We start from the raw sequence: 56,608 nt of genomic DNA on the forward strand, positions 1-56,608 counted from the left end.
ACGGGTGCCACGTCGCGATCAAGAGCTTCCCGTCGTGCTCCATCACGCGGCCGAACGCATCCTGCAGCCGCATGTGTGCGTTCTGCATCAGCGCGGAGAGGGCCGTTGCGCCAAGCGCCACCAGCACGGCCGGCTTCACGTCGGCGAGTTCTCTTTTCAGCCAGTAGTGACACGCCTCCACTTCGCGCTGCGCCGGCGTCTTGTGCATGCGCCGCTTGCCGCGCAGTTCCCATTTGAAATGCTTCACTGCGTTGGTCACATAGACCGTGTCGCGCGCCACGCCGGCCGCCTGTAGCGCATCGTCCAGCAGCGCGCCGGCCGGGCCCACGAAGGGCATGCCCTGCTGGTCTTCCTTGTCGCCGGGCTGCTCGCCCACCAGCATGATGGGCGCGTGAGCGGGTCCGGCGCCCGGCACGGGCTGCGTGGCGTCGTGCCAGAGCGCGCAGCGGCGGCATGCATCGAGCGTATCGGGCTGCTGCTCGCGATCCACTTGCACGCCGCTGCGCGCAGCACGTTGCGCGGGCTTGGGTCCATCGTTGCCGGAGGCCATGTTTCAGGGTCTGGCCAGGCGGCCCAAGCCGCTCGTACCGCTCGCGAGGTTGTCCCCACCGCCACGATCTATGAGCGCATCCACGGCACAAACGCCCCTCGTTCGCGAACCGGCCTGCGGCCGTTTGCGGCTCATTGTGCCGACGCCGTCGAAACGCCCAGCTTCTGCGCGAGATCCTGCGCCATCTTGTAGTGTCGCTCGATGGTCGGCAGCGCCTTTTGTGCCGCGCGCTTCAGGTCCGCGTTCTGGCCGTTCGCGATTTCGTCCTTGAAGGCCGCAATGGTTTGCTTGTGTCCTTCCAGGCCAACCTTCTCCACGTATGCCTTGTCGAACTCCGCGCCCTTCAGCGGTTTCAGGCTGTCGAGAATGGACGTATCGCTGTTGTCCTTCGGAACCTGCACGCCATGCGGTGCCGCCATCTTCAGCTGCACTGTGAGCTTCGTATGGTCGAGGCGCATGTGGCGTGCGAACGACTTCACGTCCTTGTTCTGGCTTTGGTCCGAAGCGAGCTTGGCTGCGTCGATTTCAGTCGAGCTGGACATGGTGGCCGCCTGCACGAAGCGCTGGTCTGGTTCGGGCAGCGGATTGGCGGCCGTGGTGGATGCCGCCTGGGTGGTCTGCGACCAGGCCGGCGTGGCGTCGAGCAGCACGGGGGTAGCGCATATGGCGGCGACGGCGGCGAGAGCGAGGTGACGCTTCATGAGTCCTCCTGCGGTAAGCGTTAAGAGTCGAGAGAGGTGATCAGACGGCCGGCACGGCAGCGTGTCGAAAACGGCAGGCGAGCCGCAGACACGCAGCAGCCGCGCGGCGCTTCGATATGAGCAACAGCAAGCGTCGTACCGCACGGGCCCTCTCTTCGCGCGGGCGCGGCGCTTGCGCAACCAGGCCGACGCGATCGGAGCGGCACGCGGTGCCGCCTGCCGCACAAGCAACCGGACGCCGTCCGGCAGGAGACCCAAGGTGAACGACCCCGGGGCAAGAGACGCAAGAGAGGCAGGAGACACGAGGGATACCCGGCAGCCAGGGCACGCGAGAGCCGCAGGCGAGGACGTCGTTCTGTGGCGGGCGTTTCGTCCGGCCATGGCGAGCCATCGCCGCGTGCTCGTCGTGGACGACTACCGCGAGGCGGCAGACGCGCTGCAAATGCTGCTCGACGCGGACGGCTTCGAATGCCGCGCCGTAACGGACCCCTTGAGCGTCTGCGATATCGCGGCGAACTGGCAGCCGTTCGCCGTCGTGCTGGACATCGCGATGCCGGGCCTCGACGGCCTGGAACTCGCGCGCCGGCTGCGGGCGCACCCTGAAACGGGGCACATGCTGCTGATCGCCTTCAGTGCGTTCGCATCGAGCGAAGATCGCTTCCGCGCCCGCGCTGCCGGCTTCGACGCGCATTGCGCGAAGCCCCTTACGCCGGGCCTTCTGCTGCGCGTGCTGGAATGCGCCACTGCGCCGCCCGGTGACGGCAACGGCATGCAGGATGGCGTGCCTGCGCCATGACGTGCGTCCCGGTCCTGAGAATCTTTGCAGCGCCTTTGAAAAAGTGACGCAAGCGCCCGCCACGCGCCATTCAGGCGCTTGCGGGCACGTCAACGCGACGCATGCCGCAACCGTCGATACCAGTTCATCAACGGCGTCGCCGATATGCCATGCACGATCACCGAAGCCACGATGGTGGCGATCACGAACGGCACGAGCGGCAGAATGGTTTTGACCGGCCCTTGCTCCAGCGAATACGCAAGGTAATAGAACGACCCCACGCCGCGTATGCCGAACCAGCCCATCAAGCGGCGTTGCGCGGGCGTGGCCTTGGCGCCTGCGAGCGAGAGCGTGACCGCGAGCGGCCGCACCACGAAAAACAGCGCCGCCACGATGGCGAGGCACGGCCACGTGAAGAGCGGCTCGCGCAGGTTGGCCACCACGTTGCCCACCACCGTCATCACGAACACTTCCGCGATGCGCTCCATTTCGATCGTGAAGCCCAGCACCGATTCGGCCATGTACGCATGCGCTTTCTGCGGGTCCGATGCCGTGGCATCCACGTCGTCCGAATCCACTGCGCCGATCGCTTCGCGCGGCGGCCGCTCGCCGCTGGCACGGTGCTCGACGCGCCGCATGGTCACGCCTGCCGCGAACACGGCGATGAAGCCATACGTGTGCGCAAGCTGCGCGGCGCCGTAAGCGAGTTCGATCAGCCCCAGCGCGAAGAAGCCTTCCAGGCCCAGCGCTTTGGCGTAGCGCGTGCGCAGCCACGCCACCGTATGCATGGTCGCCCACGCCAGCACGCCGCCTGTCACCACCGCGCCAGCCACGCCCCACAACGCAACGCCCACCAGCAACGGCATGGAAGGCAGCGCATGCCGCTGCACGCCGCCGGCTTCGCACAGCGCGAGACCGGCCAGTGCAAACGGCAGCGCGACGCCGTCGTTCACGCCGCCTTCGCCCGAGAGCGAGAAGCGCACGCGGTCCAGGTCGCCTGGGTTGTGCACTTGCACGTCGTGCGCGAGCACGGGGTCGGTGGGGGCCAGCATGGCGCCCAGCAGCAGCGCCGGTCCCCATGCCAGGTTCAGCACCTGTACGCCGAACCACGCGAGCAGCGGCACCGTGACGATCATCGCGATCAGCCCGAGCCGCAACGGCAGGACCCACATGGCGCTGTTGAACGGCACGCGCAGTCTCAGGCCGATAGCGAACAGCGACACGAGCAACGCGATCTCCGTGAGCACGCGCAGCACATGCGCGTCGCGCACGATATCGAGTTGCAGCAGATTGATGCCGGGCGGGCCGAGCAGAAAGCCGATCAGCAGGTAGACCATCGCCGCGCTGACAGGCAGACGTTTGAGCGTGGACGTCGCGATGCCCATGAACACGAGCACGCCGCCCACAATCAGAAACCAGACTGTTTCGTGCATATGCGGGGTAAGCGCGCGGCGCGGGCCGCACGCACGTAAAGAAGCGCCGGCCGGCTGCACACGACCCCACGTGCGCAGCCCGGCCGGCGCCCGCCACCGGTTACAGCTTCACCCCGCCTGCTTCCGGTGCGTCCGACGAACCCGGTCCGAGATCGCCCGTGCCGAGGGCGTCCGAGCCTACACCTCCGTAGCCGCCATAACCGCTCCAGTACGGTTCGCGGCCGTAGAACTGATGTACCGAGCTCGCCCAGCTGCGGTCAGCCATGGAAGGCCAGTGGTCCTTGTCGAAGCCAGGCGCGTTCTTCACGCGCTCTGCGGGCATGGCGAGCTGGAAGCACTTGCTGTCCGTGTCGAGCGTCAACGCGTTCCAAGGAATGGCGAGCAGCTTGTCGCCGATGCCGAGAAAGCCCCCACTCGACATCACCGCATAGGCAATGCGCCCGCTGCGCACGTCCAGCATGATGTCCTTCACCTTGCCCACATCTTCGCCATCCGAACTAATGACCTTGTTGCCTTCCAGCGTGTCGGCGGCCATGACTTCCGGGCCCGGGCCTTCCGCCGTTTCGCTGCCCTTGCCGACAATGCGTGCGCCCGGTCCGTCGTGGGTTCCGCGTGGATTGAGTGTGCTCATGATGTCCTCCTTACGTTGCGGGTCTGCGCCTGTGCTGCGGTGATGCCGCACCGCACTGGACCTCGTCCCTTCGTACTCGCTGGGCTGCGGCTTCAATGCAGCCGCGCAATCTCTTTCGATACCGACGCCGGGCTGTCGTAGTTGCGATCCGGCAGACGGCTGATCAGGTCCATCACGTCCTGCCCTGCGCCGTGGTGCCGGGCCGTCTCGACGAGCTTCTCGCGCGTGGTGGGGTAGTCGATGCCGCCAAGCGCTTTCTGTACCGCGATCGGGCTGGGCCGTCCGGGGTGGCGATGATCCTGCGATTGAGCCGGGTGTTGGGACATGCTTGCCTCCTTGTGTCGAGTTGACGGACTCACCCTGTGTCCAGCAACGGGCGTGCCTTGCACGAGGACCTCGCGCGCGCACCGAAGCCGCCATTGAGGGGGCCACTGAAGAGACGACTGATGCGGCCACAGAAGCGCACCCATGCCGGTACAAAACCGCCTTCCCGTTGCAATGCTTTCAGGAGCCGCGCTTGCTCGCCTCACCACGAAACCTGCACCCGAAACATGCACCACCCCGCACTCACGAGGAGGAACGATCATGAAAGCAGTGGTATTTCACGGCATAGGCGACATCCGGCTGGATACCGTGCCGGACCCCGGCATGCAGCAACCCACGGACGCCATCGTGCGGCTCACGTCGAGCGCCATCTGCGGCACGGACTTGCACATGGTGCGCGGCACTTTCAGCGGCATGCAGCCGGGCACGATCCTGGGCCACGAGGGCGTAGGCATCGTGGAGGAAGTGGGCAGCGGCGCGCGCAACCTGCGCAGAGGTGACCGCGTGCTGATTCCGTCCACCATCTCGTGCGGCTATTGCTCGTACTGCCGCTCGGGCTACACGGCGCAGTGCGACAACGCGAATCCGAACGGACGCCTCGCGGGCACCGCATTTTTCGGCGGCCCGAAAACCACGGGTCCGTTCCAGGGGCTGCAGGCGCAATACGCGCGCACGCCGCTCGCGCACGCAAGCCTGATCCGCCTGCCCGACGACATCGACGACGACCGCGCCATTCTCATGTCCGACATCTTCCCCACCGGCTACTTCGGCGCGGAACTGGCGGGCGTGCGTCCCGGCGATACGGTCGCGGTATTCGGCGCGGGCCCTGTCGGCCAGTTCGCGATTGCGAGCGCGAGGCTGATGGGCGCGGGCCGCGTGATCGCGGTGGACCGCATCGAATCGCGGCTCGACATGGCGCGGGCGCAGGGCGCGGAAGTGATCAACTTCGACAACGAGAACCCCGTGGAGATGATTCGCGAACTGACGGGCGGCATCGGCGTGGACCGCGTGATCGACGCGGTAGGCGTGGATGCCGAACGCGCGCAGAAGGGCCCGGCCGCCGAAGCGCAACGCGACCGCGCGCTGGAGTTCGACGAGGAAGTGCACGAGATCGCGCCGCAGCGTGCGTCCGCCCGGCGTGAGAACGGTGAGGAAGATGAAAAGCGCCAATGGCAGCCGGGCAGCGGACCGTCGCAGGTGCTGGTGTGGGCGGTGTCGTCTGTGGCGAAGGCGGGCACGGTGGCCATCATCGGCGTGTATCCGCCTTCGGACCGCTTCTTTCCTGTCGGCGAGGCGATGAACCGCAATCTCACGGTGCGCATGGGTAACTGCAACCATCGCACGGTGACGCCGCATCTCGTGGAGCTGGTGCGCAACGGCAGCATCGACCCCGTGAGCGTGCTCACGCAGCGCGAGCCGATACTGAATGCCATCGATGCCTATCGCGCCTTCGACGTGCGCGAGCCCGGCTGGATCAAGGTGAAGCTGGAGCCGTGACAGCCCGGGCAAGCGCAAGCGGGCAGGCCGCGTAACGCGTACTGCCCGTTTGCAAATCCTTCCGTGCGCCTCGCCGGGCAAGTGCGAGAAAAAGTGCGAGAAAAATCGGCCGGTTGGCGCGGCAAGCCACAGGGAATTCTGGAGTCGCGCGGGACTTCGGTTCGTCTTCGCGCCGCGCAACAACCGTGGGCCGAATCTTGCTCTGCCATCGGGAATTGCTGCAATGAAGAGGCGGCACGCGGCGGCACGCCGCGATGCGCGCTGCCCCGTCGAGCCGAACGCAGCAAGCGAGGTGCAAGCTTGAGGGCGCTGCGGCATGAAGGAGCGAGTGAAGCAAACGGGCAACACGGCAGCGGCATGCGACGGCGGTGCGCAGCGGCTGCGCTGCATCGCTTTCGTGCGTGGCTTCGCAGTGGTGCGCCGCGTGCGTCGCAAGCCACGCAGACTGCCTGTGACGCTCGCAACGGCTGCGGCGGCCACAACGCCCGCTGCTGCCGCCGCAATCAGCGCACTGTGCATGACGGCCGCACGCGATGCGCGAGCGGCCCCGCTCAACTATTTTCTGCACGCGGCAGGCCCGGCGGCGCGACCGACGATGTACCTCGGCTGGGCGCTGGCGGCGCTCGTCACCGCGGTGATGGTCATTGTGGCCGCGCTGCTCGTCGTCGGCGTTGCAAAACGCCGCGCGCCCGCCGCGAACAACCGCTTGCCACCCGACGCGGGCGGCATGCAATGGATCTATATCGGCACCGGCATCTCGGCTGTGGCGCTGTTCGGCGCGCTCGTCTACATGCTCGTGACGCTCGATTCCGTGGCCGCGCCGTCGCGCCCGCCCGCGCTCACCGTCTCGGTCACCGCCTACGACTGGTGGTGGAAGGTCGACTACCGCGACCCCGCCAACCCGGCGCGCGACTTCGCGACGGCGAACGAAATCCACATACCGGTGGGCGAGCCCGTGAAGATCGAGCTACGCAGCGCCGACGTGATCCACGCGTTCTGGGTGCCGCAACTCGCAGGCAAGACCCAAACGATTCCGGGCCGTCTCAACGAGCAGTGGATCGAAGCCGATGCGCCCGGCGTTTATCGCGGCCAGTGCTCGCAGTTCTGCGGCGCGCAGCACGCGCACATGGCGTTCGAAGTGGTGGCCGAAGATCGCGCGGCGTTCGACGCCTGGTGGTCCGCACAAGCCGCGCCGCACGCCGCGGCAACGAGCACGGCGGCCCGCGCGGGCGCGCGCCTCTTCGAGGCTCGCTGTGCCGGCTGCCATACGGTGCGCGGTACACCCTCAGCGGGCGCGCAGGCGCCGGACCTGACGCACCTCGGTTCGCGGCGGCTCATCGCCGCGGGTGCGTTGAGCAACACGCCCGAGCATCAACTGGACTGGATACGCCACGCGCAGCGCATCAAGCCGGACGGGCTCATGCCTTCCATCGCGCTCAATGCGCAGGAGGCCGAGGCGCTCTCGGCGTATCTCGCCACGCTGCAATGACGAACGACGCAGGTAACCGGCACCCAACTGACGCAAAACCGAAGCAACACGAAACACACACCGAAGGAGCCGCAACACGATGCCAAACCCGCCCGATCACGCGTCTCGCGCCACGGTGTTCGCCGCCACGTCGGCGCCCGTGCTCGAGCGTCCGCTGCTGCGCGGACGCATCGAGGCGGGCAGCGCAGGCGAGAAGCGTCTGCTTGAACTCTGGGAAACGCGGCCCGGCTGGCGCGGCTGGCTTTCCACCGTCGATCACAAGACCATCGGTCTGCGTTACATCGTGACGGCGTTCGTGTTCCTGCTGCTGGGCGGCGTGGAGGCGCTCGTCATGCGCGTTCAACTGGCGCAGCCCAACATGCACGTGCTCACGCCGGAGCAATACAACCAGCTTTTCACGATGCATGGCGTGACGATGATCTTTCTCTACGCGTCGCCCGTGCTCTCCGGTTTCTCCAACTACCTGTGGCCGCTCGTGCTGGGCGCGCGCGACATGGCGTTTCCGCGGCTCAACGCGCTCTCCTACTGGCTGTATCTCTTCGCGGGCCTCTTCCTCTATTCGAGCTTCCCGCTAGGCCAGGCTCCGGACGCCGGCTGGTTCAACTACGTGCCGCTCTCCGGGCTCGAATACGCAAGCGGCCCGAACATCGACGTCTACGCGCTCGGCATGGTGCTGCTCGGCATCTCCACGACGGTGGGCGCCGCGAACTTCGTGGTCACGCTCATGCGAATGCGCGCGCACGGCATGTCGCTCAACCGCATACCGGTGCTCGTGTGGGGCACGTTGACGGCGTCGGCGGGCAACCTGCTCGCGGTGCCGTCGGTGAGCCTCGCGTTTTTCATGCTCTGGATGGACCGCCGCATCGGCACGCATTTCTTCGACGTGTTGAACGGCGGCCACGCGCTCTTGTGGCAACACCTGTTCTGGGTGTTCGCGCATCCGTGGGTGTATGTGGTGGTGCTGCCCGCCATGGGCATCGTCTCGGACGCGCTGCCCGTGTTCTGTCGCCGCCCGCTCGTGGGCTACACGCCGGTCGCGCTTTCCACCGTCATCACGATGGTGATCGGCTTCGTCGTGTGGATTCATCATATGTTCGCCACGGGCATCGCGCCGCTCGCGCTGTCGTTCTTCGGCACGGCGAGCATGGTGATCTCCATTCCGAGCGCGGTGGCGACCTTCGCGTGGATCGCGACCATCTGGACCGGCCGCCCCGTGTTTCGCGTGCCGTTCCTGTATTTCGCGGGCTTCGTGTTCCTGTTCGTGGTGGGCGGCGTATCGGGCGTGCTCACCGCGGCCGTGCCGCTCGACTGGCAACTCACGGACACCTACTTCGTGGTCGCGCATCTGCACTACGTGCTGCTGGGCATCAACGTGTTTCCGGTGATCGGCGGCCTCTATTTCTGGTTTCCGAAATTCACGGGCCGCATGATGAGCGAGCGGCTGGGGCGCTGGGGTTTCTGGACGCTCTTCGCGGGCTTCAACATCGCGTTCTTCCCGATGCATCTGGCGGGGCTGCTCGGCATGCCGCGGCGCATCTACACCTACGCGCCGGACATGGGCTGGAACACCGTGAACCTCATCACGTCGCTCGGCGCGTTCCTGTTCGCAGCGGGCGTGCTGCTTTTTCTCATCGACGTATTCGTGAGCCTGCGTCACGGCCAGCGCGCGGGCAACAACCCCTGGGACGCGCCCACGCTCGAATGGAGCGTGACCTCGCCGCCGCCGCCGTACAACTTCGCGGTGCTGCCCTTCGTGGCGAGCCGGCATCCGCTGTGGGAAAGCCGCATGGACGAACCGGACGCGCGTCATGCACGCTCGCAACTCGAAACCGGCTACGTGCTCTCCGAGGGACGCGAGGCGCTGGGCACGACAGCGCTCGACGCCCAGCCCGACGTGATCCTCAAGATGCCTGAAGACTCGTACGCGCCGTTTGCGCTGGGCGTGTTCGTCGCGCTCGTGTTCGCGGGCATGGGGTTCCGCGCGTGGGTGTTCACGGGGCTGATGGCGCTGGGCTGTGCGGTCTCCATCGTCGTGTGGCTGTGGCCGCGCCGGCAACTCGTGCAGCGCGAGCCGTATCGCGTCATGGGCGCAGGCAGCGGCGGGAGCGCGATATGAGCGACACGCTGCAAGACGCGCACACGCACGCGCCCGAGCCTCCCGTGCCGCTCACGTTGCCCGTGGGCAGCGCCGGCACGCGCGCGAGCGGCTGGTGGGGCTGCCTCACGATGATCGTGACCGAGGCGTCGCTCTTCGGCTATCTGATCTTTTCGTATCTCTATCTCGCGGTGCTGGACAAAGGACCGTGGCCGCCCGAGGGCCTGCCGAAGCTCGGCCTTGGCAGCCTGAACACGGTCATCCTGCTCGCGAGCAGCGGTGTGGTGTGGTTCGCCGAGCGCTGCGTGCGGCGCCGACGTCCGCGAACGGGCAGCGTGCTGCTCGGCGTGGCGGTGGTGCTGGGCCTCGTCTTCACGGGCATTCAGTTGAAGGAGTGGCACGACCATCCGTACGGACTCACCACGCACCTTTACGGCTCGCTCTATTTCACGCTCACGGGCTTTCACATGGCACACGTGGTGGTGGGCATCGTGGTGCTGGCATTCCTGCTGCTGTGGACGGCGCGCGGCTATTTCGACGACGCGCGTTGCGCGCCGCTCACCATCGGTTCGCTGTACTGGCACTTCGTGGATGCCGTGTGGCTCTTCATCTTCAGCACGATCTATCTCACGCCATATCTGTTCAGGGGGGCGACATGAACGGTCCGCAAGCATTTCATTTGCGCATTGACGCGCCGCACGCGGCGGCCGGTGCATCCACGGAGGAGGGACGGTGATGTCGGACAAGACCGGTTCTTACGGCTCCAGCCTGTTTCCACCACGGCAGAACGGCAAGGCGAGACTTGGGGCTGCGCAGACGCAAACGCAAACGCAGGGTAGCGGCATGACAGGCGGCGAACGGCACGAACCTCGCCGCGGCGCACCGCGTGAACAGCGCGGCACCGGCCTGCTCGCGTGGCTGGTCGGCATCTTCGCAGCGCCACTGGCGTGGGTGGGACAGACCTGCATTTCCGAGGCGCTCGCGGCGCAGGGCTGCGATCCCTACACGGGCGGGCTGGGCGTGGCGTCGTCGATGCGGTGGGCGTCGGCCGCGGTCGTGGTGCTGAGCGTGGTGTGTTTCGTCCTCGGCGCAGTGGGCACCTTCGTGGCGTGGCGAAACTGGCGGCGTAACAACGACGCCGTGCGATATGCGACAGCGCCGTCGACCCCGACGAGCGGCAGCGACGCGGGCCGCGTCATGCCGCCGCGTTGGGCCGAGCGCGACTGGTTCCTTGCGCGCGTGGGCGCGCTGTCGAGCACGCTGTTTCTGTTCGCGCTGATAGCGACAGACGTTGCCGTTGTGGTGGTTGCGCCATGCAGGACGTGGTAGAGCGGGCGCGTAATCACAACCCCGGCAACCCCGGCGAGGGCACGCGGCGCCGTATGGGCGCGGGCGGCACATGCGACGTGCGGCAGCGTTCGCGCGGTGGGTGCTCATCGAAGGGTGTCGGATTGCCGTGCGTGACTGTGGATGCACTGCGCCACAGCGGCAGTGCGATGGCGCGGGCGGCTGCGGTTGTGGCGATCGGATTCACGACGACCGTAGCGCCCCATGCCGATGCCGCGCAGAACACTTCAACTCATGCATCCGCAGTCCTGACAGCCATTTCAACCGCTTCAGCCGCCACCGCATCTCTCCCAGCGTCCGCTCCAGCCGACGACGCCAACACCAGACTGATCGCCCGCGGCGCCTATCTCGCCAAAGCCGCCGACTGCGCCGGCTGCCACACCGCGCCGCCGGGCAAAGCGCCCGCACAGCACGGCCACGCGCCCGCGCAGCCCGTCCCGTTCGCAGGCGGCCTCGGCATGGCCTCGCCGTTCGGCACGATCTATTCGTCCAACATCACGCCAGACCCGAACGCGGGCATTGGCCGCTACACCTACGACGACTTCGCCCGCGCCGTGCGCGAAGGCGTGGCGCCGGGCGGCAAGCGGCTCTATCCCGCCATGCCGTTCCCCTCGTTCTCGGGCATCAACGATGAGGACATGCACGCGCTCTACGCCTACTTCATGCACGGCGTGCAGCCTGTTTCCCTACCCGCGCCCGCAACGCGCCTGCCGTTTCCGTTCAATCAACGCTGGGCGCTCGGTTTGTGGTCGTGGGCCTTTGCGCCGCGTTCGCGCTTCGCGCCGCAACCGCAACGCGATGCGCTCGTGAACCGTGGCGCGTATCTCGTGCAGACGCTCGGTCACTGCGGCGCGTGCCACACGCCGCGCGGACCGGCTTACGAGGAACGCGGCTACAACGAAGGCGATCCGCTGTACCTCACGGGCGGCACCAACGACAACTGGTTCGCGCCGAACCTCACGGGCGACCCGGGCTCCGGGCTGGGCCGCGTGAGCCGCGAGCAGATCGCGGCGTTTCTGAAAGCAGGCCACGGCGGTGGGCTATCGCCCTTCGGCAGCATGGTGCAGGTGGTGGAAGACAGCACGCAGTACCTCGACGACGAAGACCTCGACGCGATTGCCGCGTATCTGAAGAGCCTGCCCGCACGGCAGCCTTATGGCCGCTACAGCCCGCAGTCGATCGCCGCGCAGCAGTCGGTGCGCGCACTGAAGACGGGCGAGATCGAGCGGCCCGGCGCAGGCCTCTATCAGTCGTACTGCGCGCGCTGCCACCAGGCGGACGGCGTGGGCGTGGCGAACAAGTATCCGCGGCTTGCGGGCAACCCGGTCGTGTTGTCGCCGCACGTGACGTCACTTGTGCGGCTGCTCGTGGAAGGCGGACGCAGCCCGGACACGCAAGAGGGTCCGCAGCCGCACCGCATGCCGTCGTTCGCCGGACACCTCACGAGCACAGAGATGGCCCGCGTGCTCACGTTCGTGCGCACCGCGTGGGGTAACGACGCGCCGCCCGTAACGCCGCACGACGTGCGTTCCGTGCGGGCGGCGATTCATAAGTAACGTCCAGACCCATCGCTTAAACCACGTGCGACCCGATCTCCCGTGCCGCTTCGATGCACGCCCGGAAATAGCGCGCCGTCGCACCCAGGCCGTCTTCGAGCGACGTCGATGGCTGCCAGCCGAGCTTCGCGGCAGCAAGCGAGATGTCGGGCTGGCGATGCCACGGGTCGTCGGCCGGCAGCGGACGGTAGACGATCTTCGACGTGGACCCTGTCGCCGCGATCACGCGTCTGGCCAGCAGCAGCATCGTGATCTCTTCGGGATTGCCGAGGTTCACCGGGCCGCACAGGTCGTCGGGTGCATTCATGAACCGGATGAACGCGTCCACCATGTCGTCCACGTAGCAGAGCGAGCGCGTCTGCGATCCGTCGCCGTACACCGTGAGCGGAACGCCTGCCAGCGCCTGCATCATGAAGTTCGAGACCACGCGGCCATCCGCGGGATGCATGCGCGGCCCGTACGTGTTGAAGATGCGCGCCACGCGAATGGAGAGCCCGTGCTGGCGGTGATAGTCGAAGAAGAGCGTCTCCGCGCAGCGCTTGCCTTCGTCGTAGCACGAGCGCGGGCCGATGGGATTCACGTGGCCCCAGTAGTCTTCCGTCTGCGGATGCACGCGTGCGTCGCCGTACACCTCGCTCGTGGATGCCTGAAAAATCTTCGCCTTCACGCGCTTGGCGAGCCCCAGCATGTTGATGGAGCCGTGCACGCTGGTCTTGGTGGTCTGCACCGGGTCGTGCTGGTAATGCACCGGCGAGGCCGGGCACGCCAGGTTGTAGATCTCGTCCACCTCCACGTAGAGCGGGAACGTGATGTCGTGGCGCATCAATTCGAAATTCGGGCAGTCCAGCAGATGCGCCACGTTTTCGCGCGTGCCCGTGTAGAAGTTGTCGACGCAGAGCACGTCGTGGCCTTGCGTCACAAGCTTTTCGCACAAATGCGAGCCGAGAAACCCGGCCCCGCCCGTGACCAGAATGCGTTTGCGCAACGGATCTTTCATCGACATGCTCCTTGCTCGCGGCACGCGCCGCGTGTGTGCCTTCTCTCGCTAAAGCGAGCCGCTTCTACGCCGCCACGGCGCGCAGCGCCTCGTCCCAGTCGCGCGCGAAGCGTTCAATGGAAAAGCGCTCCAGCGCCGTGTGACGCGCGCCGTCGCCCAGCCGCTTCGCTTCGGCCGGGTCGTGCAGCAGCACGCGCATGGCCTGCACGAGCTGCGTGGGGTCGGTGTGCACGAAGCCGTTCTCCCCGTTGCGAATCACGCTGGCAAGCTCCGTGGTGGCAAGGCCGATCACGGGCATGCCGATCGTCATGGCCTCCACGACGGAAAGGCCCAGGCTCGTCCAGCGGATGGGGTTGAAGAAGAAGCGATAGGGCGCAATGGTGGCCGCCAGATCGAGGTTGCCGATCTCGCCCAGGCCACCCAGTTCGTCGGACTGCATGCCCACCAGGTCGAGCGGCACCTCCTCGCGCAACGCGGCGTACACGTCTGCGCCGAGGCGCCGCCCGCGCTTCGCGAGATGGTTCACCACCACGATGCCGCGCGCGCGCTCGCCGCTGTAGCGCACGTGCGGCGGCACCACGACGCCGTGCTCGATCACGCGCGCGGGCGTTCTGCCGCTGTCCCACATGAGCCGGTTGAAGTGCGTGACGTGCACGAGCAGCGTGCCCGGATCGTCCACCCAATGCGGCTGCTGGAACGGGTTCGTCTGCGGCGGATCGTGTTCCAGATAGATGCGCGGCAGCGCCTGCTGCTCGCCCGAAAGCAGCGCGTGCCGATCGTCTTGCCAGTGCAGCCGATGCTGGTAGAGCACCACGTCGAAGCGATGGGCCGCCACTTCGCCGGCCGGCACCTCGTGCACGTTCGGGCCCCACGGCAGCACGCCCACGCGGCCCGCGTAGCCGGGCGGGTTGCCCGGCTTCGTCACGAGATAGAAGTCGTGCGGCGCCTGTGTGAGGTAGTAGAGGTAGTTGCCGTGCACGTGCCAGGTCAGCACGCGCAGCCTTCTTTCGGCGCGGTGAACGCTGTTATCGGACATGGCGGGCTTCCTTCGTGGGGGCGGGCGACGCCGCTGAAACGAGCGCGGTGGACGTTGCGCGCAGCGAGCCCGCGTGCAGCCGCTCGGTCGCCGGCTTGGATGCATCGCATGCCGGGGCGCAGGTGGCGGGAGTCGCTGCGTTCGCTGCATCGTCGCCCGTATCCTGCGCGTCAGCGGCGTCGGGCCATGCATCGCCCGCTTGCGCCAGCGCCTGCGCCGCTCGCGCAAGCTGTTCGCGCGCCGCATCCACCACGTTCTCCACCGAAACATTGAGCGCACACGGATGACCGTACGGGCAGTCGCGATACATGCAGGGCCGGCAGGCAGGCCAGTCCGCGAGCACGCGATGGCGTTCGCTGTCGAGCGGCGCCCAGCGCCGCGTATCGCTGCCCGACGCCACGACCACGCTCGCGGTTTTCATCGCCGCGGCCACGTGCGAGATGCCCGTGTCGTTGCACACCACGAGTCGCGCGCGCGACACCAGCACAGCGAGACCACCGAGCGACGTTTTGCCCGCCAGATGCAGCGCGGGCGCCGTCATCGCGCCGAGCACGGCGCCCGTGAGCGGCAATTCGGCTTCGCTGCCCGTGATGGCCACCTGGTAGCCGGCGTCGGCCAGCGCATCGGCCACCGCGGCGAAGCGTACGGCGGGCCAGCGCCGCGACGGCAACTGTGCGCCGGGATGAATCAGCACGAGCCGCTCGGGCTCGATGTGGCAGCTTGCGGCCAGCGCCGCGTATTCGTCGCGGTCGGCGTGCGTCACGGGAATGGAGAGCGCGGCGTCGTCGGCGGGCAGGCCGAGCGCGTGCATGAGCGCGAGATAACGCAGCGGCTCCGGCAACTGCTCGGGCCACGGAATGAAGCAGCCGGCCAGCTGATGCGTTTCTTCGGGCGGCACGAAGCCCGCGCACGCGGCAGCGCCCAGATTGAATACGACGCCGTTCGAGCGGCTGCCGCTGCCGTGCAACTGGATGGCCAGATCGAAGTGGCGCGCGCGCATCTGCGCGTAGAAGACGGGCAGCGCGGTGCTGGTCTGCTCCTGTTCGACGAAGCCGGGCGCGCCCGGAAACGGCACGAATTCATCGACGAGTTCCGCGTAGCGCGAGGCAAACGCACGCGCCCACGGCAGGCCGATCAGCGTGATCTGCGCAGAAGGCCACGCGCGCCGCATGGCGCGCAGCGCGGGCACGGCACACAGCATGTCGCCCAGTTGCAGCGCGCGAAACACCGCCACGCGGCGCGGTGCAACAGCACGCAGCGCGAGCGTTCTGGAGGCTTGCGCGCTGGAGCGATAAGAGCCAGGCGGAGTCAGAGAAACCATACGCGGTACCTGAACGCGCCGTACAAGCGCCAATAGAGGGAGAGGAACGGAATGAGCACGGACGTCCACGCCATTTCAGCGATGTGGCGCCAGCGGTGGCTCGTGCCGTTCATCCGACGCACGAAGAACGTGAGCGTGAACGCGAACCACACGGCGGCGCCGCAAGCCGCCAATTCCACGACGCCTGCCAGCGCGCCCGCCAGGGCGAGCCATGCGCCCGCGGCAATCGCGTAGTAATGCAGCGGCGGCCAGCGGCGAATGCGCTGCCGGTATAGCTCCGGATGCTTGCTGTACAGCAGCGCTTCGAACTGCGCCTTGCGCTGCTGCGCGATGCTCACGCCCCAGGGCGCGGGCCGCACGGGATGCACGACCACGGCGCCGCGCGCATGCTCAACGCGCCCGCCCGCGCGCATGATCGAAAACTGCAGGTCCGAGTCTTCGCGCCAGGCCTGCGTGAAACGTTCGTCGAAGCCGCCGGTTTGATGAAGGAACGCACGCGTAACGAACGCGTTGGCCGTGGCGAACTCGGCCACGGTGAGGCCGGCTGCGTCCGCTTCGTAGTCGGTGGGGCGCGTGGGCAGCGGCACCACGATGTCGCCGCAGGCAGCCGCCGCGCCGCTCGCGGACATGGCTTCGCGGCCCGCCGAAAGCCAGTGCGGGTCGGGCACGGTGTCGTCGTCGGTGAAGGCGATGAGCGGGGCGTGCGCCGCGCGCCAGCCCGCGTTGCGGGCGCCCGCCGGGCCCTGGGTTCGCGTGACCGGCACGTAGCGCACCACGAGGCCGCGCGCACGAGCCGTGTCGGCGGTGCGTTCGACGAGCGCGCGCGTGTCGTCGTCCGGCCCATCGTCGCAGACGATGATCTCGTAGCGCGTGGGATCGTAGTCCTGCGCCACGAGCGCGTTGAGGCAGTTTTCGAGCAACGCCGCGCGCCTGTAGGTGGGCACGACCACCGAGAGGTCGGGCCGCGCGGGCATGGCCTGCGCGGCGGGGCGCAGGGGTTCTGCGGTGGCGGCGGGCGTTGGGGCTGCAAGCATCTCGGCTGCAAGCGTCCCGGCCGCGTCATGCGACGTTGCCGTGGGCACCGTCTCGGCTGTGGCTCCAGCTTCGGCACGAACGCCGGGCGGAACCTCGGGCTGAACCTCGGCCTCCACCGCCCGCAACTGAACCGGCGCGACGCCGCCGCGTGCGGGCGGCGTCATCGTTGGCCTCCGTTCTTGGTAACAAGGAATGGACCGATCACAAGCGCATCCAGCGGCGACGTCCAGAACGATTCGACCGCATCGCGCGGCGAATTCACCATCGGCTCGCCCCGCGTGTTGAACGACGTGTTGACGAGCACGGGCGCGCCGGTGCGCTGACGGAACGCGTCGAGCAGGTCGTAATAGAGCGGATGCTGGCGGCGGTTGATGGTCTGCACGCGCGCCGTGCCGTCCACGTGGCGCACGGCGGGAATGCGGTCGGCGCGGTCGGGCCGGATGTCGAACACGAACAGCATGAACGGCGCCACGCGCGCGCCCACGAACCAGTCCGCCGCGTGCTCTTCCATCACGACGGGCGCCACGGGGCGGAAGTCTTCGCGGTCTTTGATCTCGTTGAGTTTGGCCTGCATGCCGGGGTCGAGCGGCGAAGCCAGAATGGAGCGCGCGCCCAGCGCGCGCGGCCCGAATTCCGTGCGGCCCTGATACCAGCCGATCACGTTGCCGTCCGCGAGCAATGCGGCGGTTTCACCCGCGATGTCATCGAGGCGGCGGAACGGCAGCTTGCTCCAGCGCAGAAACTGTTCGATCTCGTCGTCGGGCCATGCAGGCCCCAGGTACGCGTGATCCATGCGCCAGTGGCGGCGCTCGCTTCCCGCGCCGCCAGCGTTCCCCTTGCCGGCGCGTTCGCGCCAGTCGGTCCAGAGCGCCGCACCCAGCGCCGTGCCGGCGTCGCCCGCCGCGGGCTGCACCCAGACTTCCTTGAACGGACCCTGGTCGCGCACCTTCGAATTCATGACGCAGTTGAGCGCCACGCCGCCCGCCATGCAGAGATTCGGCAAACCGGTCTGTTGATGCAGCCAGTTCGCAAGCTGCAATACGGTCTCTTCGAGCACGCGCTGCAACGAGCACGCAATGTCGAAGTGGCGTTGCTCGAGCGGGCCGCCGCGCTCGCGCGCTGGGCCGAAGCGGTCGACGAGGCGCGGCGCGTCCACGGTGTACGTGCCGTCGCTGCGGTAACGCACGATGCCGCGGAAATAGTCCACATAGGCGGGCTTTCCGTAGGCGGCGAGCGCCATCACCTTGTACTCGTCCGACGAGTGCAGAAAGCCGAGCCAACTCGTGACCGCTTCATAGAGCAGCCCCAGCGAGTGAGGCAACTCCACCTGCCGCAGACGCGTGTATTCGCCGTCCACGAATTTGCCGAGACTCGTGGTGACGCCTTCGCCGCGGCCGTCCATGGTGAGCACGGCGGAGTCTTCGAAGGGCGCGGCGAGAAATGCGCTCGCCTCGTGCGCGAGGTGGTGTTCCACGAAGTGCCACTGGAAGCCGTTCTCGCGGTCCACGCCCTTGAAGCGCTTCATGAGGTGATGCGGCGCGCCGTCGAGCAATTGCGCCTTCGCATTCACGATGTAGCTCAGAAACAGCGGGTCCCACGGGGACTCCGACGAGTTCGTGAGCTTGCGCTTCGTGGGGTGAAACGGCAGCTCGATGGTGAGCGCCTCGTGCTTCGGCATGCCGGGAAAGAGCGAGGGGTCGTACGAGTACGCCACGTGATCGACGTCGGCGAGCGTGATGCCGGCGTCCTTGAGGCTGAAGTCGATGGCGTCGTAGGGCAATTGCCACGTCGAGAAAGGCACCGGGCGCTTGGCATGCTTCACGTGGGTGAAGCGCTCGTCCTCGGCGGCGGCGAGCACGACGCCGTCGCGCAGCAACGCAGCGGCGCTGTCGTGATAGACGGCATTGATTCCGAGTGTGTACATGGCGCGAGTCCGGACGTTCAGGAGGTTTTCGGGAACCGGGCCAGCACGGCGGCTTCGCCGGGCCAGCGGGTGGCTTTGACGGGCAGCGGCCCGGTGGTGTCGCGCGGCGCGGGGCGCGCAGCCGAAGCCAGCGACGGAGGGGAGAGACGCGGCGCCGCAAGCTGCAACGCCGCTTCGGCCACTTCGGCGGCGGGCACGCCGAGCAGGCACGCATGGTGTCCCTCGGGGCAGACGCTGCGATAGCACCAGCGGCACGCCACGTCATGGAACAGCACGCGGCTCGGCGTTTGCCATGGCGTGTGCTGCGGATTCGTGAGCGCGTAGAGATCCACCACCGGCGTGCCGAGTGCCGCGGCGATATGCACGGGCCCCGTGTTGTTCGAGACCAGCACGGCGGCGCGTTCCAGCAGCGCCGCAAGCTGGCCGAGCGTGAGCAGGCCCGAGAGATCGCAGAGATAGCGGCGCACGCTTGCGCGCGTGGCGCTCGCCACGCGCTGCACCGTCTCGCGTTCTTCCACGCCGCCCGTGAGCAGAACAGGGCAGCGCAGTTGCGCCGCGATGTGCGAGGCCACTTCGCCGAAACGCTCCGGCGGATACCGACGCGAGGCGCTGCTCGCGCCCGCATGCAGCACGACGCACGGCGTGCCGGGACGCACGCCGTGCGTGGCGAGCAGGGCATCGAGCGCGTGACGGTCTTCGTCCGCTACGGCGAAGCGCATGCGCGTGTCGGCGGTGGTGGCGGCGGTGGCGGCCCTTGCGCCCACGTGCTCGACCAGCGCGAGTTGCCGCTCCACTTCGTGGCGCACGTGCTGCTGGGGTTCTTTCTCCTGGGCCCAATCCGTGAGCAGGTGGTAGGGGTTTTCACGGCACCAGGCGAGCCGCCGCGGAATGCCCGCGAGGTAGCACATCAGCGCGGCCGGCAACGGGTTCTGGCTATAGACGGTGAAGATCACGGCGGCGTCGAAGCGGCCGGCTTCCAGCGCGCGGCGCATCTGCAGGTCCGTCTGCGCAGAAGGCTCGGCCTGGCCGCTCACCCAGGGCGCGTCGTAGCGGATCACTTCGTCCACGTCGGGCAGATACGGCGCCATCTGCGCGCCTGCCGACGACGCCAGCAGCGTGAGCTGCCGCCCCGGCCCGGCCTCGCGCAACGCGCGCATGGCCGGGGTGGTCATGAGCACGTCGCCCAGGTTGTCGAGCCGCACACACAGAATGCGCCGCACCTCTGGCCCCCAGACGGCAGCTGGCCGCGCTGCGGGCACGAAGGCGTGCGGCGCGGTGGGCAGCACGGAAAACGTGAACGTCTTCGCGCGGTTCATCCCACGCTCCCCAGGCTCAGCCCGCGGTCCGCTACGTCTGCAAGCGGTGCCATGCGTTCCTGGCGGGCGCGTGCTTCCACGATGGTGAGTGCGGCGCCGTAGAGGTCGCGGGTGCGGGCATGCGGCACGCGGTGAGGGCCAGGCCGCCACTCGGTTTCGTGGCCGTTGTCGAGCAGGATGGAACGGCACCCCGCGCGATTGCCGGCCTCCACGTCGTCCAGGATGTCGCCCACGAACCAGCTCGAGGCAAGGTCGATGGCGTGCTCGCGCGCGGCCCGCAGCAACATGCCCGGCGCGGGCTTGCGGCAACGGCAGTGGCGCGTGTAGCGCGCGACGATGCCGTCGGGATGATGCGGGCACCAGTACGCGGCCGTGAGTTCCGCGCCGCAGGTGCCGAACATGCGGGCCAGCTGCATCTGCACGCCGCGCAGCGCCGTGAGGGCAAACATGCCGTGCGCCACGCCGGGCTGGTTGCTGACGACGATCAGCTTGAACCCATGCGCGGCGAGCAGCGCGAGTGCTTCGCGCGTGCCGCTGGTAAAGCGCATGTGCGACGGATCGACGTTGTACGGCACGTCTTCCAGCAGCGTGCCGTCCTTGTCGAGAAACACCGCCGCGTGGCGTGTATCGAGTCCGTTCACGCGAATGAGCCTCCGCTGGCAGCCTGGGTCATAGCCTGGGCCATAGCCCGAGTGGCCGTTTCGCGCGACGCCCCGACGTGCTCGGCTTCGCCGGACAGTTCGGCCACGCGGCGGTACACGCGCAGCAGCGCCTCGCTCACGCCGCGCCAGGTGAATTGCGTCTTGGCGCGCGCCATGCCGGCTTCGCCCATGCGCCGCGCGAGCGCCGGGTTGCGCACGAGCGTATGGATGCGTGCCGCGAGCGCATCGGGGTCGCGTGGCGGTACGAGGAAGCCGGTTTCGCCGTCGAGCACGGTGGAGCGGATGCCGCCCACGTCCGCACCGATCACCGGCGTGCCGCAGGCCATCGCCTCCACGGGCGTAATGCCGAACGGCTCGTACCACGGCGTGGTGACGAAGACATCCGCGGCGCTATAGAAGTAGCGCAGTTGCGCGCGTCCGCGCCGGCCCACAAAGGTCGTGCGGTCTTCCACGCCGCATTGGTGCGCAATGCCGCGCAGCCGCGCGATTTCCGGCGTCGCGATTTCGTTGGGCGCATCCGCGTTGCCGCCCACCACGTAGAGGTGCGCGTCCGATTCATAACGCTGGCGCAGCACGCCCATGCCGCGCACCACGTTTTCGATGCCCTTGCGCGGCACGAGCCGTCCCAGTTGCAGCACCGTGAAGCGGTCCTGCGGCCAGCCCAGCGCTTCGCGCGCGGCGCGGCGCGATACCGGCCGCAACTCGGCGGTGTCGAAGCCGCACGGAATCACGTCGATGCGTTGCGGGTCTGCGCCGTAGAGGTCGATCAGGTCGGCCTCGTCCTGCGGGCATTCGGCGATGATCGTGTCCGCCTCGCGCACGAGTTCGTCTTCAATGGCGAAGCGCTCGTCGGGAAAGCCGTCGTCCGCGCCTTGATGCAGGCGGCGCACGCGGCCCAGCGCATGGAACGTCATGACGAGCGGTATGCCGAGCGCGGCCTTTGTCTTCAGCGCGGCGAGGCCTGACATGAAGAAATTCGCGTGCAGCACGTCGTAAGGCCGGCTCTCGCCGCGGCAGAAACCTGTGAGGAAATCGGCGAATTCGCCCATCCACGGCAGCAGTTCTTCCTTCGGCAACTGCATGGGCGGCCCGGCCGGCACGTGCACGACGCGCACGCCGTCCATATTCGAGACGAGCGGCAGCAGGGCTCGGTCGCGGCGCGTGAACACGTCAACCTGGTGGCCGGCCTTGTGAAGCTGGCGGGCCACGTGTGCGACGTAGATGTTCTGACCGCCGCTATCGACACCGCCGGCTACGGCGAGCGGAGAAGCGTGTTCACTGATGAGGGCGACTTTCATCGAATCTCCTTCGCGGATGGCTCTCTTGTGTTCGAACGGGACCGGCTTTGAGCGCGCGGGCCGGGCCTTATTTGGACGTTTGGGACGTTTGGCTCGGCGCCGCGCGTAGGGAAATCGACGGCCGTGTATGAACCAGGGATTCAGCACGCCGTGTGCCCATCGCGGCCTGGCGAAGGCGTGAACGCGAAGGCATGAACGCGGTATGCCTGCATGTCACTGCGAAGTACTACGCAGGCAATCGCCGGTTCACCCTGTTTTTCTCCACCGCGCGTGTTGCGCCGCTGAGCTTCTTACACGCCACGTGTAAATAAGGAGCGGGCGGCGTACCGGTTTTGTCCGACCGCGAAAACACGCGCGCCCGCCGTGCGCCCGCCATGCCGCGCGAGGACCGGGAGCGCTTCTTGCCCCGCCGCTTGGGTCAGGCAAAGGAGGCGTTTCATGGCTGCTACTGTGGGTGACTTCATCGTCGACCGGCTTTATCACTGGGGCGTGCGCCGCATCTACGGGTATCCCGGCGACGGCATCAACGGCGTGTTCGGTGCATTGAATCGCGCGGGCGGGAAGATCGAATTCATTCAGGCGCGACACGAAGAAATGGCCGCATTCATGGCCTGCGCGCACGCGAAATTTACCGGCGAACTGGGCGTGTGCATCGCCACGTCGGGCCCGGGCGCCGCGCACCTCATCACCGGTCTCTACGACGCGCGCATGGACCACATGCCCGTGCTCGCCATTACCGGGCAACAGGCGCGCGCGTCGCTGGGCGGGCACTACCAGCAGGAGCTGGATCTGGTGTCGATGTTCAAGGACGTGGCGGGCTCCTACGTGCAACTCGCCACGGTGCCGGGCCAGGTGCGGCACCTCGTGGACCGTGCCGTGCGCATCGCAGTGGCCGAGCGGCGCGTGACCGCGCTCGTGCTGCCGAACGATCTGCAGGAATTGCCGTACGAGCCACCGGGCCGCAAGCACGGAACGGTACATTCGGGCGTGGGCTATTCGCGGCCCAAGGTCGTGCCGCAACAAGACGACCTGCAACGCGCGGCGGACGTGCTCAATGCCGGTAAGAAAGTGGCGATGCTGGTGGGCGCAGGCGCATTGGGCGCCACGGACGAAGTGATCGCCGTGGCGGACCGCCTGGGCGCGGGCGTGGCGAAGGCGCTGCTAGGCAAGGCGGTATTGCCCGACGAGTTGCCGTGGGTCACGGGTCCCATCGGGTTGCTCGGCACGTTGCCGAGCTACGACATGATGACCGACTGCGACACGCTGCTAATGGTCGGCTCGGGCTTCCCGTACTCCGAGTTCTTGCCGAAAGAAGGCCAGGCGCGCGGCGTGCAGATCGACATCAAGGCCGACATGCTGAGCCTGCGTTACCCGATGGAGGTCAACCTGGTGGGCGACACGGCCGAAACGCTGCGCGCGCTGCTGCCGCTCCTGCATGAGCGCGACGACACGACGTGGCGCAAGCGCATCGAACGCTGGACCGACTCGTGGTGGAAGACGCTGCACAAGCGCGCGCTGGAACCGGCGAAGTCGAGCCGCGGCGTGAACCCGCAGCGCGCCTTCACCGAGCTTTCGCCGCGCCTGCCCGATCAGGCCATCATCACGAGCGATTCGGGATCCTGTGCAAACTGGTACGCACGCGACCTGAAGATTCGCCGCGGCATGATGTGCTCGCTTTCGGGCGGCCTCGCGTCGATGGGCGCCGCCGTGCCCTACGCGATTGCGGCGAAGTTCGCGCATCCGTCGCGGCCCGTCATCGCGCTGGTGGGCGACGGCGCCATGCAGATGAACAACATGGCGGAACTCATCACGGTGGCGAAGTACTGGCAGCAGTGGGCCGACCCGCGCTGGATCTGCATGGTGCTCAACAACGAAGACCTCAACCAGGTCACGTGGGAGCAGCGCGTGATGGAAGGCGACCCGAAGTTCGACGCTTCGCAGCAGGTGCCGAACGTGCCGTATCACCGCTTCGCGGAGCTGATTGGTCTGAAAGGCATTTACGTTTCGGAGCCCGACCAGATCGCGCCCGCCTGGGAAGAGGCGCTCGCGTCGAACCGGCCCGTGGTGCTCGAAGTGAAGAGCGACCCCGAGGTGCCGCCGCTGCCGCCGCACGTCACGCTGGAACAGGCGCGCCACTTCGCGCACACGCTGCTGAAGGGCGACCCGCGCGAGGCCAGCGTGATTGCGGGCACGGCCAGGCAGGTGCTGGCCTCAGTGCTGCCGGGGCACAAGGATAACGGCGACAGCTGACGCCGGCGCGGGACGACGGCATGGCGAGCGACAGCACGCGCACCCCTCCTCAGCCGGGCCCCACCCCGGGGCTCGCCGCGGCGGCGCAGCGCACGCTCTCGCAGGAGCGCGACCTGCGCCGCCGCATCTTCGTGGACCTCAGCCGCGCCATCTGGCAGTACCGCAACGTCACGCTGGTTTCCGTCGCGCTCATGGTCGCGGCGAAGCTCGCCGCGGTGGGCGTGCCGCTCGTGCTCAAGCGCATCGTGGACGAGGTCAGTCATCCGTCGCCGCTTGCGCTTTTTCCCGTCTTTCTTGTGCTGGCGTACGCGATTCTGCGTTTCGTCAGCGGCGCGCTGAACGAAGTGCGCGACGTGGTGTTCAGCGTGGTGACGCAGCGCACGGTGGCGTCGTTCACGGAGCGCACCTTCGCGCATCTGCATCGGTTGGGTGCACGCTTTCATGCCACGCGCGAGACGGGCGCCGTGGTGCGCGACGTGCAGAAGGGCACGGACGGCATCGGCTATCTGCTCGGCATTGCCATCTTCACGATCGTGCCCACGCTGATCGAAATCGGCTCTGTGATCGCGATCATGATGGCGAGCTATGCCGCGACGTTCACGGCCATCATCGGTATGACGTTCGTGGTCTACGCGATCTATACGGTGATCTTCACGCGGCGGCGGCTCGTGCATCAGCGCGCCGTGAACCGGCTGGAAGCGCAGACAGACAGCCGTTTCGTGGACAGCATGCTCAACTACGACACGGTCAAATACTTCGCTACGGAAGCGCTGGAGACGCGGCGGCTCTCGGGCATTCTGGGCCACTGGATTACGGCGCGCATGGCGAACCAGCGCGCGCTTTCCACGCTGCATATCGGGCAGAGCGCGGTGATTGCGTTCGGCGTGGCTTCTGTGATGCTGCTCGCCGTGCAGTACGTGATGGTGGGGCGCATGAGCGTGGGCGACCTTGTGCTCGTGAACGCGTACATCATCCAGGTGTGTCTGCCGCTCAATTCGCTGGGCTTCGTGTTTCGCGAGACCAACGACGCGATGGTGAACGTGGAGCGCATGTTCGGCATTCTCGCGGCGCAAGGGCGCGTGGGCGAAGACCTGGACGAACCGGGCGCGCAGCCGCTTGCCATACACGCGGGCGAGATCGCCTACGACCACGTGGATTTCGGCTACGACCCGCAGCGCCAGGTGCTGCACGACATCGATTTTCGCGTGCGGGCCGGGACGTCCGTAGCGGTGGTAGGCGGCAGCGGATCGGGCAAGTCCACGCTCGTGAAGCTGCTGTTCCGGCTGTATCAGCCCACGTTGGGCACGGTGCGTATTGACGGCCAGGATCTGCGCTACGTCACGCAGACCAGCCTGCGTGAGGCGATTGGCATCGTGCCGCAGGACACGGTGCTCTTCAACGACACGATCGCCTACAACATCGCCTACGGCCGGCCCGGCGCCACGCGCGCGGACGTGGTGCGCGCCGCGCGTGCGGCGCAGCTGGACGGCTTCATCGAACGGCTGCCCGATCACTACGACACCCAGGTGGGCGAGCGCGGCGTGCGGCTTTCGGGCGGCGAGCGCCAGCGCATTGCCATTGCGCGCGCCATTCTGAAAGACCCGCGCATCATCGTGTTCGACGAGGCCACCTCGGCGCTCGACACGCGCTCCGAACGCGCCATCCAGCTGGAATTGCAGCGCCTCGCGCAGGGGCGCACGTCGATCACGATTGCGCACCGCCTTTCCACCGTGGTGGATGCGGACACCATTCTCGTGATGGAGCACGGCCATATCGTGGAGCAGGGCACGCACGAGGCACTGCTCGCGCGCGAAGGCGTGTACATGAAGATGTGGTCGCTGCAACAGCAACAAGGCGAACTGGAGCGCGCGCAACGCAGGCTCGTGGCGCAGCCGGTGGAACTGGACGAACTGGTGGCCCACGTGGCGGCGATGGTGCGCACCGACGCCGCACGCCAGCGCGCCGACTTCACGACGCTCGTGGCGGAGCCGGGCCTTTTCATTACCGGCGAGCGCGACAAGCTGGCGGGCGTGGTGGCCGAACTGTGCCGCAACGAGCTGACTCACGCGCCGCGCGGCGGCCGGGTGCAACTGCGCGCGGACCACTTCGGCAACGAGGCGTGGCTCACGGTGGTGGGTGCGGGCGATCGGCCCGCGGAGCTTTCGCAGGAGCGCGCGCGGAAGCTGGAAGCCACCATCGTCTCGGCAGGCGGCGGGTTTACGGTGATGCCGGTGCAGACGCGGCTGGCCTACGTGGTCACGTTGCCGTTGCGGCCGGTGGTGGATGTGCCGGTGATTTCGTCGGCGTCGGCTACCTCGGTTGGTTCGGCGGCTTCGGTTGGTTCGGTCGTGCAGGGCGGTGTGCCGGCTTCGTCTGCTTCATCGGCTTCGTCAGTTTCGACAGCCGTGCCGGGCGTTCCGGGCACGGCGGCGGCACCATCCGCGCCTTCGGGATCGGCTCGGCATCTCGATGCCCAGCCCCTGGAGGGTATTGCGGTACTCGCCATCGACGACCAGGAAGAGACGCGCGACGCACTGGAGGCCATGCTTTCCTCGATGGGCGCGCGCGTGCAGACGGCGCAGGGCGGCGACGATACGCTCGCGATGCTCGAAGGCGAGGACATGGACGCATGGCCCGACGTGCTGGTCTGCGACATCGTGCTCGAACGGGAAGACGGCTTCGACGTGCTGCGCCGCGTGCGCGAACTCGAAGCGCGGCGCGGACTGCGCCCCGGTGCTCGCCTGCCAGCTATCGCGCTAACGGGCTATACGCTCACGGAAGACGGCGCGGTGCAGGCACCCGTGCCGCTTCCTGGTGCCGGGATGGCGGCGCGTACGCAGGGTACGGCGGGGCATGGCGCGGCATCGAATGGCATGGCATCGAAGGGCATGGGGTCGAACGGCACACGGAATGGCGCATCGAATGGCACGCAGAACGGCTCGCCGAATGGCTCGCAGAATGCGCCGCCGAATGGCACGCCGAACGACAACGCCGTTGCTGCCGGCTTCGCGGCGCACCTCACCAAGCCCGTGCCCGCGGATCAGCTCATCGAGGCGATACGGCGCGTCGCACACACCGCACGCCCCGTATCGCATTCCGCGTAGCGTGCCGGCTCAGCACGCACGCAACCCCATTCGAACGAGGCAAAGGGAGGCGGCATATGAATACGCTTGTGGCGTTGTTCGGCGAGGGCCGGAATCTCGACGCGTTGCAGATGGGCATGCGCTCGCTCGTCGTGTTCGTGCTGGCGCTCGTGCTCGTGCGCATTTCGGGCCGTCGCTCGTTCGGCCAGCGCTCGCCGTTCGATTACGTGGTGGGCATTCTGCTGGGCGCCATTCTGAGCCGCGCCGTGGTGGGCGCGTCGCCGTTCGTGCCCACCGCGGTGGCATCGCTCGTGATCGTGGTGCTGCATCGCGTGCTGGCCTGGCTGTGCGTGCATTCGCGTGCGTTGGAGCGGTTGGTGGTAGGCATCGAGCGCGAGGTGTTCCACCAGGGGCGCTTCGACGAGAAGCAGATGGGCGCGGCGCTCATCACGGAAACCGATATCTACGAGAGCGTGCGACAGTCGCTCGGCGCACGCGACCTCGCGCGCGTGGAGGCCGCGATCCTGGAACGTAACGGCCAGCTCAGCGTGATTCGAAAGGGCGAAGAGGCGTCGTAGCGCTGACCACGTGCGGCGTCAGGCGCGCCGGTGCGGGGCGGTCGAAGTGCCCGAATGGCTCGGAGTGCTGGGAGCGCCCGGAGCGCCCGGAGTGCTCGGAGTGCTCGAAGTGCTCGAAGTGCTCGAAGTGCTCGAAGTGCTCGAAGTGCTCGAAGTGCTCGAAGTGCTCGAAGTGCTCGAAGTGCCCGAAGTGCCCGAAGCGCCTCCGCCCGCAACGCGGCGCGTGCGCAGCCACGCCGCGTTGCGGTTCGCGAGCCAGTCCGCAGTGCGTTCGGCGTTGCGCACTGCGCGCCGCATGGCGAGCACGTGGGGCGGCACCACGCGTCGGCGGCTGCATGCCCACGCAATGCCGCTCACGAGCCGCGGCGCATCGCGCCACAACGCCCGCTCGTGCAGCAGCACGCGCAGCGCCTTCAGCATGGCCTTGAGCGCTATCGGGAGCGGCAGGCGCAGCCAGGCCACCCACGCCGCGTTGCGCGCCAGCATGCGGCGCCGCAAACCCGCATCGCGTGCCGGCGACGGATGGTGATGCACCACGAGCCGGTCGCAATAGACCATGGCGTGTCCGCGCACGAGTAGATCGAGCGAGACGAGTTCTTCTTCGCCGCCGATGAAAAGCCGCGGCTCATAACCGCCCACTTCGAGAAACGCCGCGCGCCGGAACACACAGGCACCCGCCATGTAGCCCGTCAGCAGCGGACCGGGTAAGCCCGTGCTGCCGAGCGGGCTCGCGCTCATGCGCTCGCAGGTGGCGTCGGCGTGTTCGTTTTCGCCCACCACCACGCGTGCGTTGAGCACGGCCACCTGCGGCGATTCGTCCAGCACGCGCACCGCGTGGGCGAGCGAGCCCGGTTCCCACCAGGTGTCGTCGTCGCTGAAGGCGACGTATTCGGTTTCGGCGACGGCCACGGCGTGATTGCGGCCCGCGGCGCCCAGATTCGCGCCGCACTCAACGACTCGCACGGAGGGAAAGCGTGCGCACAGGGTTTCGACGGTGGCGTCCGTGGAGCCGTTGTCCGCGACGATCACGGGCGGACGTTCGGGCAGCGCAAGCAGCCGCGCCACGGTTTCCGTCACTTCGTGCACGCGGTTGTGCGTGAGCACGACCACCGTGATGCGCGGCACGGACGACGTTGAGGGAGAAGGCAGGGTCATGGCTGCGGTTTCGATGCGAGAGACGGTGCGGATGGCGTGGACTGCGTGGACGGCGTGGACGGCATGGATCGCGCGAAGCGTGGAGGCTGTGCTGCCTGCTGCGGCGAAGCGGAGAGCGAAGACCGCGGCGAGCCCGCTGGTTGCGGCGCGTGCGCTGACGGCACCGGATCTGCTGACGCCGCCGAACCCGCGGACGCCGCCGTCTGCCACCCGCCCCCGAGCGCCTTGTACAGCGCGACGAGATCCGTCGTCACCTGCATGGTTTGTTGAGCGGCCTGCTGCCTGCCCTGGGCGAGCTGGCGTTCCGCGTCCAGCACGTTGATGAACGTGACCAGACCTTTGCGATAGCTGTCGCGCGCCAGGTCGAATGCGGCTTGCTGAGACGCCACGCTGTCGTTGAGCGAGTCGCGGCGCGCCTGGTCGGTGCGATAGACGGCGAGTGCGTTGTCCACGTCGCGCAGCGCCACGAGCACGGCGCTGCGCCAGGCGAGTGCCGCTTCTGCCTGGCGCGCCTCGCTCAGTCGCAGGTTCGACACGAGCTGCCCGCCTTCGAAGATAGGCAGCGAAATGGCCGGTCCGAACGAATAGAACAGATGCGACCAGCGGGCGAGGTTGTCCGCGTGGCCCGCGCGCGTGCCCACCTGGCCGGTGAGCGAAATGTCGGGGTAGAACTGCGCGACGGCCACGCCGACGTCCGCGGTGGCGGCGTGCAATTCGGCTTCGGCGCGGCGCACGTCGGGGCGGCGGCGCGCGAGCGTAGAGGGCAGGCCGACCGGCACCGTGGGCGGCACGGGCGGCACCGCGCCGGGCGTCTGCAATTCGGCATCGAGCGCGCCCGGCGCCTCGCCCGCCAGATACGCGAGACCGTTGAGCGCCTGCGCAATCTGCTGGTCGTAGAGCGGCAATTGCGCTGCGGTCTGCGCCAGTTGTGCCGAAGCGTTCTGCACATCCATCTGGCTCGTGATGCCCACGCTCGCCTGGCTCTGCACGAGCGTCACGATTTCGCGCTGCTGGTTCACGAGGTCGCTCGTGATCTGCCGAAGCTGTTGCGCGCCGCGCAACTGCGCGTAGGTTTGCGCGACTTCGGCTTCGAGCGAAACGAGCGCGTCGTTGTGGCTTTCCATCGCGGCTTCGGTCTGCGCGTTCGCGGCTTCCACAGACCGCCGCACGCGGCCGAACAGGTCCACTTCCCACGAGGCGTCGAAGCCCGCCTGCCAGAGATTCACCGGCGACGTGAGCTGATCGAGGAACTGGTTCGCGCCGCGTTGCACCGAAGGGCCGCCGCGCTGCCCGAGTCGGTTCACGGCGCTGTAGGCGTTCTGTTCTTCGAGCAGGCCTTTGATGCCGAGTTGTTCGCGCGTGTAGCTGGCCGTTGCGCGTACGTTCGGCAGGCCCTGGGCCGCTGCGGACTGCGCTTGCGAGCGCGCCTCTGCAATGCGCAACACGGCTTGCTGGAGGTCGGGGTTGTCGCGGACAGCGCGATCGATCAGCGCGTCGAGCGTCGGGTCCTGGAAGGTGTGCCACCAGCGCGGGTCGGGGTCCGAATCCGTGGTGGGCGACGAATGGGGATGCGCGCCTTCGACGTGCGGCGGGGTGGGTGTCTGCGAGGTTGGCGCTGTTGCTGAAGCCGCAGACGTAGCAGACGCCTCGCGCTGCACGTCGTGCCACTGGCCGGGCACGTTGGCTGTTGGCGATTTGAAGTCGGGGCCCACCGTGCAGGCGCTCACGAGCAGCAACGTGGCAACTGCAAGCGTGCATGCCGCTGCGCCTGTCCGCGCTCGTTGTCCGCTGAAAGAACGGTGCCGCGTCATGTCAGTGCCCACCCGCCCCGCCGGCGGCTTTCACCGGCGAGAAGAAGAACGACAGCGGCAGGCACAGCAGGCAGAACACGGCGAGCATCGCGAAGACGTCGAGGTACGCGAGGATCGTGGCCTGCGAAACGAACGTCTCGTAAAGGCGGCCCGTGGCGGTTTGCAGCGCCTGAGCAGGAGGCTGGCCCGTGAGGTCCGTGATCGTGTGGGCCGAGCGCTGCAGGGCGTCCTGGTAGTTCTGCGAGAACGGCGAGAGATGTTCAGAAAGATGCGCCATTCGCGCCTGCGCCCGCTCGCGGATCATTGCCGTGGAAAGCGAAATGCCGATGGACCCCGCCACGTTGCGGAACATGGTGAGCAGCGCGGAGGCGTCGTTGTTGAGTTCGCGCGGCACGGTCTGATACGCGAGCGTCGTGATGGGCACGAACAGAAAGCCGATGGCAATGGACTGCGCGCTGCGCATCTTCACGAGCGTGGCGTAGTCCACGTTCGGCACGAGCATGTGCGAATACGCGAGCGCCACCGTGAGCAACAGAAAGCCGGTTGCGATCAGCCAGCGCGTCTGGATGTGCGGCATGAGGCGGCTGATGATGGGTATCTCCATCGTGATGAGCAGCGCGCCCGGCGAGAGCACGAGGCCCGCAAGCGTGGCCGTGTAACCCAACTGCTGTTGCGCGAGTTGCGGCACCAGCACGGCGCTGCCGTAGAGCACCATGGCGAAAGCCGCAATCGTCGCGCAGCCCAGCGCGAAGTTGCGGTCGCGCAGGCAGGCCAGGTTCACCACCGGTTTCTTCGTGTACATGAGCCACGCCACCGCGCCCGCCATGCCGGCCGCCGCCAGCGCCGCGAAGATGCGAATGAACGGCGAACTGAACCAGTCGTCGTCTTCGCCGCGGTCCAGCATGACTTGCAGGCACCCCAAGCCAATCGCAATGAGCCCGATGCCGATGTAGTCGATGCTGAGCCGGCCGCTTGCGCGCCGCTCCCACGGCGGGTCTTCCACGAGTTGCATGACGCCGAGCGTCGTGAGAATGCCCACCGGCACGTTGAGCAGAAACACCCAGCGCCACGAGAAGTTGTCCGTAATCCAGCCGCCCAGCGTCGGCCCCAGCACCGGCGCGACGACGATGGCCACCGCCGAGATCGAGAACGCCCGCCCGCGTTTTTCGGGGGGAAACGTGTCGAGAATGATGGACTGCTGGTTCGGTTGTAGTCCGCCGCCGAAGAAGCCCTGCAAGACGCGAAAGACGATCAGCTGACCCAGGTTCGTCGCGATGCCGCACAGGAACGAGCACACCGTGAAGGCCGCAATGCAGATCAGGAAGTAGCGCTTTCTGCCGAGCAGCCGCGCAAAGAACGCCGAAATGGGCAGCACGATGCCGTTGGCGACGAGGTACGAGGTGAGCGTCCACGTGGCCTCGTCGTAGCTCGCCGACATCGTGCCCGCAATGTGCGGCAGCGCGACGTTCACGATGGTCGTGTCCAGCACCTCCATGAACGCCGCAAGCGTGACGACGATGGCGATCACCCACGGGTTCGCAGCGGGTCGCCATGCGTCGTGGCCCTGGTTTTGTCCAGGGTTGTGCTCGTCACTCATCCGCTCTAACTAGCGCGAGATCACAAGCCGCCTCAATGCGACTGGCTCGATCCGCCGTCGCGTTCGCCTTCAGAGGGGCGGACTTCGGAGAGATCGTCCTCGCGCACTTCGGCTTCGCGCACGTTCGTGCCTTCGTCGTCCGTTTCGGAGACGTCGGTCTTGAACGTGCCCGTGCCGGTCTGTTTGTCGGTGCCGGGTTGCAGCGGTGCGTTTTCGTCAGCTTTCGATTGGCGATTGGCCATGACAGCGCTCCTTCAAATGAACGGGTCTACGAATGAAGCCCGACGTTGCATCAGCAAGCGGCGCGCCCGGCTTCGTCGGGTTGCTTAGCCGAGCGCGCCGGGCTTGCCGCGATGCGTGCAACGAGCGGCAGATGGTCCGACGCAATGCGCGCGAGCGGGCTGGCATGCACGCGCACGTCGATGAGCCGTTCGCCCGGGTGCATCCAGATACGGTCCAGTGCGAACACGGGCCAACGCGCCGGAAACGTGCGCGGCGCGTGCGCGGCGCGGAAGTGCTCCACCAGCATGCGAAGCGCGCGGCCCCACACGAACCATTCGTTGATGTCGCCCAGCAGGATGACGGGCAGGTCGGGGCGATCGAACACGGACAGCAGACGGTGGATCTGCGCGCGCCGCTCGCGCGCCGAGAGGCCCAGGTGCGTGGCCACCACGCGAAGCGTTTCGCCACGATGGCGCAGGTCCACATCAAGTGCGCCGCGCGGCTCGCGCTGCCCGAACGAGAGATCCAGCGTGCGTGCGGCGTGCACCGGCAGCCGCGAAAGCACGGCATTGCCGAAGCGGCGGCGCGGTGTGTCGAGCGTCGGCCCCTCCACCGCGTTGAGGCCCGTGGCGGCGCGCAATACGTCGAGCGCGTTCGGCGCCCTGGCGTCGCCGAGCGGCACTTCCTGCAGCGCGACGATGTCCGCGTCCAGTTCGCCGATCACAGCCGCGATGCGCTCGGCCGACTGCACGCGGTCCGCGCCGGTCGCGCCGTGGATGTTCCAGGTGGCGATGCGCAGTTCGGCGGCGCGTGCGTGGTCGTCGTTGCCCGCGAGCGAGGCGGGATCGTCGCGCATGGGTGCAGCGGGCGGGGTCGATTTCGTGCCGGCTTTCATCGGCCCCTCGTGAAGAAGCGCTGCAGCGCGAACGAAAGCGCCACCAGCACCACGCCTATGGCCGCGAGCAGCCCGATGGAGCCCGCGCTGGGATGCCGCACGGTGGCCACCAGCTGATGCGCGAACGAGGTTGCGAGCACGATGCCCGGCCCCATGCCGAGTGCGGTGCCCACCAGAAAATCGCGCAGGCCGATGTGCGAGGCGCCCGCGGCCAGGTTCACCAGCGTGAACGGCGCAAGCGGCAGCACGCGCAGGATCACGACCGCGACCAGCCCCTGGCGCCCCAGCCGTTCCGAGAGCCGGTTGAGCCGCGCGCCCGCGAGTCGCCGCACCGCGTCGCGCCCCAGCCAGACGCCTGCGCCGTAGGTAACGAGCGCGGCGATCAGCGTGCCCGTCAGCGCATAGGCGCTGCCCGCGCCGGGACCGAACACGAAACCGGCCAGCGCGATCAGCACCGTGATGGGCACTGACACAATGGCCGCCAGCGCATACGCGCCCACGATCAGCACGGGGCCGAAGCGCGAGTCTCCGATGGCCGTGGCGGTCTGCGTGAGCGCCGTGAAGTTGAGGTCATGACGCAGCGACGTGAAGTGCCACAACAGCGCGAGCGCCACGACGCCGAGCGCGAGGCTGCCCAGAATCAAGAGGCGCGCGGAGAGCGAACGGCTCTGGCCGCCGGGCACGAACTCGCGCATGAGTTCGTCGGGCGAGGCCGGTTTTTCGGGGTCGATGAGCGCTTCTTCGGGCACGAGGCGGTCTATCTCGGGCTCCACTTCCGGGTCGAACGGCACGAGCGCGCGCCCTTCGTGGCGCAGCGCTTCGATTACCGCGTGCAGGCGGCCGTGCGTCTGGAAGGCGCGCTCGACGTCGGCGAGAGACACGTCGAGGTGTTCGGCAAGCAGCCGGTTGCGCACCTGCGCGATGGCGGCGCGAGTGCGCGGGTCGCCGCGTGCTTCGAGCGCGATGTTGCATTCGGTGTCGAGCACCATGGACCGGTTGTTGAGATTCGCGCTGCCCACGAAGAGCAGTTCGTCGTCCACGGTCATGAGCTTGCTGTGCACGTTGACGAAGCCGTCGCCCAGGCCGTCGACGTGCGGGTAGTAGAGGCGCAGGCGGCCGTGGTCGTCGGCGCGCTTCACCATGCGGTAGAGCCGCGCGCGCAGCACGCCCATCGTCATGGTTTGAAGCCAGCCGGTCTGCGCGCGCGGTGCGACGACAGCCACGTCCGGCCCTTCGGGTTGCGTGAGCCGTGCGACCAGTGACGTGCCCACGGGGCTCGCCGTGAAGTACTGGTTCTCGATGTAGATGTTCTCGCGCGCAGCAGCGATGGCCGCGAGATAGAGCGCGCGAATGTCTCCCACCGGCGCGCGGCCGCTGAACGCGGGTTCGGTGAGGGCGATGCCGATGTCCACGTTCTCGAAGTCGGCGGGCTCGAAGGGCGGCCAGGCGTTGGTCGACGCATCGGGTTGCTGCGGCGTGTGCGCAGACGCGCGTGCGACGGCCGGCGAATCTGGTGCTGCCGCCTGCGCCTTCGTTTTACCGAAGGCGCGCAGCCAGCGTTCGCGCACCAGTTCAGCAATGGCTTCTGCCGCTTCGCCGTCGAACATGGTGTGAATGTCGTGGAAGGGCGCGTAGGGTTGCGCGCGCCGTTGGCGGCCTTTGCGTCCGCTATGGGCGTTGCGGCGCAACGGTTCGTCCGGCGCGTGGGCGGGTGTGTCCCAGCGCGAACGCGTGAGGTCGATGCCGCCCACAAACGCGAGCCGGTCGTCCACCACGACGATCTTCTGATGATGCGAGCCGCCCACGGGATGCTGCCCGTCCAGCCGGAACCGTACGCGCGCATGCGTGCGCCAGCCGAGCCGGTACGACGGCAGCCACTCGCGCTCCAGCGCATAGAGCATCGCGAAGTCCCAGGCGAGCACGTGGATGCGCACGTGCGGATTGCGCTGCGCAACCGCACAGAGGAAGTCGGCGAGCGGCGCGGGCAGACCGTCGGGCGGTTGTTCGTGGCCGTTGCACGGCACAAGTTGCAATCGGCTATCGATGTCCCAGCCGACGATAAAGACGCTGTGCTCTGCACGCGCAATGGCGTGCCGCACGGCGGCGAAATACGCGGCGGCGTCCACGAGCACGCGCAGGCGGTGCGCGCGGCGAATGCAACGGCAGGTCGTGCCGGGCTGCAACAACGAGGGCATGAAGGCTCCAGAGGGGTCCGTCGAAGGGTTCCGTTGGGGTTCAGATAAAGCGCGCGTTGCAAGGGGCGTTCCTCGCATGCGGGGCGGGCAGGCGCGGGTATGCGCTGTGCTGCGGGTGGGTGTGAGGCGTAACCCCAGCAACCTGGGCACGATCGCGGGGTTCGCAATGGCGCTGGCGCAGGCACTGAAGGTGTCGCGAGACGATGAAGCGCGGGCATTGCCTGGATACGGCCCAGGCGTGCATTCGGCACAGCACGTGGGGTCGTGAAGACGGTCCGGGAGGTACGCAGGGAACACGCCTTGCTGAGGCGAGCTGCGTGACATGACGGGTGCACTCAACACGTGACACCCCGCGTGACACCCACGCGTGACCCCCAACGCTTGCCGCCCATCGAGGCCAAGGAGACTCGCTTGACCACGCCATCCTCTCTTGTTTGCGCTACTTCTCGTGAATCCACACGCGCCGTGGAGCGCGAACTCGCGCGGCGCGCCGTCGAACTGGCTTTGCCTGCCGTGCGCGCCGCTATCGCCGACCGCGAGATATGCGGCGCCGGTTTTCTTCACATCGTCGTGATGTCGCCCACGCTGGACCCGCGCGATCAGTCGTTCGAAGAGGCCATCGTGGGCGAGCATTCGGAAGGCGACGTGTCGGCCTGGGACGCCGACTACCGTGCCTTCGCGCTCGACAAGGCGCGTCTGTCGTGGCGCACCGGCATGGGCTCGCACGAGCTTCAGACGCTGCGCCCCCATCTGCTCGTGAGCGGCGACACCGCGCTGTGGGGCAGTGTCGCGATAGACGGGATTGTGGTGGCCGTGAGCGGCGCGCATCCCTGGTATGACGAAGCGTTTGCCTCGATGGTGGCCGTGGCGTATCGCGCGCTTGCCAAGGCGCGTGCCGCGCGGCGCGATCCTGAATCCACGACGGTCGCCTGAGCGGCTTTTATCCCGCTTTCCTTCGCTTTGTTCAGTACGCGCGCGGCGTTCGTCCGTGCGCTTTGACTTCCCTTCAATCCCTACAGCATGGAGTTCGAGATGGCACAAACGCGTTCCACCCCGCCCTCGTGGCACGACCTGCACGGACGCATTGCCCTGGTGACGGGCGGCGGCAGCGGCCTTGGCGCACAGATCTGCATGAGCCTCGCCCGCGAAGGCGTGCACGTGATTGCCGCGGACCTGAAACTTGAAGGTGCCGAGCGTACCGCCGCCACCATTGCAGAGCGCAGCACGGGCGGCAAAGACGACGCAGGCCGCTGCGAAGCGATTGCGCTCGACGTGACGGACAGCAACGCGGTGGCCGACGCGGTGGGGCGCATCGTGCAGCGGCATGGCCGCCTCGACGTGGTGGTCAACAACGCCGCGGTGGATGTGACCGAGCCCATCGACGTGCTCACCGTGGCCGAGTGGCAGCGCGTGTTGCAGACCAATCTGACGGGGCCGTTCGTGGTGTCGCGTCACGCGGTCATGCACATGAAGACCGCAGGCGGCGGACACATCGTGAACATTGCATCGACGGCGGCGAAGCGCGCATGGCCGAATGCCGCCGCGTATCACGCGAGCAAATGGGGGCTGCTCGGGCTCTCGCACAGCCTGCATGCGGAGCTGCGGCCGTTCGGCATCAAGGTGTCGGCCGTAGTGGCGGGCGGCATGCGCACGCCGTTCCTGCTGGACCGCTTTCCGGGCATTGATACATCGACGTTGCAGGACCCCGCGAACGTGGCCGAATCCGTCCTGTTCGTGCTGCGTCAGCCGCCGGAGACGGTGATTCCTGAAGTGATGGTGCTGCCGATGCGCGAGACGTCGTGGCCTTGAGGTGAGACGTCCCGCTTTGCGCGATCTCGCCGAGGGCGCATTTCATGTGCCCGCCCTTGGTCGAAAGCTCGCTTCGTCTACTTCAGATAAACCGTCGGCGTAACGGAAAGCCCCAGCGGCAAGCTGTGATCGCGCGGCACGCCGCTGTCGATCACGATCTTCACCGGCACGCGTTGCACGATCTTCACGAAGTTGCCGGTTGCGTTTTCGGCGGGAAACGCCGAGAAGCGCGAGCCGCTGCCCAGCTGCACGCTATCCACGTGCCCGTGCAACTCGAGTTGCGGATAAGCGTCCACGCCAATCTTCACGCGATCGCCCGCGCGCATGCGGTCCAGTTGCGATTCCTTGAAATTCGCGGTGATCCACACCTGCGGCGTGACGAGCGAGAACATCGTCGTGCCTGCCTGCAGGAAGGTGCCGTACTGCACGTTGCGACGCGTGACCCAGCCGTCCGATGGCGCGCGCACCTCGCACCACGCCAGGTTCAGCTTTGCCTGCTCGACCTGCGCCTCTGCCTGCCGCACCTGCTGCAAGCGCTCTTCCACGGCGGCGGCGGCCTGGCGGATCTGCTGCGGTACGAGCTTCGCCGTCTGTAATTGCGCGCGTGCCTGGGCGACGTTTGCGTCGGCGGTCTGGCGCTGGGCGTCGGCCATGTCGATGTTCTGCTGCGAGGTGGCGCGCACGTCCACGGCGTGCTGGCGTTCGTACGCGGCCTGCGCCTGCTTCAGGTTCGCCTCGGCCGATGCGATCTGCGCACGGGCCTGCGCGTATTGCGCGGGGTACTGCACGCGCGCAATGTCCAGTTGCACCTGCGCGGCATTCAACTGCGCGCGTGCGAGACCAAGCTGCGCCTGTGCCGCATCCACCTGGGCCTGGTAGTCGCGCGGGTCGATCTGAACCAGCAGGTCGCCCTGATGGACGTAGACGTTGTCGTTGATGGCGAGCCGCACGACGTAGCCCGACACCTTCGGGGCAATCGTGATGGCGTTGCCGTCGGTGTAGGCGTCGTCCGTGCTTTCCTGGTTGCGCGTGGCAAACCACCAGCCGAACGCGACGATACCGAGCACCACGATCACGGCGCCGAGAATCAGCAAGGGCTTGCGCGAGCGGCGGCCGGGCTTGTTTTCGCCCTGGCCTTCGTTGCTGTTGCGTTTGCTGTTGCCTTTGTCGCTTCGGTCGCGGTCGTGGTCGCCGTTGTTGCCGGTCCCGTCATTGCCTTCGCTGCTGTTGCGCGACTCGTTGCCCGCGTTCTTTTCGGCGTCTTTGCCGGCATCTTTGCCGTGCGCGTTGTCGGGCTCGCGCGGCGCGGCGGCGCGAGTGGGGTCGCTTGCGTCATTCGCGCCGCTGCCGTGCGCACGCGGTTCGTCGCCTCCGCTCATTGTGGACGCGCCTTATGCATGTCGACGGCATGCCGATGGTGTGTCGCCATCTTCCGGCTACCCCGCTACTTCGTGCCGCCGGTGCGCGGCTGTGCGGGGGCAGTGGGCGACTCCATGGGCGAATCGTCGAGCCCGTCATCGTCGTCGGGAACGATGCGCGTCGTGCCGCCGGTAGCCGGCGGATCGCTTGCCGGGAAGGTGTGCTCGACGGATTCGTCGATCTGCTTTTCGCTGCGGTCTTCATTCGGATGCTCGATCTTTTCTTTCGACTGGGCTGCCATGGTTACCTCCCTTCTGCACGAGTGCGGACTGCTTGTCCGTTGCAACGCGCGTGCCCGGCCGTATTGCGGTATTGCGATAGGGGCGCTACCGGGTCATGCCGCGAGGGACGAATGTGCGGCGCGGTTCGCGCGGCACATGCATTGCTGAGTTGCTGGGAGGGCGATGGTTTTGCCTCGCGGCCGCTACGGCTGCTTTTTTCAGGCCGTCTCCTGGCCCGTTCCAGGCCTTTCCAACTACGGAGGACATGTCATGAAATACACGAAGGCGATCTTCATTTCGATTCTGCTGGCAGTGACGAGCGCGGGCGGCGCGGCGTTCGCACAAGGTTCGGCGGGCGGAGGCGGTACCGCTGCCGCGGGCGGCGCGAACGGCGGCGGTGGTTCAGCAGGCGGCAACGCGAACGGACCGAACACGCCGGCCAACGCAGTGGCCGGTCCCACCGCCAGCACGGGCACGAGCATGAACTCCACCTCGACTCACAAGCGCACGATGAAGAAGCATCACGCGAAGAAGCCGATGACGGATCGCACCAACATGCCCGGCGCCGACGCGAGCAGCGACACGAAGGGGCAATGAGCCTTGCGAGTGAGCTGAGGCAATGAACTGGAAGTAATGAGCTGAAGCAATGAACGGCAGCAAACCGCCACGGCCGGCATGAGGCTGAGGGCACGCGCTCGCCGCCGCGCAGGTCAGTGCGGCGGCGAGCCTCGCGTTCCGCTGTGCCGCCGTGGCCACGAAGGAGCCACCATGACGAATCTCACCACGCGGGCCGCGGGCGCGCCGTCCCAACGGGAACGCGGCGACCGCGCTGCTACCGCTACTTCGCGGGCTGTTTCGCAGCAGGAGACCGCATCGAAAGCGCCTCGCGCATCTTCACAAACCCAAACGACGTCGAGCGACCAGGCAGAGCCGCGTGCGCGCGGCACCCCGGGCAGCTTCGATCAACCCACGCCGAGAGAAGACTTGATGCCGCCGCGCGGCAATCAGCATCCGCATCAGACCGCCGAGGTGCCGCTGGGCTCCGGCGACATGCCGGAGTTGCCGGGCCAGGGCGGGCAGGCGGCGCAGAACGCCGAAGAGGCCGCGCCATATCTGAACGTGAACGGCGTGAGATCGCGGGACGATGAACCGGTGCGCGGCGCGGGTGAGGCAACTGCGCGCACCGAAGGCGACACGCGCGCCGATCGCAAGGGCGGCGGCTGACCGGCACAGACCGGCGCTAACCGGCAGCGCCGCCCTGAATCTGGATCGGAGGATCAGATGATCGGCACGCCGCCCGTGACTGCCACGGTCGCGCCCGACACGTAGCTCGCTTCGTTCGAGGCGAGCATCACATACACGGGCGCGAGTTCGGCAGGCTGCCCAGGCCGCTTCATCGGCACGTTGGCGCCGAACTGCTTCACCTGCTCGGGCGGCATGGTCGACGGAATCAGCGGCGTCCAGATAGGCCCCGGCGCCACGCAGTTGGCGCGAATGCCGCGCTCGGCCAGCAGTTGCGCAAGGCCGCCCGTGAAGTTCTGGATGGCCCCCTTCGTGGTGGCGTAGGGCAGCAGCGTGGGGCGCGGCTTGTCGGCATTCACGGACGCCGTGTTGACGATGGCGGCCCCGGGTTTCATATGCGGCAGCGCAGCTTTAGTGATCCGAAACATTGCGCCGATGTTCGTATCGAAGGTGCGGTCCCATTCGTCGTCGGTGACTTCTTCGAGCGTTTCGTGCGTCATCTGGTAGGCCGCGTTGTTGACCAGCACGTCGATGCGCGAGAACGCCTCCACCGCGCGCCGCACGATCTCGCGGCAGTGCTCGCGGTCCGCCACGTCTCCCGCCACGAGCACGGCCTTGCGGCCGGCTTCTTCCACCCAGCGTGCCGTTTCCTTCGCGTCGTCGTGCTCGTCGAGATACGCGATCAGGACGTCCGCGCCCTCGCGCGCAAATGCGATGGCCACGGCGCGGCCGATGCCGCTGTCGGCTCCGGTGATGATGGCGGCCTTGCCTGCAAGACGTGCCGATCCCTTGTAGCTGCGCTCGCCGTGATCGGGCTTGGGGTCCATGGGGCCGGTATGGCCGGGAACGTTGCGCTGTTCCTGTTCGGGAAGCGGCGCGTCGGGGCGGCTTGTGGGTGACATGGATGCGGCTCCTGTGTCTGAGTTGGCGAATGTCGTGTGGGTGTGGCCCGGGTGTCGGGCGAGCGTCGCGGGCTGCGCATTCGCTTCTGCACGCCCACGATGAATGCCGCGTGCGCGGCTATGGCTGGCGCTGCCCGCCCTGGTGTTGCGGCTGCTTTTGCTGGTTCTGCTGCTGTTGCCCGTGATCGCGGCTCTTTTGCGGGTTCGCGGGAGCGGTGTTGGATTGACGGGTGTCGGGCATGGCTGGATCTCCTTGAAGGTTGCAATGGATGCCTTGAAAGAACAGCAACGGCCATGCCGCCGCCACGGTTCGGCGCGTGGCGTCCGCGCGCGGAACGCGCGTTGCTCGTCATGCAAGGCACACGACATAGCCGATTACCGAGGAACCCGCCATGAGTACGTTGAATCCCGACAACGATCTGCCCGAACCGGCCGACGAAGGTCGCCACGGCGACGACACCGGCGCGCTGGGCCCGAGCGATTCGTCCGATACGGGTAGCGATATCGCAGGCGCGAAGCGTCACGAGTTCGATGTCGATACGGAGCTGGACAGCCACGCGCTGGAAACCGGCGAGGCAGCGCGCCAAAGCGATACCGATGAATCCGGCACGGGCGAGCGCGCCTCTGCGGATGGCGATTCCACGCTCGAAGAGGACGCGGACATCCAGCCCGACCACATCGAACAGCCTTTCGCACCCGAAGAAGAGCCGCCGGAGTGAGGCGGCACGAAGCGGAGTGAAGCGGCGTGAAGCGGAACCGGTCCAGGCGCCGGCATCGACAAGCGGCCGGCCGGGAACAGTTGCAACCGGCGGGCAAGAATTGCAGACGCTCTGCGTCTCATGCCCGTTCACGTCCGTGCCTTTGCGAAGGCTGCGCTAGCTTTATCCCGTCACCCCCTCGCACACGGGAATTTCGCTTGCCCGGCACGCCCGCGGAATTCGCGCACGTTTCTGTCTATGTGGAATTCGCTTCGGCGCGGTCGAGCGATGTGACACGGCACGTTCATGAGGAGAGCGCGAGTCGGGCGGCGCGGGTAATCCGTGAACGTGCGCCGGTTCACGTGCGCGGCGGGGCGATGTGCGGACATGCGTGGGCCAGCGCACGGAACAAATGAGGAGCGCCGCGCGCAAGGCACTTCGCAAATGGCGAGGTAGTGTTTTTCCGGGGCGGCTTTTTCGGGCCGCGACATAGAATTAAAAACACGCCCCGGCTTGCAGGCCTTGCGCCAATGCCGTGGCCACAACGATCGCACCCGGAGGTGCGCCGTGTCCCGCCTGTCTCTCTCGCGCACCGTCCTTCGCTCCTCGGCGATCGCCGCCATCCTCGTTGCCTGTGCATCTGCGCCACCGCTCGCCGTCGCGGCGAACGCGGTGCGGCTGCCGCCAGTGCCCAAACGCGTAGCGCCTGCCGCTGCCGGCAGCAGCACGGCTGCAATCGACTTTCCCTCCATCGTCGAGCGATACGGGCCTGCGGTGGTCAACATCGTGGCAAGCGGCGACGCGCGGCAGGCACAAGCGGCATCGGCGGATCCACTGGATGCGGCGGACCCGTTCGCTGCTTTTTTCGCGCGGCCGCCGAAGCCGGGGCAAGGGCAGGGGCAAAACCAGGACGGACCGCGCGCCATCATCGGCACGGGTTCGGGTTTCATCGTCAGCCCGGATGGGTTGATCCTCACGGCCGCGCACGTCGTGGACGATGCCGACGAGGTCACCGTCCGCCTCACCGACAAGCGCGAGTTCAAGGCGAAAGTGCTCGCGGTGGACGTGCCGAGCGGCGTAGCCGTGTTGCAGATCGACGCCACGAAGCTGCCCGCCGTGAAGCTGGGCGACTCGTCGCACGTGCGGCCTGGCGAGCCGGTGCTGACCATCGGTTCGCCGGACGGCGTCGACAACGCGGTGACGGCCGGCATTGTCAGCACGACGTCGCGTGTGCTGCCCGACGGCAGCAGCTTTCCGTTCTTCCAGACCGACGTGGCCCTCAATCCCGACAACTCGGGCGGCCCCATCTTCAACCGTGCAGGCGAGGTGGTGGGCATCGACGTGCAGGTCTACGCGGATGCCGACGGCTACAACAGCCTGACCTTCGCCATTCCGATCAACACGGCGAACAAGGTGCGCACGCAGTTGCAGGCGCAGGCGCAAAAGCCGCCGTCGGGAAACGGACTCGGCGTGGACGTGGAGGACGTGAGCCCCGGGCTTGCGGCGGCGGTCGGATTGCCGCGCGCGGCGGGCGCGCTCGTGGATACCGTGGAGGCGGGCTCGCCTGCGGCGGCGAGCGGACTCAAGGCGGGCGACGTGATCGTGCGTATCGGCGAGAGGCCGATCGACCGCGCGGCGGAATTCGTGAACGAAGCCGCCGCGCTGCCGCCCGGTGCGAAGGCGCCGTTGAAGCTGATCCGCAATCGCAGGTGGATGACCACGACGCTGGCCGCCGCCGCGGCCGCGACGGCTGAGAGCGGGAACGATGCAGCGGGCGTCACGCCAGTGGCCGCGCAAGTTGCAGACGACTCCGGCGCGGGGCCGGTAGCCGATGGCGCCTTCGCTTCGGGGCGCGCCGCGGCGGCGGGCCCCGTGCCGGTGCGTCTCGCCGCGCCGGCTGCGGCAGGCACCGAGCGCCTCGGCCTCGTCATGCACGCATTGAGCGAGAGCGAGCGGCGCTCGACCGGCTTGCCCGTGGGCCTCATGGTGGACGACGTACGGAATCCGGCCGCGAAAGCAGGGGTTCGGCGCGGCGACGTGGTGCTCTCGCTCAACGAGACGCTGGTGGAAACGCAGGACCAGGCCAACGAGATCGTGGCGCGCTCAGGCAAGCTCGTTTCGCTGCTGATTCAGCGGAACAACGCGCGCAGCTTTGTTTCGGTGAAGTTGAGGTAGAAAGCGCCGCGGCGTCGGCAAAGGTGAGGGTTTTCGGGACGTGGGCCGCGTGAGGTGAGGATTTACGGGGGGACGGCTGCTGCGGACCGCTGCATCTCAGGTTCATCGAAGACTAAACACGCGACCCTCGCCCGTCATGGAAGCCATGCAGGTACCCGCCGTCGCCCGGGGCAGGTCGGTGCCATCACGAGGCACGACCGGCGCGGCCCGAGCCGGTTTCCACGCAGGAAAACGCACAAAGTGCCCTAAAACAAGGGCTTTCCGGCTTGTCGTGCCTCGTGTTTGCGGTCTATCTGGAAGCGTCGTTCCCGGAAAAAGCCTGCAACACCAGTGCCAGGCAAGCCCCTGCGCAGCACACAGGTGAGGGTTTTCGGGAGCGGGCCCAACGGTGAGGTGGCGCGACGCCGTTCGCTCCCAGATGCCGCCGTTTCGACCCAAAGGTGAGGGTTTTCGGGACGTTTCGACGGCCTGCCGTTAGGTCTGCAGGGTCTTCACCCTCGTTGTACAAGCCCTTCGGCGGTATCAAAGGTGAAGGTTTTCGGGAGGCGTGCGGCGTCAGTTCAGGGCTCCAAACGCCTCTTCGATCTCATCGACATTGTTCGGACGCACCACGCGCGCCACTTCGTTGCCGTCGCGCAGGAAGATCAGCGTGGGCCACAGCTTGACCTTGAACGAGCGGCCGAGCGGCCTGCCAGGCCCGTCTTCCACTTTCAGATGCTGCACGCCTTCGTGTTGGGCGAAGGCCTGCGAAATGAGCGGCTGTGCGCCCTGGCAGTAGCCGCACCAGTCGGTGCCGAACTCCACGACCGCGGCGCCGGGCAGCGCCGCCACGTCTTCGCGCGAGGGCGCGGTCTTTGCGTAGGGGGTTGTTGCCATCGTTGCTCCTCTGACGGATAGGAAGAACTACGATACCGCAACGCTGCCCATGCTTCAGCGCACGGGCTTTCAGTGCTCCTTCGGTGCACCCCTCCGTGCGGGCGCTCAATGCGCGGATCAGTAAGCGAGCCGGAACTTCGACACCGCCTGCTGCAGCGCGCTCGCCTGTTCCTCCAGCGACATCGCCGCAGCCGACGCCTGTTCGACCAGCGCCGCGTTCTGCTGCGACACCTGGTCCATCTGCGAGACCGCGACATTGACCTGCTCGATGCCGTCGCTCTGCTCGTTGGATGCCGCGGAGATCTCGTTCATGATGCCCGCCACCTGCGCGATAGCGCGCCGGATTTCCTCCATCGTTTCGCCGGCCGTGCCCACGAGCCGCGAGCCTGCGGTGACGCGGTCCACCGAATCGCCGATCAGTTCCTTGATCTCCTTGGCGGCCACCGCCGAGCGCTGTGCGAGCGAGCGCACTTCGCTCGCCACCACGGCGAAGCCGCGGCCCTGTTCGCCGGCGCGCGCCGCTTCCACGGCCGCATTCAGCGCGAGGATGTTGGTCTGGAACGCGATGCCCTCGATGACGCCAATGATGTCGACGATGCGCTGCGAACTGCGGTCGATGTCGCTCATGGTGCCGATCACGTCGCTCACCACGGTCGCGCCGCGCGCCGTGATCTGCGACGCCTGTTCGGCGAGGCCGTGCGCCTGTCGCGCGTTGTCGGCGTTCTGCTTCACGGTGGACGTGAGCTGCTCCATGCTGGCCGCGGTTTCCTGCAGCGACGCGGCCTGTTCTTCGGTGCGTTGCGAGAGGTCGTTGTTGCCGGCGGCGATCTCGCGCGTGGACTGCGTGATCGATTCGGAGCCGCGCATGACCTGCTGCACCGTCTCCACGAGGCCGGACTGCATCGCGCCGAGCCCCTTCACGAGTTGGCCCATCTCGTCGTGCGAACGCGCTTCCAGCCGGTTCGTGAGGTCGCCGCGCGCAATGCGCTGAAGGTGCGCGAGCACTTCCGAAAGCGGCCGCGAGATGGAGCGCTGCAGGCCGATTGCGCACACCACGCACATCACGAGCCCCAGCACGATCAGCGCGATGCCGGCGCCGCGCAGCGTGGCGGACTGCTGCTGGGCCGAATCGAAGGCGTCCTGACCGGCCTTGAGCTGCCAGGCCGCCAGGGCGTCGGACGACTTCGTGAGCGCAACCGAAAACGGCGGCACGACGGTCATCGCGATTTTGTCCGCTGCGTCGTGGTCGCCGCGCTTCATCGCGTCGATCATCGGCAGGATGGCTTGCTGAAGGAACGTGCTGCGCGCGTTGCTCACGGCGTCGGCGAGCGCCTGTTCGTCCGGCCCGCGCTGAACGTGCTGGTAGTCGGCCCAGGCGCGGTCGGAAACCGCAAGGTAGTTGAGCGCCTTGTCGATCAGCGCGGAACGGTCGGGCGAGTCCGGATGGAGCAGCACGCGGTCCAACGTCGTGCGAACGATCGTGAGATTCAGGTTCGCTTTGCCAATGGCAATCGACGATGCCAGTTGGTGCGAATACGCTTCCTTGAGCGCCTCGTTGGAGCTGCGCATGCCGACCTGGCCCAGCAGCCCGGTCGCGATGGTGAGCATGCCGACCAGCCCCAATGTGGCGAACAGGCGCGCCGTGATGGAGAGACGTGAAAACATGATGGGCTTGTGTCTGTGGGTAAGTTCGAACGCTCGTGCGGTGCACGGCGCGGGTGAGCAGCGCCGGTTCGCAACGCGGAGGTATATGGCCGGCATTAACGGCAAGGGCCTGAAATCACTTGAGTGCCGCCACCTCGCTTCCAGGGTTTTCCTGCGCGAGATCGACCGCCTGACGCGGCGCTGCGAATGAGGGACAGGTGCCTCGCTCGCGTTACCGAAAATTTCTACTTGACTATCTACTAATCGATAGATATAGTTCGACCCATGGAAACGCCAACTGTCCGCGATCAGGTTCTGCAGCACGCCCAGTCATTACTGATGACGCGGGGCTACAACGGCTTCAGCTATCGCGACCTTGCGGACCTGGTGGGCGTGAAGACGTCGAGCATTCACTACTACTTCCCGACGAAGGAAGACCTGGTGCTCGAAGCGGTGAACGTGTACAGCTCGGAAGTGCTTTCCGCGTTGCGCGGTATCGACGAAGCGCTGCCGCCCGAAAAGAAGCTGGAGCGTTACGCGAAGCAGTTCGGCCTCGTGATGGGCAACGGCGATCAGATCTGCCTGTGCGGCATGCTGGCCGCGGACATCGAGTCGCTGCCCGACAACGTGCGCCAGGCGGTGCAGGCGTTCTTCAAGACGAACGAAGCCTGGCTGGCCGGTGTCCTGGCCGAAGGCGAAGCACGCGGCACGCTGCGCGTGAACGGCAAGGTGGAAAGCGCAGCGCGTGCGTTGTATGCGTCGTTCCAGGGCAGCGTGTTGGCAAGCCGCCTGTTTCACTCGAAGGCGCGGCTCGACGACGTGGTCAATGCTGTGAAGATTGCATGACGAATGCGTAGGGGGCGCACGCAAGACAAAGATCTTGGCAGGCGCCGATGACGAGTGTTTTTGTGTTCTGTTGTCTATCTAGTAGTAGATAGTTTTTAGTCGAATCGAAGCACAGTGGACGTTCTCTTCTCAACTCAGGAGTCAATCATGTCGATCGAAAAAGTGCTGTACCGCGCTCATGCCCGTGCAACCGGTGGCCGCGATGGCCGTTCAACGTCGTCGGACGGCGTGCTGGATGTGAAGCTCACCACGCCGCGGGAACTGGGCGGCGCGGGCGGCGAAGGCACGAACCCCGAGCAACTGTTCGCTGCGGGCTACTCGGCGTGTTTCCTCGGCGCCATGAAGTTCGTTGCGGCGCACGAGAAGGTCGCATTCCCGGCCGACGGCTCCGTTGAAGGCAGCGTGGGTATCGGCGCGATTCCGACGGGCTTCGGCATCGAGGTGGAACTGCGCATCTCTCTGCCTGGTCTCGCGCGTGAAACCGCGGAACGTATCGTCGAAGCGGCTCATATCGTGTGCCCGTACTCGAACGCGACGCGCGGCAACATCGACGTGAAGCTCGTTGTGCTCTAAGGCTCGCGCCGAGCGCTGACGTAGCCGCACGAAATCTGGAGGGTTCTTCCGGAGCTGCAGGGAAGGGCCTTTTTTTGGATCACTCATTCTACCTATTGGTAGATAGCTTCGAGCGATGACGCGGTGACGCCGCGCTCAACGACAACGCGTAGGCCCGCCGTCATCGCCCGTTCGAACAAGGAGCAACATCGTGGTCGCCTTCAAGAAACTCGCCATTGCAGCCGCGCTCGGCGCGGCCGTCGCTTCGACCGCCGCGCAGGCCGCGCCGGTGCTCGAGCCCACCACACAGGCTTTCATCGACAGCCTTGCCGCGCACGCAGGCCCGCCCATCTACACGCTCTCGCCGGCCGACGCCCGCAACGTGCTGGCGGGCGCGCAGTCGCAGCCCGTGGCGAAGCTGCCGGCGCAAGAGGAAGACCGCGTGCTGCCCGTAGGTCCCACCGGCAAAGTCGCGGTGCGCATCGTGAAGCCGAAGGGCGCGAAGGGCGTGCTGCCCGCGGTGGTGTACTTCCACGGCGGCGGCTGGGTGCTGGGCGACAAGAACACGCACGACCGTCTGATTCGCGAGATCGCCAACGGCGCGCACGTGGCCGTAATCTTCGTCGACTACGACCGTTCGCCCGAAGCACAGTACCCCGTGCCCATCGAGCAGGCGTATGCCGCGACGGCGTACGTGGCGAAGCATCCGGCGGAATTCGGCATCGACGCAAACCGTATTGCCGTGGCTGGCGACAGCGTGGGCGGCAACATGACGGCGGCGGTCACGCTGCTGGCGAAGGAGCGCGGTGGTCCGAAGCTGCGCTACCAGGTGCTGTTCTATCCGGTGACGGACGCCAACTTCGACGACGGCTCGTATAACGAATTCGCGAACGGCCCGTGGCTGACGAAGGCCGCGATGAAGTGGTTCTGGGACGCGTACGCGCCCAACGAAGCTGACCGCGCGAAGATCACGGCGTCGCCGCTGCGCGCGAGCCTGGACGATCTCAAGGGCCTGCCGCCCGCGCTCGTGATCACCGACGAAAACGACGTGCTGCGCGACGAAGGCGAAGCGTATGCACGCAAGCTGACGCAAGCGGGCGTGCCGGTCACGTCGGTGCGATACAACGGCACGATTCACGACTTCGTGATGCTGAACGCGCTGGCCAATACGCCGGCGGCGCGTGGCGCGGTAAGCCAGGCGAACGCGGCGTTGCGTGGTGCGTTGGCGAAGTAATGTTTCGCTGACGCTGAACGGAGTGGTTCAACGCGGTGCGGCGCCCGGTCTTCGGGGCGCCGCACCGGTTTGATTGACGGCGTGCCTTACATCGCGTTGCGTGTGAGTTCCTGCGAGGCCTTGCGCCCGTGCGAGGCACGCATCGCGACACGCGACTTCAACGCCGCCGTGGCGCCGCATCACGCCACGGTGTGATTCGCCATGATTTCGAGCGCCCGCACGAGCGCCGAGTGGTCGAGCTGCCCCGTGCCGTGCGCGTGACACAGGCTGAAAAGCTGCTGACACGTTGCCGTGTTCGGCAGCGGCACGCCCATTGCCTTGCCGCCTTCGAGCGCGAGCCCCAGGTCCTTGCGATGCAGCTCGATGCGAAAGCCCGGGTCGAAAGTTCGCTTGATCATGCGCTCGCCGTGTACTTCCAGAATTCGCGACGACGCGAAGCCGCCCATCAGCGCCTCGCGCACGCGTGCGGGGTCGGCGCCGGCCTTCGAGGCGAACAGCAGCGCCTCCCCCACCGCCTCGATGGTGAGCGCAACGATGATCTGATTGGCCACCTTGCAGGTCTGTCCCGCGCCGCTCTCGCCTACCAGCGTGACGTTCTTGCCCATCAAATCGAAGAGTGGCTTTGCGCGCTGAAAGGCAGTGTCGCTTCCACCCACCATGATGGTGAGCGTGGCGGCCTTGGCACCCACTTCGCCGCCCGACACCGGCGCATCGAGATAATCGCAACCGAGCGCCGCGATCTTTTGCGCGAACGCCTTCGTTTGCAGCGGCGCGATGGAACTCATGTCGATCACCGTCTTGCCGGGCGCGAGCCCATCTGCCACGCCGTCGGCGCCGAACAGCACGGCTTCCACGTCGGGCGTATCCGGCAGCATCGTGATGATGAACTCGCCCTCTTGCGCGACTTCCTTCGACGACTTGCAGCGCGTTGCCCCGCCTTGCGCGAGACCGGCCGGCAATTCGCCGCTGCGCTTGTAGACGAATAGCGTGTGGCCGCCCTTCTGAAGGTTGAGCGCCATGGGCGCGCCCATGATGCCGAGTCCGATGAAACCGATCTTTGCCATGATGACGTCCTTGTCCTGAAAGGCTGAAAGGTGAGGATTTACGGGAACCCAGGAGCGGCCGGTCCGGTAGAAACAGCGCTGATCTGGCCATCCGTCCTGCGCTGAAACGGGCCGAACCAGGGGCTTGCACTACCTTTTTGTGAAGCCAATTCAGGTTGGCTTTCTGGCAAGATAGCAGGTTCGTCTCGATCAAAACGCGTGAAGCGCGGGGCGCTCAATATCAAACTTGATTAACCAAGACCAAACTATTTTTACGGCGCTTCTCGTCCTGCCATGGCTTCAAGTAGCGAAAAGATGGGCCCAGCCGTCGAACTGGGTAGCAAGATCCGTTCGTTAAGGCTCAGGTTGCGACGCACGCTGGATGAAACGGCAACGGCCGCGGGGATTTCAAAGCCGTTCCTGTCGCAGGTGGAGCGTGGCCTTGCGACACCTTCTATTACGTCGCTGGTCGGTATCGCCTCGGCGCTCGGCGTGAAGGTGCAGTACTTCGTCGATACGCCCAGCGAAGAACGTTCGGTGTGCCGCAAGGAAGACCTCAAGTTCTTCGGCTTTGCCGATTCGGCCGACCTGTTCGCCCGCATGACGAACGTCACGGGCGGGCGGCAGCTGGAAGCCATTCTGGTGCGCATGCCCACGGGGCAGCACGAGTCCGAGGTCACGACGCACGCGGGCGAAGAGTTCCTGTACGTGATTTCCGGCGAGATGTCGCTCACGCTCGAAGGCAAGACCTTCGTGCTGCAAGCCGGCGACAGCGCGCACTACGAATCCACGGTGCCGCATAGCTGGACGAACACGGGCAACGAAGAAGCCGTGCTCGTGTGGGTGGGCACGCCGCGACTCTTCTAGCGGCAAGCCGCTGGACGAACGCGGTCTGCAACTGGCTGCGCAACGTACAGACCGCGCTTCGGCTGACTATCGCGTCGCGATATGAGCCGTCGACTCGACGCGCTCCGTGAGCCAGCCAACGTTTGCGTGCTCGCGCAGAAGTTCGTCGATGGCGTTCAGCAGTTCGTCTTGCGCTTCGCCCAGCCGCTCGCGCGAGAGGCTCGACATGGAAAGCGGACGCGCCTTCAACTGCTCCACCGAGACCCGTCTTCGCTCCACCACCGATATCCGTTCAAGCGATGCGAACGGCGATTGCGAGAGCACGTCGTCGTGGCTTTCCCAATCCTCCGAGCGGCGCTGCGCACGCGCGGGGTCGCGGTTCGCGTATTGATCCAGCAGCGCCCGGTACTGCGCCGACCACGAGTTCAGCGGGTCGTCGAGTATCGACGTGTTGAACAGCACGACGGCGCCGCTCGCATCCATCAGACCATCGAGACGCGCGAGGGTATCGGCGCGATCCATCCAGTGAAACGCGCGGCCGATCACCGTGATCTGGAAACGGCCCAACTCAGGCGAGAGATCGTAGGAGCTTCCCTGGCGATATTCGATGTTGGGCGCAACGCCCGCCGTGAGTTGCGTGGCCATGTCGAGCATGGCGGGCTCGGGGTCGATGGCGACTGCGCTTGCCACCCATGTCGAAAACGCGAGCGATAGCTGACCGGGACCGCAGCCCAGGTCGAGTAGCCGCTGCGTGCCGTCCAGCCGACGCGCCTGCGCGACGCGGCGGATCAAGCCTGGCGAATAGGCGGGCCGCCCCGCCAGGTAATGCGCGGCGGCATCGTGAAAGCGGCCGGGGACAAACGGGATGGTGGACGGCATGGCGATGAGAGCGTGTGCGGGGAAGGGCGTCCAGTCTGAAACCGGCATGAGGGAGCGTCAAGCGACCGGACACAGACGGTGTTTACCGCTCGTTTCGGCGCCTTGCGGTTGACCTACGAACGACGAAAGGTGAGGATTTTCGGGGGGTGCGCGATGGCTCGCATCACGGTGCGCTGTGCTGCGGTTAGTAGCAATGCGAACGAGCTTGCTGCTTGCCTCACGCGCAACAGCGATGCTGTGCTTCGTCGCGTGGCGGAACATGGACCGCAGCCGATGCCACACGTCCGCTGCTCAAAAGAGCCTTGATTTCAAGGGGTATTCTCGATAATCCGGAAAGGAGCGAGCGAGGTGGGGCATCGTTCGATGCAAGCCTGGCCATTGGTCCGACGGCGCCGCTGGTGCGGCAAGCGGAGTCTGCAATCGAGCGGAGGCACGGGCGGCTCGAAGCGCGTGTGCGCGAAAGGTGAGCGTTTTCAGGACCGCCGATGCAAGACCGCTTCGAGAGGGATACGTACGCCGGGCGCTCACCTTCGCATTGCGTCGCTTAATGCGAAGACCCCTGTTTTTCAAGGCATTTCAGCACGACGAGCGATAGCGTCGAACATGGCAATCAACGCCCATCACGTGGTAAGCGTAATCGCCTCAACACGCAAAGGTGAGAATTTTCGGGACCCGGAAAGCGCGCACCCAGATCGCCGTGCGAACCATCGCGCGTCTTGCGCTACCGAATGGACGGCCGAAGCCGATCGGTATATAACCGACATTACCGATCGGCTTACGGCCGTTCATCCGCATACCGGTTCACAGCAACGAGAGGCAGTTCATCATGACGAGCGATGGTTCGCAAAAGCACGACATTCAGGACAAGACGCAAGACAAGCGCGGCACGACGCCGGCCGATTTCGAGCATCTAGACGCCGCACTTTCTCACGTGGATGAAGGCGTGAAGTCGGGCAGCATGGCGGCGGGCGCCGCGAAGGGCATCCTGTACAGCCTGATCGAAACGCTGGGCGCGCTGGTGGGAGATCCGGATCTACCCGAGCACGCGCGGTCCGGATACGAAGGCCTGCTCGAGACGGCGCGCGAGCTGCGCGTGAAGATCGATCGTTGAGCGCGTAGCGTGAGCCGGCGAGCGGCGAACCCACAATTCAGCCGCTCGCGCGCAACGCCTTCACGAGTTCGCGCGGGCCGGCCGTCACCTGAAGCTGCGGTGTGCCATGCCAGTCGGCGCAGCGCTGCAGGGCACGCCGCAGGTCGTCGGTGAGCCGGCCGCTTACGCGTACGCCCGGTTCCAGATGTACCGACTTCAGTTCGAACACCCCTTCCGCCCGATGAGCCTTGGCGTCCACCCGACCCACGAGCTTCCCCCGGCTCAACAGTGGCAGCACGAAGTAGCCATACTTGCGCTTCGCCGCCGGCACATAGCATTCAATCGCGTAATCGAAATCGAATAACGCCAGCGCGCGTTTGCGGTCCCACACCACCGGATCGAATGGCGAAAGCACCGTGGTCACCGTCGACGCAACGCTGCCTTGCGAGGCGTCGTCCATGAGCGGGGCCACGTCGCGATGCACGAAGGTGTCCTGCTTCCAGCCGTCCACGCGCACCGGCACGAGTTCGCCTTCGTCGGCGAGGGCGTGCAGGTCGTTTGCATAAGGGCGCTTTGGCAGCCGGTAATAGTCGGCGGCCCAATCGGCTCGCACGACGCCGAGCGCGCGGCAGGTGCGCCGCAGAAGTTCGCGTTCGGCGCTTTCACGCAACGGCAAGTCGCGCGCATCGTTCCATTCGGGCAGCACGCGCTCGGCCAGATCGTAGACGCGCTGGAAGTTGCGGCGCTCGGCGACCATCAGCTCGCCCGTGGTGAAGAGCACCTCCAGATGCCGCTTCTCCGGCTTCCAGTCCCACCAGCCGTTGCCTTTGCCGCCTTCGCGGGCGAAGTCCGCGGACCGCACCGGACCGCTCGCACGAATGTGTTCGAGCAGATTCGCGATCTCGTTGCGATGCTTGTCGTGCCACTCGGCCGCGTATTTCCAGCCCATGCCGGCCGGGTCGAGCATGCGATGACGCAGCAGCCCGTAGTCCTCGATGGGCACGAAGCACGCCTCGTGCGACCAGTATTCGAAGAGCCGTCGTTCGGCCAGATGTTCGTCGAGCCACTGCGGCAGGTAAGGGCCGAGCCGGCTGAACAGCACGAGGTAGGGGCTGCGCGCCACGACGTGAATCGTGTCGATCTGCAACTGCGCCATGCGTCGGATGGCGGCAAGCACGTCGTCCTTGGTGGCCTTGCGGCGGGGCGGCGTGGCGAGACCTTGAGCGGCCAGATGCAGGGTGCGGGCGGCGGAGAGCGGGAGCGGCTTCACGCGGGTATTCGTTCTTGTCGTTGAAAACCGCGGTGCCGGCTGTGTCCAGGTGCATCAGTGCGGGGCGGCGAGGCGCGGGCTGGCGTTACTGTAGCCCGATTGCCGCTTGTCCGCTGCCTGCGCTTCTGAAGCGTGCGCGCGGGTCCCTCATGAAGAGCGGCCCGCGCGACGAGGCACGTGTCGTATAGCTAGAACGATCAGGCGCCGACCAGCGAATCGCCTTCCACGCGTACGCGCTCGCCCACCTGGACCGAAGGCGGCGTTTGATACGTAAAGTTGCGATAGCTGCCGTCCTGCATGCGCACCTGCACCTGATACGTCGTGGCCTTGCGCACCGCATGCTCGATGCCGTTGCCCGCGAGGCCGCCGCCGAGCGCGCCGGCGATGGTCGCTACCGTGCGGCCGCGTCCGTTGCCGATCTGGTTGCCGATCAAACCGCCCGCCACGGCGCCGCCGAGTGCGCCGAGTCCCGTGGTCGGCTCGGCTGTCTGCACCGGCGTGATGGAGGCGACCTCACCCACGTACGGGTCGATTGCAGGCTGACGCTGCTGTGCATAGGGCTGGGCCTCGCCGCCGTTCGAGTAGGTGGTTTGCGGCGCGCGATAGTGATGCGGCTTCGGCCGTGCCGGCGCCTGCTCGGGTGCAGTGCGAGGTGCGGTCTGCGCGTACGTCGGCGCGGGTTGTGCGGCCTGGACGGCGGACGCAGTCGTCGACGCGGCGCCGACAACCGGCGCGCTGGCGCTTTGCATGGCTGCCGGTTCGGCGGTGCTCGCCTTCGAAAGCGGCAGGATGCCCGTCATGGCCGCGACGCCGGCGGCGCTCGCGAGAATCACGGAGACAGCCGCCCCCGCGACCAGCGGGTGCAGGCGATTGCGTTGCGGGACGTCGGGGGTGAGGTTTGCGCTCATAGCAAGCTCCATGGGTAGGTGCTCGCAAAAACGCGTGGAGACCGCGTGCGGTGCACGCGGAATGTGTGAGGTTTGTAAGCAGTTGTATGCCGCGGCCGCGCCGTGAAGCCGGCGCGACCGCTTTGCGCTTATGTGCCGATGCGTGCCTATGCAGCGGCCGGCACCGCTTCGCCTGCAAGCACGGCCAGCATCTGATGGATCTGCGCGACCACCTGCGCACCTTCTCCCACCGCAGCGGCTACGCGCTTGGTGGAGCCGGCGCGCGCATCGCCAATGGCATAGACGCCTTCAACCGACGTGGAGAGATCGCATGCCGAACCGCCGGGATCGGCCTCTGCGCCGGTCAGCACGAAGCCCTTCGGATCGAGCTCCACGCCACAGGTATGCAGCCACTCCGTGTTCGGATCGGCACCCGTGAAGAGGAACAGGTGGCGCGAATCGAAGTGATCGGTGCCGTCGCGCAGCGGCGACTTCAGCCACACCGACGAAAGCCCGGCTTCGTCGCCCTCGAGCCGCGCGATTTCCGTATGCGGATGCACGGTCACGTTGGGCAGCGACGCGATGCGGTCGATCAGGTAGCGCGACATCGTGGCTTCGAAGCCGCTTCGGCGAATGAGCACGTGTACGTGCTTCGCGTGCGTGGCGAGGTAGACCACGGCCTGCCCCGCGGAATTGCCGCCGCCCACCAGCACGATCTCTTCGCGCTTGCAGAGCTTGGCTTCCACGGGCGACGCCCAGTAATACACGCCGCGCCCGTCGTAGCGGTCGAGCCCTTCGATGGCGGGCCGCCGGTACACCGCGCCGCTCGCAATCACGATGGCGCGCGCGGCCACGTTGCCGCTGCATGTTTCCAGCCGATGCGGAAGCTCGTCGCAATGCAGCCGCTTCACCTTCACGGGAATCGCCACGTGCGCGCCGAACTTCTGCGCCTGCACGAACGCGCGTCCCGCGAGCGCCTGGCCCGAGATGCCGGTCGGAAAGCCGAGATAGTTTTCGATGCGCGAGCTGGCGCCCGCCTGGCCGCCCGGCGCGCGGGCGTCGAGCACGATGACGGAAAGTCCTTCGGACGCCGCGTACACCGCGGTGGCGAGCCCAGCCGGGCCGGCGCCCACGACGGCCACGTCGTACACGGGCGAGTCGTTGAGATCGGGCAGCAGACCGAGGCAGGTGGCGAGTTCCGG

At 67.0% G+C, this 56,608-nt stretch carries 51 protein-coding genes (2 of these 51 cut by a window edge); 21 read left to right on the plus strand and 30 right to left on the minus strand.

Annotation, left to right across the window (positions count from 1 at the left end; all coding sequences use genetic code 11):
* On the minus strand, positions 1-550 hold the 5' portion of the coding sequence (locus tag PKKP23_RS01565) for a UdgX family uracil-DNA binding protein (RefSeq protein ID WP_126875532.1). 125 nt of this gene lie to the left of the window's left edge; 550 of the gene's 675 nt are visible here — the first part of the coding sequence; it begins with the start codon at positions 548-550; the stop codon falls past the left edge of the window.
* A 131-nt stretch (positions 551-681) separates the two neighbouring features.
* Positions 682-1,251 carry a DUF4142 domain-containing protein gene (locus tag PKKP23_RS01570; protein WP_126875533.1) on the minus strand — a complete coding sequence of 190 codons (570 nt, stop codon included), beginning with the start codon at positions 1,249-1,251 and terminating at the stop codon, positions 682-684.
* Between the two features lie 379 nt (positions 1,252-1,630).
* Here PKKP23_RS01570 and PKKP23_RS01575 point away from each other — a divergent pair, with 379 nt between their 5' ends.
* Positions 1,631-2,047, plus strand: coding sequence for a response regulator (locus tag PKKP23_RS01575; RefSeq protein ID WP_017774157.1), 417 nt, complete (start codon positions 1,631-1,633; stop codon positions 2,045-2,047).
* An 89-nt stretch (positions 2,048-2,136) separates the two neighbouring features.
* Here the strand turns inward: PKKP23_RS01575 and PKKP23_RS01580 are convergent, their stop codons facing one another.
* The 3 genes from PKKP23_RS01580 to PKKP23_RS01590 form a co-directional block, all read right to left on the minus strand.
* Complete coding sequence (locus PKKP23_RS01580) at positions 2,137-3,459, minus strand: cation:proton antiporter (RefSeq protein WP_126875534.1); 1,323 nt, start codon at positions 3,457-3,459, stop codon at positions 2,137-2,139.
* Between the two features lie 100 nt (positions 3,460-3,559).
* Complete coding sequence (locus PKKP23_RS01585; protein WP_017774159.1) at positions 3,560-4,090, minus strand: PRC-barrel domain-containing protein; 531 nt, start codon at positions 4,088-4,090, stop codon at positions 3,560-3,562.
* Positions 4,091-4,182: 92 nt separating this feature from the next.
* Complete coding sequence (locus tag PKKP23_RS01590; RefSeq protein ID WP_126875535.1) at positions 4,183-4,416, minus strand: DUF2795 domain-containing protein; 234 nt, start codon at positions 4,414-4,416, stop codon at positions 4,183-4,185.
* Between the two features lie 259 nt (positions 4,417-4,675).
* On the opposite strand from PKKP23_RS01590, the gene PKKP23_RS01595 reads away from it, so the two are divergent.
* The 6 genes from PKKP23_RS01595 to PKKP23_RS01620 all read left to right on the plus strand — a co-directional run bounded on the left by PKKP23_RS01595 (position 4,676) and on the right by PKKP23_RS01620 (position 12,398).
* The gene (locus tag PKKP23_RS01595; protein ID WP_126875536.1) at positions 4,676-5,911 is read left to right on the plus strand and encodes a zinc-dependent alcohol dehydrogenase; all 1,236 of its coding nucleotides are present in this window, start codon (positions 4,676-4,678) and stop codon (positions 5,909-5,911) included.
* A gap of 316 nt (positions 5,912-6,227) precedes the next feature.
* A complete protein-coding gene (gene coxB, locus PKKP23_RS01600; protein WP_126875537.1) occupies positions 6,228-7,400 on the plus strand; it encodes a cytochrome c oxidase subunit II in 1,173 nt (390 codons plus the stop codon).
* A 79-nt stretch (positions 7,401-7,479) separates the two neighbouring features.
* Positions 7,480-9,516 carry a cytochrome c oxidase subunit I gene (ctaD, locus tag PKKP23_RS01605; protein ID WP_240658672.1) on the plus strand — a complete coding sequence of 679 codons (2,037 nt, stop codon included), beginning with the start codon at positions 7,480-7,482 and terminating at the stop codon, positions 9,514-9,516.
* The gene (locus PKKP23_RS01610) at positions 9,513-10,154 is read left to right on the plus strand and encodes a cytochrome c oxidase subunit 3 (RefSeq protein ID WP_126875538.1); all 642 of its coding nucleotides are present in this window, start codon (positions 9,513-9,515) and stop codon (positions 10,152-10,154) included. The genes ctaD and PKKP23_RS01610 overlap by 4 nt, the downstream gene beginning before the upstream one ends.
* 76 nt (positions 10,155-10,230) lie before the next feature.
* Entirely contained in the window at positions 10,231-10,824 is a 594-nt protein-coding gene (locus PKKP23_RS01615) for a hypothetical protein (protein WP_240658674.1), read from the plus strand.
* A 167-nt stretch (positions 10,825-10,991) separates the two neighbouring features.
* Positions 10,992-12,398 (plus strand): c-type cytochrome, encoded by a 1,407-nt coding sequence (locus PKKP23_RS01620; RefSeq protein ID WP_420873178.1) that lies wholly within the window; start codon positions 10,992-10,994, stop codon positions 12,396-12,398.
* Positions 12,399-12,414: 16 nt separating this feature from the next.
* Here the strand turns inward: PKKP23_RS01620 and PKKP23_RS01625 are convergent, their stop codons facing one another.
* From PKKP23_RS01625 to PKKP23_RS01660, 8 genes are all read right to left on the minus strand, one after another.
* Positions 12,415-13,395: a UDP-glucuronic acid decarboxylase family protein gene (locus PKKP23_RS01625; protein ID WP_126875539.1), complete on the minus strand. Its 981-nt coding sequence runs from the start codon at positions 13,393-13,395 to the stop codon at positions 12,415-12,417.
* Positions 13,396-13,459: 64 nt separating this feature from the next.
* Positions 13,460-14,431, minus strand: a complete 972-nt coding sequence (locus PKKP23_RS01630) for a glycosyltransferase family 4 protein (protein WP_126875540.1) — start codon at positions 14,429-14,431, stop codon at positions 13,460-13,462.
* Entirely contained in the window at positions 14,421-15,632 is a 1,212-nt protein-coding gene (locus PKKP23_RS01635) for a glycosyltransferase family 9 protein (protein WP_240658696.1), read from the minus strand. Before PKKP23_RS01635 ends, PKKP23_RS01630 begins: the two co-directional genes overlap by 11 nt.
* A 107-nt stretch (positions 15,633-15,739) precedes the next feature.
* Entirely contained in the window at positions 15,740-16,726 is a 987-nt protein-coding gene (locus tag PKKP23_RS01640) for a glycosyltransferase family 2 protein (RefSeq protein ID WP_168724516.1), read from the minus strand.
* Positions 16,727-16,947: 221 nt separating this feature from the next.
* Positions 16,948-18,711, minus strand: a complete 1,764-nt coding sequence (locus tag PKKP23_RS01645; RefSeq protein WP_126875542.1) for a carbamoyltransferase family protein — start codon at positions 18,709-18,711, stop codon at positions 16,948-16,950.
* Between the two features lie 17 nt (positions 18,712-18,728).
* Complete coding sequence (gene waaF / locus PKKP23_RS01650; protein WP_126875543.1) at positions 18,729-20,027, minus strand: lipopolysaccharide heptosyltransferase II; 1,299 nt, start codon at positions 20,025-20,027, stop codon at positions 18,729-18,731.
* Complete coding sequence (locus tag PKKP23_RS01655) at positions 20,024-20,668, minus strand: D-glycero-alpha-D-manno-heptose-1,7-bisphosphate 7-phosphatase (RefSeq protein ID WP_126875544.1); 645 nt, start codon at positions 20,666-20,668, stop codon at positions 20,024-20,026. The genes waaF and PKKP23_RS01655 overlap by 4 nt, the downstream gene beginning before the upstream one ends.
* Positions 20,665-21,987, minus strand: coding sequence for a glycosyltransferase family 4 protein (locus tag PKKP23_RS01660; protein ID WP_126875545.1), 1,323 nt, complete (start codon positions 21,985-21,987; stop codon positions 20,665-20,667). Before PKKP23_RS01660 ends, PKKP23_RS01655 begins: the two co-directional genes overlap by 4 nt.
* A 438-nt stretch (positions 21,988-22,425) precedes the next feature.
* On the opposite strand from PKKP23_RS01660, the gene PKKP23_RS01665 reads away from it, so the two are divergent.
* Genes PKKP23_RS01665 through PKKP23_RS01675 form a run of 3 tightly spaced genes read left to right on the plus strand, consistent with a single transcriptional unit; the run spans position 22,426 to position 27,898 of the window.
* Positions 22,426-24,237, plus strand: a complete 1,812-nt coding sequence (locus tag PKKP23_RS01665) for a thiamine pyrophosphate-requiring protein (RefSeq protein ID WP_126875546.1) — start codon at positions 22,426-22,428, stop codon at positions 24,235-24,237.
* A gap of 20 nt (positions 24,238-24,257) precedes the next feature.
* Complete coding sequence (locus PKKP23_RS01670) at positions 24,258-27,341, plus strand: ATP-binding cassette domain-containing protein (RefSeq protein WP_240658676.1); 3,084 nt, start codon at positions 24,258-24,260, stop codon at positions 27,339-27,341.
* Positions 27,342-27,397: 56 nt separating this feature from the next.
* On the plus strand, positions 27,398-27,898 hold the full coding sequence (locus PKKP23_RS01675) for a DUF421 domain-containing protein (RefSeq protein ID WP_126875548.1): 501 nt from the start codon (positions 27,398-27,400) through the stop codon (positions 27,896-27,898).
* A gap of 18 nt (positions 27,899-27,916) precedes the next feature.
* Here PKKP23_RS01675 and PKKP23_RS01680 read toward each other — a convergent pair whose 3' ends face one another.
* The 6 genes from PKKP23_RS01680 to PKKP23_RS01705 are packed head-to-tail and all read right to left on the minus strand — an operon-like array spanning position 27,917 to position 35,773.
* Positions 27,917-29,053 (minus strand): glycosyltransferase family 2 protein, encoded by a 1,137-nt coding sequence (locus tag PKKP23_RS01680; protein WP_338120123.1) that lies wholly within the window; start codon positions 29,051-29,053, stop codon positions 27,917-27,919.
* Positions 29,050-30,864, minus strand: a complete 1,815-nt coding sequence (locus PKKP23_RS01685) for an efflux transporter outer membrane subunit (protein ID WP_126875549.1) — start codon at positions 30,862-30,864, stop codon at positions 29,050-29,052. The genes PKKP23_RS01680 and PKKP23_RS01685 overlap by 4 nt, the downstream gene beginning before the upstream one ends.
* 1 nt (position 30,865) lies before the next feature.
* Positions 30,866-32,461, minus strand: coding sequence for a DHA2 family efflux MFS transporter permease subunit (locus PKKP23_RS01690; protein WP_017774180.1), 1,596 nt, complete (start codon positions 32,459-32,461; stop codon positions 30,866-30,868).
* Between the two features lie 32 nt (positions 32,462-32,493).
* Positions 32,494-32,703, minus strand: a complete 210-nt coding sequence (locus PKKP23_RS33970) for a hypothetical protein (RefSeq protein WP_017774181.1) — start codon at positions 32,701-32,703, stop codon at positions 32,494-32,496.
* Between the two features lie 50 nt (positions 32,704-32,753).
* A complete protein-coding gene (locus PKKP23_RS01700) occupies positions 32,754-33,539 on the minus strand; it encodes an endonuclease/exonuclease/phosphatase family protein (protein ID WP_168724517.1) in 786 nt (261 codons plus the stop codon).
* A 35-nt stretch (positions 33,540-33,574) separates the two neighbouring features.
* Positions 33,575-35,773 (minus strand): VTT domain-containing protein, encoded by a 2,199-nt coding sequence (locus PKKP23_RS01705; RefSeq protein ID WP_126875551.1) that lies wholly within the window; start codon positions 35,771-35,773, stop codon positions 33,575-33,577.
* A 411-nt stretch (positions 35,774-36,184) separates the two neighbouring features.
* Between PKKP23_RS01705 and PKKP23_RS01710 the strand changes: the two genes are divergently transcribed.
* Both PKKP23_RS01710 and PKKP23_RS01715 read left to right on the plus strand, forming a co-directional pair.
* A complete protein-coding gene (locus tag PKKP23_RS01710; RefSeq protein WP_026121311.1) occupies positions 36,185-36,706 on the plus strand; it encodes a hypothetical protein in 522 nt (173 codons plus the stop codon).
* Positions 36,707-36,805: 99 nt separating this feature from the next.
* Positions 36,806-37,582 carry an SDR family oxidoreductase gene (locus PKKP23_RS01715; RefSeq protein ID WP_126875552.1) on the plus strand — a complete coding sequence of 259 codons (777 nt, stop codon included), beginning with the start codon at positions 36,806-36,808 and terminating at the stop codon, positions 37,580-37,582.
* 77 nt (positions 37,583-37,659) lie between these two features.
* Here the strand turns inward: PKKP23_RS01715 and PKKP23_RS01720 are convergent, their stop codons facing one another.
* Positions 37,660-38,961 carry an HlyD family secretion protein gene (locus PKKP23_RS01720; protein ID WP_126875553.1) on the minus strand — a complete coding sequence of 434 codons (1,302 nt, stop codon included), beginning with the start codon at positions 38,959-38,961 and terminating at the stop codon, positions 37,660-37,662.
* Between the two features lie 65 nt (positions 38,962-39,026).
* Positions 39,027-39,242 carry a hypothetical protein gene (locus tag PKKP23_RS33975; RefSeq protein WP_017774187.1) on the minus strand — a complete coding sequence of 72 codons (216 nt, stop codon included), beginning with the start codon at positions 39,240-39,242 and terminating at the stop codon, positions 39,027-39,029.
* A 250-nt stretch (positions 39,243-39,492) separates the two neighbouring features.
* On the opposite strand from PKKP23_RS33975, the gene PKKP23_RS01730 reads away from it, so the two are divergent.
* Together PKKP23_RS01730 and PKKP23_RS01735 are read left to right on the plus strand one after the other, a co-directional pair.
* The gene (locus tag PKKP23_RS01730; protein WP_017774188.1) at positions 39,493-39,819 is read left to right on the plus strand and encodes a hypothetical protein; all 327 of its coding nucleotides are present in this window, start codon (positions 39,493-39,495) and stop codon (positions 39,817-39,819) included.
* A 171-nt stretch (positions 39,820-39,990) separates the two neighbouring features.
* Positions 39,991-40,446 carry a hypothetical protein gene (locus tag PKKP23_RS01735; protein WP_126875554.1) on the plus strand — a complete coding sequence of 152 codons (456 nt, stop codon included), beginning with the start codon at positions 39,991-39,993 and terminating at the stop codon, positions 40,444-40,446.
* Positions 40,447-40,499: 53 nt separating this feature from the next.
* Here the strand turns inward: PKKP23_RS01735 and PKKP23_RS01740 are convergent, their stop codons facing one another.
* Positions 40,500-41,366 carry an SDR family oxidoreductase gene (locus tag PKKP23_RS01740; protein ID WP_126875555.1) on the minus strand — a complete coding sequence of 289 codons (867 nt, stop codon included), beginning with the start codon at positions 41,364-41,366 and terminating at the stop codon, positions 40,500-40,502.
* 118 nt (positions 41,367-41,484) lie between these two features.
* On the minus strand, positions 41,485-41,607 hold the full coding sequence (locus tag PKKP23_RS34785; protein ID WP_017774191.1) for a hypothetical protein: 123 nt from the start codon (positions 41,605-41,607) through the stop codon (positions 41,485-41,487).
* Positions 41,608-41,758: 151 nt separating this feature from the next.
* On the opposite strand from PKKP23_RS34785, the gene PKKP23_RS01745 reads away from it, so the two are divergent.
* Positions 41,759-42,085, plus strand: coding sequence for a hypothetical protein (locus PKKP23_RS01745; RefSeq protein WP_017774192.1), 327 nt, complete (start codon positions 41,759-41,761; stop codon positions 42,083-42,085).
* 546 nt (positions 42,086-42,631) lie between these two features.
* Complete coding sequence (locus PKKP23_RS01750; RefSeq protein WP_126875556.1) at positions 42,632-44,239, plus strand: trypsin-like peptidase domain-containing protein; 1,608 nt, start codon at positions 42,632-42,634, stop codon at positions 44,237-44,239.
* 555 nt (positions 44,240-44,794) lie between these two features.
* On the opposite strand, the gene PKKP23_RS01755 is transcribed toward PKKP23_RS01750, so the two are convergent.
* Positions 44,795-45,115 carry a thioredoxin family protein gene (locus PKKP23_RS01755; protein WP_017774194.1) on the minus strand — a complete coding sequence of 107 codons (321 nt, stop codon included), beginning with the start codon at positions 45,113-45,115 and terminating at the stop codon, positions 44,795-44,797.
* Between the two features lie 117 nt (positions 45,116-45,232).
* Entirely contained in the window at positions 45,233-46,780 is a 1,548-nt protein-coding gene (locus PKKP23_RS01760) for a methyl-accepting chemotaxis protein (RefSeq protein WP_126875557.1), read from the minus strand.
* 264 nt (positions 46,781-47,044) lie between these two features.
* Between PKKP23_RS01760 and PKKP23_RS01765 the strand changes: the two genes are divergently transcribed.
* From PKKP23_RS01765 to PKKP23_RS01775, 3 genes are all read left to right on the plus strand, one after another.
* The gene (locus PKKP23_RS01765; protein WP_042300648.1) at positions 47,045-47,605 is read left to right on the plus strand and encodes a TetR/AcrR family transcriptional regulator; all 561 of its coding nucleotides are present in this window, start codon (positions 47,045-47,047) and stop codon (positions 47,603-47,605) included.
* A 147-nt stretch (positions 47,606-47,752) separates the two neighbouring features.
* Positions 47,753-48,178 (plus strand): organic hydroperoxide resistance protein, encoded by a 426-nt coding sequence (locus tag PKKP23_RS01770; protein ID WP_126875558.1) that lies wholly within the window; start codon positions 47,753-47,755, stop codon positions 48,176-48,178.
* Positions 48,179-48,368: 190 nt separating this feature from the next.
* A complete protein-coding gene (locus PKKP23_RS01775; protein ID WP_126875559.1) occupies positions 48,369-49,391 on the plus strand; it encodes an alpha/beta hydrolase in 1,023 nt (340 codons plus the stop codon).
* 179 nt (positions 49,392-49,570) lie between these two features.
* Here PKKP23_RS01775 and PKKP23_RS01780 read toward each other — a convergent pair whose 3' ends face one another.
* Positions 49,571-50,455 (minus strand): 2-hydroxy-3-oxopropionate reductase, encoded by an 885-nt coding sequence (locus PKKP23_RS01780; RefSeq protein ID WP_126875560.1) that lies wholly within the window; start codon positions 50,453-50,455, stop codon positions 49,571-49,573.
* A gap of 273 nt (positions 50,456-50,728) precedes the next feature.
* Here PKKP23_RS01780 and PKKP23_RS01785 point away from each other — a divergent pair, with 273 nt between their 5' ends.
* A complete protein-coding gene (locus PKKP23_RS01785; protein ID WP_026121313.1) occupies positions 50,729-51,301 on the plus strand; it encodes a cupin domain-containing protein in 573 nt (190 codons plus the stop codon).
* 66 nt (positions 51,302-51,367) lie between these two features.
* On the opposite strand, the gene PKKP23_RS01790 is transcribed toward PKKP23_RS01785, so the two are convergent.
* The gene (locus PKKP23_RS01790; protein WP_240658678.1) at positions 51,368-52,159 is read right to left on the minus strand and encodes a class I SAM-dependent methyltransferase; all 792 of its coding nucleotides are present in this window, start codon (positions 52,157-52,159) and stop codon (positions 51,368-51,370) included.
* Positions 52,160-52,985: 826 nt separating this feature from the next.
* On the opposite strand from PKKP23_RS01790, the gene PKKP23_RS01795 reads away from it, so the two are divergent.
* Positions 52,986-53,270: a hypothetical protein gene (locus tag PKKP23_RS01795; RefSeq protein ID WP_017774203.1), complete on the plus strand. Its 285-nt coding sequence runs from the start codon at positions 52,986-52,988 to the stop codon at positions 53,268-53,270.
* Between the two features lie 37 nt (positions 53,271-53,307).
* Here the strand turns inward: PKKP23_RS01795 and PKKP23_RS01800 are convergent, their stop codons facing one another.
* The 3 genes from PKKP23_RS01800 to PKKP23_RS01810 all read right to left on the minus strand — a co-directional run.
* Positions 53,308-54,519, minus strand: a complete 1,212-nt coding sequence (locus PKKP23_RS01800; RefSeq protein WP_126875562.1) for a winged helix-turn-helix domain-containing protein — start codon at positions 54,517-54,519, stop codon at positions 53,308-53,310.
* A 197-nt stretch (positions 54,520-54,716) separates the two neighbouring features.
* Positions 54,717-55,427 (minus strand): glycine zipper 2TM domain-containing protein, encoded by a 711-nt coding sequence (locus PKKP23_RS01805; protein WP_126875563.1) that lies wholly within the window; start codon positions 55,425-55,427, stop codon positions 54,717-54,719.
* A 146-nt stretch (positions 55,428-55,573) separates the two neighbouring features.
* Positions 55,574-56,608, minus strand: the 3' portion of a protein-coding gene (locus PKKP23_RS01810; protein ID WP_126875564.1) for an FAD-dependent oxidoreductase. The gene runs 687 nt beyond the window's last position; the window shows 1,035 of its 1,722 coding nt (coding positions 688-1,722); its start codon lies off the right edge, out of view; it ends in the stop codon at positions 55,574-55,576.

It is taken from the genome of Paraburkholderia kururiensis JCM 10599 = LMG 19447, assembly GCF_003986935.1.
Taxonomy (GTDB): domain Bacteria; phylum Pseudomonadota; class Gammaproteobacteria; order Burkholderiales; family Burkholderiaceae; genus Paraburkholderia; species Paraburkholderia kururiensis.

Coding starts and splice junctions, on each gene's coding strand:
- PKKP23_RS01570 (WP_126875533.1), bottom strand. CDS start 1,251: ATGAAGCGTCACCTCGCTCTCGCCGCCGTCGCCGCCATATGCGCTACC.
- PKKP23_RS01620 (WP_420873178.1), top strand. CDS start 10,992: ATGGCGCGGGCGGCTGCGGTTGTGGCGATCGGATTCACGACGACCGTA.
- PKKP23_RS01785 (WP_026121313.1), top strand. CDS start 50,729: ATGGCTTCAAGTAGCGAAAAGATGGGCCCAGCCGTCGAACTGGGTAGC.
- PKKP23_RS01575 (WP_017774157.1), top strand. CDS start 1,631: ATGGCGAGCCATCGCCGCGTGCTCGTCGTGGACGACTACCGCGAGGCG.
- PKKP23_RS01590 (WP_126875535.1), bottom strand. CDS start 4,416: ATGTCCCAACACCCGGCTCAATCGCAGGATCATCGCCACCCCGGACGG.
- PKKP23_RS33970 (WP_017774181.1), bottom strand. CDS start 32,703: ATGGCCAATCGCCAATCGAAAGCTGACGAAAACGCACCGCTGCAACCC.
- ctaD (WP_240658672.1), top strand. CDS start 7,480: ATGCCAAACCCGCCCGATCACGCGTCTCGCGCCACGGTGTTCGCCGCC.
- PKKP23_RS01670 (WP_240658676.1), top strand. CDS start 24,258: ATGGCGAGCGACAGCACGCGCACCCCTCCTCAGCCGGGCCCCACCCCG.
- PKKP23_RS01645 (WP_126875542.1), bottom strand. CDS start 18,711: ATGTACACACTCGGAATCAATGCCGTCTATCACGACAGCGCCGCTGCG.
- PKKP23_RS01685 (WP_126875549.1), bottom strand. CDS start 30,864: ATGACGCGGCACCGTTCTTTCAGCGGACAACGAGCGCGGACAGGCGCA.
- PKKP23_RS01660 (WP_126875545.1), bottom strand. CDS start 21,987: ATGAAAGTCGCCCTCATCAGTGAACACGCTTCTCCGCTCGCCGTAGCC.
- PKKP23_RS01585 (WP_017774159.1), bottom strand. CDS start 4,090: ATGAGCACACTCAATCCACGCGGAACCCACGACGGACCGGGCGCACGC.
- PKKP23_RS01720 (WP_126875553.1), bottom strand. CDS start 38,961: ATGAGCGGAGGCGACGAACCGCGTGCGCACGGCAGCGGCGCGAATGAC.
- PKKP23_RS01735 (WP_126875554.1), top strand. CDS start 39,991: ATGACGAATCTCACCACGCGGGCCGCGGGCGCGCCGTCCCAACGGGAA.
- PKKP23_RS01715 (WP_126875552.1), top strand. CDS start 36,806: ATGGCACAAACGCGTTCCACCCCGCCCTCGTGGCACGACCTGCACGGA.
- PKKP23_RS01770 (WP_126875558.1), top strand. CDS start 47,753: ATGTCGATCGAAAAAGTGCTGTACCGCGCTCATGCCCGTGCAACCGGT.
- PKKP23_RS01580 (WP_126875534.1), bottom strand. CDS start 3,459: ATGCACGAAACAGTCTGGTTTCTGATTGTGGGCGGCGTGCTCGTGTTC.
- PKKP23_RS01680 (WP_338120123.1), bottom strand. CDS start 29,053: ATGACCCTGCCTTCTCCCTCAACGTCGTCCGTGCCGCGCATCACGGTG.
- PKKP23_RS01795 (WP_017774203.1), top strand. CDS start 52,986: ATGACGAGCGATGGTTCGCAAAAGCACGACATTCAGGACAAGACGCAA.
- PKKP23_RS33975 (WP_017774187.1), bottom strand. CDS start 39,242: ATGGCAGCCCAGTCGAAAGAAAAGATCGAGCATCCGAATGAAGACCGC.
- coxB (WP_126875537.1), top strand. CDS start 6,228: ATGAAGGAGCGAGTGAAGCAAACGGGCAACACGGCAGCGGCATGCGAC.
- PKKP23_RS01755 (WP_017774194.1), bottom strand. CDS start 45,115: ATGGCAACAACCCCCTACGCAAAGACCGCGCCCTCGCGCGAAGACGTG.
- PKKP23_RS01665 (WP_126875546.1), top strand. CDS start 22,426: ATGGCTGCTACTGTGGGTGACTTCATCGTCGACCGGCTTTATCACTGG.
- PKKP23_RS01705 (WP_126875551.1), bottom strand. CDS start 35,773: ATGCCCTCGTTGTTGCAGCCCGGCACGACCTGCCGTTGCATTCGCCGC.
- PKKP23_RS01745 (WP_017774192.1), top strand. CDS start 41,759: ATGAGTACGTTGAATCCCGACAACGATCTGCCCGAACCGGCCGACGAA.
- PKKP23_RS01730 (WP_017774188.1), top strand. CDS start 39,493: ATGAAATACACGAAGGCGATCTTCATTTCGATTCTGCTGGCAGTGACG.
- PKKP23_RS01690 (WP_017774180.1), bottom strand. CDS start 32,461: ATGAGTGACGAGCACAACCCTGGACAAAACCAGGGCCACGACGCATGG.
- PKKP23_RS01615 (WP_240658674.1), top strand. CDS start 10,231: ATGTCGGACAAGACCGGTTCTTACGGCTCCAGCCTGTTTCCACCACGG.
- PKKP23_RS01635 (WP_240658696.1), bottom strand. CDS start 15,632: ATGCTGTGTGCCGTGCCCGCGCTGCGCGCCATGCGGCGCGCGTGGCCT.
- PKKP23_RS01760 (WP_126875557.1), bottom strand. CDS start 46,780: ATGTTTTCACGTCTCTCCATCACGGCGCGCCTGTTCGCCACATTGGGG.
- PKKP23_RS01630 (WP_126875540.1), bottom strand. CDS start 14,431: ATGTCCGATAACAGCGTTCACCGCGCCGAAAGAAGGCTGCGCGTGCTG.
- PKKP23_RS01805 (WP_126875563.1), bottom strand. CDS start 55,427: ATGAGCGCAAACCTCACCCCCGACGTCCCGCAACGCAATCGCCTGCAC.
- PKKP23_RS34785 (WP_017774191.1), bottom strand. CDS start 41,607: ATGCCCGACACCCGTCAATCCAACACCGCTCCCGCGAACCCGCAAAAG.
- PKKP23_RS01740 (WP_126875555.1), bottom strand. CDS start 41,366: ATGTCACCCACAAGCCGCCCCGACGCGCCGCTTCCCGAACAGGAACAG.
- PKKP23_RS01780 (WP_126875560.1), bottom strand. CDS start 50,455: ATGGCAAAGATCGGTTTCATCGGACTCGGCATCATGGGCGCGCCCATG.
- PKKP23_RS01765 (WP_042300648.1), top strand. CDS start 47,045: ATGGAAACGCCAACTGTCCGCGATCAGGTTCTGCAGCACGCCCAGTCA.
- PKKP23_RS01625 (WP_126875539.1), bottom strand. CDS start 13,395: ATGAAAGATCCGTTGCGCAAACGCATTCTGGTCACGGGCGGGGCCGGG.
- PKKP23_RS01640 (WP_168724516.1), bottom strand. CDS start 16,726: ATGCCCGCGCGGCCCGACCTCTCGGTGGTCGTGCCCACCTACAGGCGC.
- PKKP23_RS01675 (WP_126875548.1), top strand. CDS start 27,398: ATGAATACGCTTGTGGCGTTGTTCGGCGAGGGCCGGAATCTCGACGCG.
- PKKP23_RS01700 (WP_168724517.1), bottom strand. CDS start 33,539: ATGCGCGACGATCCCGCCTCGCTCGCGGGCAACGACGACCACGCACGC.
- PKKP23_RS01790 (WP_240658678.1), bottom strand. CDS start 52,159: ATGCCGTCCACCATCCCGTTTGTCCCCGGCCGCTTTCACGATGCCGCC.
- waaF (WP_126875543.1), bottom strand. CDS start 20,027: ATGAACCGCGCGAAGACGTTCACGTTTTCCGTGCTGCCCACCGCGCCG.
- PKKP23_RS01610 (WP_126875538.1), top strand. CDS start 9,513: ATGAGCGACACGCTGCAAGACGCGCACACGCACGCGCCCGAGCCTCCC.
- PKKP23_RS01595 (WP_126875536.1), top strand. CDS start 4,676: ATGAAAGCAGTGGTATTTCACGGCATAGGCGACATCCGGCTGGATACC.